Origin of the sequence: Streptomyces graminofaciens (assembly GCF_030294945.1) — a bacterium.
Taxonomy (GTDB): Bacteria; Actinomycetota; Actinomycetes; order Streptomycetales; family Streptomycetaceae; genus Streptomyces; species Streptomyces graminofaciens.
This window is the reverse complement of the sequence record NZ_AP018448.1, coordinates 3,901,671-3,959,341: the sequence shown is the minus strand read 5'-3', so window position 1 is coordinate 3,959,341 and position 57,671 is coordinate 3,901,671. Positions and strand designations below refer to the sequence as shown.

The window sequence follows — 57,671 nt, the reverse complement described above, 5'->3', positions numbered from 1 at the left end:
GGCGGGCCGCAAGGTGCTGCTCCTCGACCAGGAACCCGAGGCGAGCCTCGGCGGCCAGGCCTTCTGGTCCTTCGGCGGGCTGTTCCTCGTGGACTCCGACGAGCAGCGGCTCATGGGCGTCAAGGACTCCCACGAACTCGCCTGGCAGGACTGGCTGGGCACGGCCGGCTTCGACCGGGGCATCGACGACCCCTCCGGCCAGGACTACTGGGCGTACAAGTGGGCCGAGGCGTATGTGGACTTCGCCTCCGGCGAGAAGCGGTCCTGGCTCGCCGGGCTCGGCGTGCAGTGGTTCCCCGTCGTCGGCTGGGCCGAGCGCGGCGGCGGCCTCGCGGACGGGCACGGCAACTCCGTACCCCGCTTCCATGTCACCTGGGGCACGGGCCCGGCCGTGGTCGAGCCGTTCGAGAAGAAGGTGCGGGCCGCGAAGGCGGACGGCAAGGTCACCTTCAAGTTCCGGCACCGCGTCGACGGCATCGTGACGACCGGCGGCGCCGTCAGCGGCGTACGCGGCGCGATCCTGGAGCCGAGCAGTGTGTCGCGCGGCAAGCCCAGCTCCCGCACGGTCGTGGGCGAGTTCGAGCTGCGCGCCCCCGTGGTGATCGTCACCTCCGGCGGCATCGGCGCCAACCACGACCTCGTACGGCAGAACTGGCCCGCCCGCCTCGGCACCGCCCCCAAGTCCATGATCACCGGAGTACCGGCGCACGTGGACGGCCGTATGCTCGCGATCACCGAGAAGGCGGGCGGCCGGATCGTCAACCCCGACCGGATGTGGCACTACACCGAGGGCCTCAGGAACTACGACCCGATCTGGCCCGGCCACGGCATTCGCATCCTGCCCGGCCCGTCCTCGATGTGGTTCGACGCGAAGGGCCGCCGCTTCAACACGCCGGACATCCCCGGCTACGACACCCTGCACACCCTGAAGACGATCACCGACACCGGTTACGACTACTCGTGGTTCGTGACCACGCAGAAGATCCTCGCCAAGGAGTTCGCGCTCTCCGGCTCCGAGCAGAACCCGGACCTCACCGAGAAGAACATCTGGATGCTGCTCTCGCGCATCTGGCAGACCCCGGAGCCGATCGAGAAGTTCAAGAAGAACGGCGTGGACTTCGTCGTGGCGTCGAGCCTGTCCGAACTGGTCCGGGGCATGAACAAGCTGACGGGTGAGAGCCTGATCGACCTCAACGACCTGCAACGGCAGATCGAGGCCCGGGACCGCGAGATCGCCAACCCGTACACCAAGGACGTCCAGGTCATGGGCATCCGCAACGCCCTCGCCTATCCCGGTGACACGCTCAGCCGCACGGCGTCCGCCCACAGGATCCTGGACACGAGCGCCCACCCGTTGATCGCCGTACGCCTCAACATCCTCACCCGCAAGACTCTGGGTGGCCTCCAGACCGACCTCTCGGGACGCGTCCTCGACGCCTCCGGCAACCCGATCCCCGGTCTCTACGCGGCCGGTGAGGTCGCGGGCTTCGGCGGGGGCGGGGTCCATGGATACCGGTCCCTGGAGGGCACCTTCCTCGGCGGCTGTCTGTTCTCCGGGCGGCGGACGGGGAAGGCGGCGGCGGAGGCCACGGCTTCCTGAGCCGCCCGAAAGCCGCCCGAAAGCCGCCCGACACTGTCCGACAGCCCCACGGAAGCCCTCCGAATGCCGGTGTAGGAGCCGTCCACCGGCCTGCGCGCCGTGCGGACGGGACCACGAGCCCGTCCGCACGGCAACCAGCTTCTGTGACCGGTCAGTCCTCGGTCGTCGCCCGCACCGCGTCGTGGATCAGGTCCGCGACCGCCTTGGGCTGGGACACGGCGACGGCGTGCGAGGCGCCCGCCAGCTCCACGACCTTGGCCCCGGCCCGCTCGGCGCCGAAACGCTGGACATCGGGGTTGATCGCCTCGTCGGCGCCGGCCACCAGGGCCCAGGACGGCTTGGTCCGCCACGCGGCGGCCGCGGCCTGCTCGGTGAACGCAGCGGCGGCGAGCGGACGTTGGGCCACCGCCAGCACCTTGGTGACCGGGGCCGGGACGTCGGCGGCGAAGATCTCCGGGAACGCGGCGGCCTCGATGGTGACCTCGACCGCGGGCTCCCCGCCCTCGACCGGGTACGTCCACTGCTTCAGATTGGCCCCCAGCGGCGCCAGCGGGAACCGGCCCTGCAACTCGCCGAGGCTCTCGCCCTGTTCGGGGACGTACGCGGCGACATAGACCAGTCCGACGACGTTCTCGGTCGTACCGGCCACCGTGATCAGCGCACCCCCGTAGGAGTGGCCGACCAGGACGACCGGGCCGTCGATCTGCGCCGCGACGGAGGCGATGTACGCGGCGTCCGAGGCGAGGCCGCGCAGCGGGTTGGGCGGCGCGAGCACGGGGATGCCCTGGTTCTGCAGCTCGGCGATGACGCCGGACCAGCTGCCGGCGTCCGCGAAGGCCCCGTGCACGAGCAGGGCGGTGGGGGTGGTGGACATGGATGGTTCTCCTTGTTGTCGGATGCTCAGCTGCCGTGCAGCGCGGTACGCAGGGTGCCGACGGCCAGCGTGATCGCGGCCTCGGCGGCACGCGTCTCGCGCAGGGCGTTGAGCATCACGAAGTCGTGGATGATGCCCTGGAAGCGCACGGCGGTCACCGCGACCCCGGCCGCGCGCAGCTTGTTGGCGTACGCCTCGCCCTCGTCGCGCAGCACGTCGGCCTCGCCGGTGATGACCAGGGCCGGCGGCAGCCCTTCGAGCTGCTCGGTGGTGGCCCGCAGCGGGGACGCGGTGATCTGGGCACGCTCGGCCTCGTCGGTCGTGTACTGGTCCCAGAACCACTGCATCCCGTCGCGGCGCAGGAAGTATCCGGTGGCGAACCGGTGGTAGGAGCCGGTGTCGAAGTTCGCGTCCGTGACCGGGTAGAACAGCACCTGCTGGACCAGCGGCACATCGCCGCGCTGCTTGGCCATCAGGGTCAGGGCGGCGGTCATGTTGCCGCCGACGGAGTCACCGGCCACGGCGATACGGGTGGCGTCCAGGCCCTTGGCCGCGCCCCGCTCGACGATCCACCGCGCGACCGCGTAGTTCTGCTCGATGGCGACCGGGTAGCGGGCCTCGGGGGAGAGGTCGTACTCCGGGAAGACCACGGCCGCGCCGGCGCCGACCGCCAGCTCGCGCACCAGCCGGTCATGGGTGTGGGCGTTGCCGAACACCCAGCCCGCGCCATGGATGTAGAGGATCACCGGCAGGGTGCCCTCGCTGCCCGCGGGCTTCACCACACGTGCCCGCACACTGCCCGTGGGGCCGCCCGGGACGGTGATCCACTCCTCGTCGACGCTCGGCTTGTCGATCTCGCCGGACTGCACCTCGTCGACCGCCTTGCGGCCCTCGGCGGGCGGCAGCTCGAAGAGGTACGGCGGGTTGGCGGTGGCCTCGGCGAACGCGGCGGCCGCCGGTTCGAGAACCGGCTCGACGGGGTCGGACATACGGTGCTCCTGATCTGTCACGCGTGCTCTGCGGGTCGGTCGACGAGAAAAGTAGGACCGGAAAAGCGCGGTCAGTGGCCTGTCAGCGCACGGGGCTTGAACCCACAGCGCACGGAACACCCGTGCGACCGACGGGAGTGCGCTCTCAGTCGCATGCGGTGCGCTGAGGGGAAACCCGGGCCCGCCGATCGGAAATAGCGTGACGGCTCCCGTGAAAGCCGCTCGCCTCAGGAGGTCGACCAGACTTGTCCACCATTCCGGTCGACGACCCGGCGGACCTCGTCGTCCGCAACGCGAAGATCCACACCGGTGACCCGGGCCGCCCGGCGGCCGAGGCGATCGCCGTGCGCGACGGGGTCGTCACGGCCCTCGGCGACGACAGGGACATGGCGCCGCTGACCGGCCCGGCCACGGAGGTCGTCGACGCCCTCGGCCGCCGTGTGGTCCCCGGCCTCAACGACTCCCATCTGCACGTCATCAGGGGCGGCCTCAACTACGTCCTGGAACTGCGCTGGGACGGCGTCCCCACCCTCCGCCGGGCCCTCGCCATGCTGCGCGAGCAGGCCGGCCGTACACCCAAGGGCCAGTGGGTACGGGTCGTGGGCGGCTGGTCCGCCGAGCAGTTCGCGGAGCGGCGGCTGCCGACCGTCGCCGAGCTGAACGCCGCCGCGCCGGACACGCCGGTGTTCGTGCTGCACCTGTACCAGTCGGCGGTCCTCAACCGGGCGGCGCTCAAGGCCGCCGGATTCACCCGGGCCACCCCCGACCCCAAGGGCGGCCGGATCGTCCGGGGCCGGGACGGCGAACCGACGGGCATGCTCCTCGCGGCCCCCAGCGCCCTCATCCTCTATTCGACACTGGCCAAGGCCCCCGTCCTTCAGGGCGCGGACAAGAAGACCTCCACCCGGCATTTCCTGCGCGAACTCAACAGGTTCGGGCTGACCTCGGCGATCGACGCGGCCGGCGGATTCCAGAACTTCCCCGACAACTACAGCACGGTCGTCGAACTCGCCGCCGCCGGACAACTGTCCCTCCGTATCGCCTACCACCTCTTCCCGCAGACAGCGGGGCAGGAGATCGACGACCTCGCCCGCTGGATCGACATGGCCCGCCCCGAGGACGGCGACGCCTGGCTGCGCCTCAACGGCGCGGGCGAGAACCTCACCTGGGCGGCGGCCGACTTCGAGAACTTCGCCCAGCCCCGCCCCGACCTCGCCGCCGGCTACGAGGCCGAATTCGAGAAGGCCGTACGGCTGTTGATGGAGAACGGCTGGGGGTTCCGCCTCCACGCCACCTACGACGAGACCATCCGCCGAGATCTCGCCGTGTTCGAGAAGCTCGCCGCCGAAGGGCTCTTCCCGGCGGGCAACCGCTGGCTCTTCGACCACGCCGAGACCGTCTCCACCGAGAGCCTCGACCGGATCGCCGCGCTCGGCGGAGCCATGTCCGTGCAGAACAGGCTCTCCTTCCAGGGCGAGGCGTTCGTACGCCGCTACGGCCCCGGCAAGGCCGCCGACGCCCCGCCGATCCGCGCCATGCTGGACCGCGGCCTGACCGTCGCCGCCGGCACCGACGCCACCCGGGTCTCCACCTACAACCCGTGGATCGCCCTGCACTGGCTGGTCACCGGCCGCGGTGTCGGAGACCTCACGCTCCGCCCGCCGTACAACCGCGTCGACCGGCGCACGGCACTCACGATGTTCACCGAGGCGGGCGCCGCACTCACCGGTGAGCAGGACGTCAAGGGCGTACTGCGCCCCGGCTACCTCGGCGACCTCGCGATCCTCTCCGAGGACTACTTCACGGTGCCCGAGCCGGAGATCGCCCGCATCGAGTCCCTGCTGACGGTCGTCGGCGGCCGCATCGTGTACGCGGCGGGCGAGTACGAGGGCCTCGACGAGGAACTACCGCCGGTCAGCCCCGCCTGGAGCCCGGTCGCGCACTTCGGCGGCTATCAGGCGACGGCCTCCCCGGGCCTCGCGGGCGCCCGCCAGGCCGAACTGCTCGGCGAGGCCGTCGCCGAGTCGGAGCAGCAGCGGCAGTGGCGGGTCGCCCGAGGCCTCGCCGCCGACGGCGTGGACACGCCGTTCGACCCCTGCTTCTCCCTCTGAACCACTGTCCCCGACCGTCCACCCCCTACGAAAGGCACCTCCATGCCCGACTTCGACATCGACAACGTCACCGCGTCCCCCAGCCCCGACCTCCTCACCCCCGACAACTGCGCGGTGCTGTTCGTCGACCACCAGCCGCAGATGTTCTTCGGCACCGGCAGCGGCGACCGCACCGCGATCATCAACGCGACCGTGGGTCTCGCGAAGGCCGCCCGGTCCTTCGACGTGCCGGTCGTGCTGAGCACGGTGGCCGCCGAGTCGTTCTCCGGCCCGATCCTGCCGCAGCTCGCGGATGTCTTCCCCGAGCAGAAGATCGTCGACCGGACCACGATGAACGCGTGGGAGGACATCGACTTCGTCGAGGCGGTCAAGGCCACCGGCCGCAGGAAACTCGTCCTCGCCGGGCTGTGGACCGAGGTGTGCGTCGTCCTGCCCACGCTGTCCGCGCTCGCCCAGGGCTACGAGGTCTACGTCGTCACCGACGCCTCCGGCGGCGTGAGCCCGCAGGCCCACGAGCACGCCGTACAGCGCATGATCCAGGCCGGTGCGGTACCGGTGACCTGGGTGCAGGTGCTGCTGGAGCTCCAGCGCGACTGGGCCCGCACCGACACCTACGCCGCCACGACGGGCGTGGTGAAGGAGCACGGCGGCGCCTACGGCCTCGGCATCGTCTACGCGCAGGCCGTCATCGGCGCCCACGCGGCGGGCTGACCCCGCAGGCCTCGCACAACTGACGGAAGAAACAGGAACAGGCGGGAACGGGCAGGATCGCGATGGACACCGGACTGTTGGTCCTCCGGCTGGCGGTGGGACTCCTCATCGCCGGGCACGGAGTGCAGAAGGTGAGCTTCCGGCTGGGGGGCGAGGGGCTCGCGGGCGGCACCGAGGAGTTCCGCCACGACGGGTTCCGAGGCGGCCGCCTCACCGCGCTCGCGGCGGGCGGCAGTCAGCTCGGCGCCGGTCTGTTCCTGGCCGCCGGGCTGCTCACCCCCGCGGCGGCGACGGCCGCCATGGGGGTGATGACGGTCGCCGGCACCGTCAAGCGGCTCAACGGGCTCTGGGTCCAGCACGACGGCTACGAGTACCCGCTGGTCCTCGTGGCCGTCTGCGGCGCCCTGGCCCTCACCGGGCCCGGCCGCTGGTCCGCCGACCACGCCCTCGGCCTGACGCCCTGGCCGCTGTGGGCGTCGGTCGCGGCGGTGGTGCTCGGCCCGGCCGCCGGACTGCTCACCCGGGCGGCGCTGCACCGCCCGACGGCCGTGGAAGGGGCTGCCCGTCATGCGCAGGCTGTTGACTGACGCCGCCCGCACGCTCGTTCCGCCGACCGGCGACCGGCACGGGCCGCTGCCGCCGCTCATGCTGGTGCTGACGGTGGTGACCGGGGTCGTCGACGCCGTGAGCTATCTGGCGCTCGGGCACGTCTTCGTCGCCAACATGACCGGCAACGTGGTCTTCCTGGGCTTCGCCCTGGCGGGCGCGGAGGGCCTGTCCGCCACCGCCTCCCTCACCGCGATGGCCGCGTTCCTCACCGGCGCGGTGGCGGGCGGACGCTTCGGCACCCGGTTCGCGGCGAACCGAGGGCGGCTGCTGGCCCTCGCCGCCGCGCTTCAGGCGGTCCTCGTCGCCGTGGCCCTCGGTACGGCCGCGGCGGCACACGACGAGGTGAGCACGCCGGTGAAGTACGCGCTGATCGTGCTCCTCGGCCTCGCGATGGGCCTGCAGAACGCGGTCGCCCGCCGCCTCGGAGTCCCCGACCTCACCACGACCGTGCTCACCCAGACACTCACGGGCCTGGCCGCGGACTCGACCACGGCGGGCGGCGCGGCCCCGAGACCGGGCCGCCGCCTGCTGTCCGTCCTCGCCATGTTCCTCGGCGCCCTCACCGGCGCCCTGCTCCTGCTGCACACGAGCCTCGCCCTCACCCTGGGCCTCGCGCTGCTGTTGCTCGTCGCGACATCGGTCGCCGCGTTCCGCCTCTCGGCGTCCGGCGGGGACTGGACCAAACCCTAGAAGGGCCACCACGCCGCCGCGCGGCCCGCCCTCCGGGCGACGACGGCAATGGTGAGACAGGCCCTGGCCCCGCAGAGGCCGTCGGCGCGCCCTACCTGCCGCGTGTCCGCGTCCCCCGGCCCGCCGAGTCCCGCCACTCGCTCGGCGACATGCCGTACGCGGCCCGGAACACCCGGCTGAAGTGGGTGGCGCTCAGGAAGCCCCAGCGGCCCGCGACCGCGGCGATGGTCCGGTGGCCCCGGACGCCCTGTGTCAGATCGCGGCGGCACTCCTCCAGCCGACGGCGCTGGATCCACCGGCCGACCGTCGTGCCCTCGTCCTGGAACAGCCTGTGCAGGTACCGCACCGAGATGTGCTGGGACGCGGCGATCGTCTCCGGGGACAGGTCCGCGTCCGCCAGATGGAGGTCGATGAAGCGCAGGATCCCCGACAGCAGGGGCGCGCGGCTGTCCGGCACGCCCGCCGTCTCCCGGCCCAACTGCTCGGTGGCGAGGGTGGCCAGCAGGTTCACCGCGTTCCAGGCGAGCATCTCGCCCGTCTGCGGCTCGGCCGAGGAGAGCGTGTCGGCGAGTTCGGACAGGAACGGCGACAGCAGCGCGCCCAGCCGTGCGGACCGGCCGACGACCGGCGCGGCCAGGACCCGGGCCACCTCGCCCGCCTCCAGGCCCAGCGCCTCGCGCGGCACCAGGAACACCTTCAGCCGGACGGGCTCGGGCGAGTCCAGCAGCGGCGGCCGGTCCGCGTCGTAGAAGCAGATGTCCCCGGGGCCGACGCGCACGTCCCGGCCGTCCCGGGGGCCGGTGCCGCCTCCCCGCACGCCCACGAACAGGTACGCGCCGCCGCCCCGCGTGAGCACCCGGTGGGCGCCGGGCCGGGGTGGCTCGCCGGGTAAGGGGACGGGCACCTCGTGCGACGCGGCCGACACGAGGACGACCGGTCCCACGGACATCCGCACGGTACTGACGGTGCTTGTGCCGGTCATCATCTGTCGTCGCCTCCGAAGTCACCTCGCCGAGCCCTGCTCAAGGACCCTAGAAAGCGGGATGTGCAAAAAAAGTGACTGCCGGGTGACAGAAGTGATCAAGAGGGGGGTTGTGTGGGGCCGGTGTGGTGGTCGCCCTGCTCCAGGTGCCGGAGATGCTCCCGCACCCGTTCCCGGGCCGCCCGCCGCTCGGCCGGGGAGTCGTGGGCGTCGCCCAACTCCGCGGCGTACACGCGCAGCAGGTCGTGCGGGGCGTAGCGGCCGGGGGCGTGCTCGGTGACGAGGTGGGCGTCGGCGAGTCCGTCGAGGATCAGCCGGGCCCGGCGGACCGGCAGACCGGCGAGGGCGCCGGCGGCCTCCGGTGTGAGGTCCGGGCCCAGGTGCAGGGGCAGCAGCCGGAACAGCCTGGCGCTCTCGGGCGGCAGACAGCGGTAGGAGCAGTCGAAGGCCGTACGGGCGTCGGCCGTGCCCTCGGGCCCCGCGAAGGCGTCGAGGCTGCCTCGGGACTCACGCAGCTCGGCGGCGACGGCCGCCAGCGGGAAGCCCGGGCGGCCGACGGCCCGGGCGGCCACGACGGCCAGCGCCAAGGGCAGCCGCCCGCAGCGCGCGACGATCTCCTCAGCTGCCTCCGGCTCCGCGGCCAGCCGCTCCGGGCCGGTACGCAGGGCCAGTACGGCCCGGGCGTCGGCGGCGGACGGCAGCCCGAGGCGCAGCGGCCGGGCGCCCGAGGCGATCAGCCCGGGCAGGCTGTGCCGACTGGTGACCAGGGTGAGACAACCGGGCGAGGCGGGCAGCAGCGGCCGTATCTGCTCGGTGTCGAGGGCGTCGTCGAGGAGGACGAGCAGCCGCCGGCCGGACAGCACGCTCCGGTACAACCCGGCCAGCGCGTCGAGCCCGCTCGGCAGCTCCCGGGAAGCCACGCCGAGCGCGCCCAGCATCCCGCGCAACGCCTCCGCGGGTTCCAGCGGCGCCCCGGCCGGGGTGAACCCCCGTAGCTCGACGTGGAGTTGACCGTCCGGGAAGCGGTCGGCGACCGTGTGGGCCCCGTGGACGGCGAGCGTGGTCTTCCCGATGCCCGGCATGCCGCTGATCAGTACGGTCGCGGGCGCCCCGGTGGAGTCGACGGCGGTCCCGGTGATGTGCGACAGGCTGTCGAGCTCGGCCCGCCGACCCGCGAACTCCTTCAAGTCGGGCGGCAGTTGAGCGGGCCGCACGACGAACGCCGACGCGCCGGGCCGGACGGTCACGGCACCCGGCGGGGCGAACTCCTGGCGGAGGACCCGCGTGTGCGCGGCGGCCAGTTCGGCGCCGGGCGCCACCCCCAACTCCACGTCCAGCAGCCGCCGTACGCTCTCGAACGCGGCCAGTGCCTCGGCCTGGCGCCCGGTCGCGGCGAGGGCCATGACGAGCCGGGCGTGCGGGGACTCGTTCAGCGGATCCAGGTCGACGGCCCGGCGCAGCCCGGGCAGGACCTGCTCTCCGCCGCCGCACAGCAGGGCCGCGTCGGCGGCCATCACCGTCGTACGCACCAACTCGCGCTCCACGGCGCCGAATTCGTCATGCCCCCGTACGGCGGCGGGGATGCCCGTGGCCACCGGGCCGCGCCAGTGGCCCAGCGCCTCGGTGAAGTGCCGCAACGCCACCTCGGGCCGCCCGGTCGCCGCGGCCCGCTTGCCCTGTCTGGCCAGCTCACGGAAGCGCAGCAGGTCGACCTCGTCGGGGTCGGCCTCCAGCAGATAGCCCCCGGCCCGGCGCGGCAACCGGCGCCCGGGCGCGCGGGGCGGCAGATCGGGTTCGAGGAGCCGGCGCAGGGCCCCGGCGTACCGCCGTACGACGTTCGGCGCGCTCGCGGGCGGCCGTCGCGACCACAGCACGTCGACGATCTCGGCCGCCGGCACCGGCCTGCCCGCCCGCACCAGCAACAACGCCAGCAGCGCGCGCTGCTGCGGGAACCCCAGGTCGAGTTCCCGCCCCCCGTCGCACACCCGCAGCGGGCCCAGCACCTCGAACCGCATCGACGAGCGAGCCCCCGCGTGCGGGGTGCCGGGCGGGCCGGACGGTGTCATGCGAGACCCCGCTCGCCGACGCGGCCCCGCAGCCGTTCCCGGACCCCCTCCGCGTCGGCGTGACCGAGCGAGGTGAACAGGGCCAGGGCCTCCCGCCAGTCGGTGCGCGCGGCGTCGTGCGCACCCATGACGTGATGCGTGTCCCCGAGGTGGACGAGGGTGCAGGCCTCCAGATACGGCACACCCAACTCCCGGTAGAGCGTCAGCGCGTTGCGGTAGCCGAGCAGGGCGTGCGGGTGGCGGCCGAGGTGGTGGTGGGCGTAGGCGATGCTGTCCCAGGTGGACGCCTGGCCGTAGCGGTCGCCGAGGTCCTGGAGCAGGGTCAGGGCCTCGAAGCAGTGGCGCAGGGCCTCGTCGTACCGCCCGAGCAGGGCGTGGTACCAGCCGACCGAGTTGAGGACGCTGGCCTGCGCGGCCCGGTCACCCGCGGCCCGGAACAGCTCCAGGGCCCGCTGGTTGTGCCGCAGCGCGCCGGGCAGGTCGCCGTCCTGGTCGCACTCCCAGCCGAGGCTGCGGTGGGTCTGCGCCTGTCCGGTGCCGTCGCCCAGCTCGGTGTAGAGGTCGAGGGCCCGGCACAGATGGGGCCGGGACAGCTCGTGCAGCCCCGACCGGCCCTCGGCGCGCCCCAGTCCGCGCAGCCCGCGCGCCTCCAGTGCGGGGTCGGCGAGCCGGGTCGCCGCGGCCAGCGCGGTCCGCTGGGCGGCGAGCCCGTCGTGCCAGTGGCCCCGCCGGTCGAAGAACGGCTCCAGCGCCCAGGCCAGCAGACACACGAGCCGGTCGCGGCCGGAGTGCGCGGCGGCGTCGAGCACGGCGAGCAGCACCGGGTACTCGGCGGTCAGCCACGCGAGCGCCTGCCCGTCGTCGGACAACGGCTCGGCGGCGACACCCGCCGGGGGCGCCCCCGGCGGCACCGAGTCCGCGTGCGGTGCGAGGAGCCGGTCGGCGGCGTGGGCGGTGTGCAGGTAGTACGCGTACAGCCGGTCGACCGCCGCCTCACGCTCGCTCTCGCGGTGCCGGTCGTCGACGAGTTCGGCGGCGTGCGCGCGCAGCAGGTCGTGGAAGGCGTACCGGCCCGGCGTGGGCTCGCCCACCAGATGGACGTCGGCCAGCTCGGTCAGCAGCCGCCGCGCCCGCCGTACCGGAAGGGCCGTGAGGGCGGCCGCCGCCGGTGCGGAGAAGTCGGGGCCCGGGTGCAGTCCGAGCAGCCGGAAGAGCCGGGCGGCCTCGGCCGAGACGGCTCCCAGCGACCAGGAGAAGACCGCGCCGACGTTCGCGGAGATGTCGGTCCGGCTGAACGCGTCGAGGCTGCCGTGCGCCGCCCGCAGCTCGGCCGCGATGGCCGACAGCGGGAAGCCGGGGTGCGCGGCGGCCCGGGCCGCGACACAGGCCAGCGCCAGCGGCAGCCCGGCGCACAGCCCGGCGATCGTGTCCACCGCCGCCGCCTCGCCCACGAGCCGCTCCTCGCCCAGCCGCGCGGCGAGGAACGCCCGCGCCTGCCCGGTGTCGAGCGGACGCAGGGCCAGTGTGTGCGCCCCGTGCGCCGCCACCAGGCCCGACAGCCGACTCCGGCTGGTGACGATGGTCAGACAGCCCGGGGCGCCCGGCAGCAGCGGCCGTACCTGCTCGGTGTCGCGCGCGTTGTCCAGCAGCACCAGGAACCGCCGCCCGGCCAGCAGACTCCGGTACAGCTCGGCCTGCGCGTCCACGCCGTGCGGCACGCGCTCGGGCGGTACGCCGAGCGAGTCCAGGAAGAGCCGTACGGCCTCGCCCGCGTCCATCACCGCGCCGGACGGGTCGAAGCCCCGGAGGTTGACGTAGAGCTGCCCGTCGGGGAAGCGGTGGGCGACCCGATGGGCCCAGTGCACGGCCAGCGTGGTCTTGCCGATGCCGGCCATACCGCCGATGGCACTGATGACGACGGTGCCGGCGGTCCGCCCGCCGCCGTGCCCGTCACTGTGCCCGCTGTCGCCCGTGAACAACGCGAGCACCTCGTCCAGTTCGGTGCGACGACCGGTGAACGTCGGTAGATCGTGCGGGAGTTGGGCCGGTATCGGTACCGGTACCGGCAGCGGCCGTGGTCCCCCCAGCGCGACCCGATAGGCCTCGCGCAGCTCCGGCCCCGGGTCGATGCCCAGTTCCTCGGAGAGCCGGGCGCACGCGGCCCGATAGGTGCCCAACGCCTCCTCCCGCCGACCGTCGGCCGTGAGGACCAGGACCAGCCGGGCCAGCAGCGGCTCGTCCAGAGGGTTGCCGGCGGCGGCCTCCCGCAGCTCGGCCAGCACCGCGTCCGGCATCCCGGCCCGCAGCGCCGCGTCCGACGCCTCCCGTACGACCGCGAGCCGCTCCCGGTCGACCGCCCCGAACCCGGCCCGCTCCCGCACCTCCACGGCGACCCCGGAGGCGACGGGCCCCCGCCACAGTCCCAGCGCCTCGGTGCACAACTCCACGGCCCGCACCGGCACTTCGGCGGCGAGGGCGGCCTCCCGCAGCCGCCGGAAGCGCAGCAGATCCAGTGAGCCGTCGTCGACGACGAGCCGGTACCCGCCGGCGTCCCGCGACAGCCAACGCCCGGCGTCACGCGCGGGCAGCTCCGGCTCCAACAGCCGGCGCAGCGACCCGACATGACGACGGACCACATTGACGGCGCTGCTCGGCGGCCGCCGCCCCCACAGCACCCGCACGATCTCGTCCACGGTGACCGGCTGCCCCGCCCGCACCAGCAACAGCGCCAACAGGGCGGTCTCCTGGGGGCTGCCGAGTGCCGCCTCCGCCCCCGCCCGCCGTACCCGGACCGGCCCCAGCACGGCGAACTCCACCGGCTCCAGCGGCACTTCCCACTCCTCGACTCTCCCCACCCCGCCCCATGACCTTACATACGTACACGGCCCGGGGCGTTACTCACCGTTATGGGCGGGTGAGGCCGAGCTCCGCGTCCCCCAGCGGGGCGAAGAACGCCTCGACGGCGGCCGGCGGCACGGCCTCCAGCGTCGACGGCGACCAGCGGGGTGTGCGGTCCTTGTCGACGACCTGGGCCCGGATGCCCTCGGGCAGATCCGGTACGCCGAGGAACGCGCACGAGACGCGGTACTCCTGGTCGAGGACCTCCTCCAGACCTGGGAGGGCGCGGGCGCGGCGCAGAGCCAGCAGGGTCGTCTTGAGTGCGGTGGGGGAGTGGTTCATGATCGACTCTGCCGCCTTCCCGGCCGCCGGATGCCCCACGGCCCACAGCCGCCCCACGATCTCCTCGACCGTGTCCGCGTCGTAGCAGGCGTCGATCCAGGGCCGCTGACCGCCGAGTTCGCCCTCGGGCGCAGGCTCGGCGAAGGCCCGTATCGCCTCCTCGGCCGGCACCGAGGCGAGGGCGTCGAGGAACCCGCCCAGCCGCGCCGTCGGCACGAAGTGGTCGGCGAGACCGCACAGCAGCGCGTCTCCCGGGCCGATCCGGTTCGCGGTGAGCGCGAGATGCGTACCCAGTTCCCCCGGGGCCCGGGACAGCAGATAGGTGCCGCCCACGTCCGGGACGAACCCGATGCCCACCTCCGGCATGGCGATCGCCGACCGTTCGGTGACGATCCGCAGGCCGCCGTGCGCGGACACCCCGACACCGCCGCCCATCACGATGCCGTCCATGACCGCCACGTACGGCTTGGGGAAGCGGGCTGTCCGGGCGTTCAGCCGGTACTCGTCCCGCCAGAAGGCCCGGGAGGCGCCGCCCCCGGTCAGGGCGTCCTCGCGGATGGCCCGGATGTCACCGCCGGCGCACAGCCCCCGCTCTCCGGCACCGGTGATCACCACCGTCCTCACCTCGGCGTCCCGCTCCCAGTCGAGGAGCGCGGCGTCGATCCGGCGCACCATGGAGTGGTCGAGCGCGTTGATCGCCCTGGGCCGGTTCAGGGTGATCCGGCCCACCCTGCCGTCCCGGTGCAGCAGTACGCTGCCGTCGTCGTCGGCAATGACAGCCATCGGAGTCCGTTTCTGTCGGAGGTCGGTGCCCGGCGTGGAGCGTCCGGAGCGTGTGGACGATCCTGCTACGAGCATGATCCGACGGGGTACGGGCGGGCCGGGGGCCGGGGTGGCAGATGTCCCGGGTCCGTCACGCGGCTGCCCGGGTGCGGGAGGCGAGCTCGCGGCCCGTCTCCTCGAAGTCGGTGGCGACGTCGAGGTCCTGGCTGGGGCGGTTCCCGGCGGATGTGATCGCGCTCGGTCAGGGTCAGCCCTGTTTCGGAACTGTCACGGGTCTTGTCACCAGTGCGTGCGTCGTGCCAGTGTCCGGCCATGGTTACGTAACCATGGCCGGTTTACATGGGTCCGACTGTCTGATCCGGATCCTGGTTCATCACTGCCTCGACTCAGGTGACGAACCCGCACTCCGCCCTCCGCGATCCCGTCACTGGAGACGACATGACCAAGACCCTGACGAGGTCGAAAAGATTGACCGGTGTGATCATGGCCGGCTTCGGCGCGGCACTCATGCTCCTGACCGCCCCCGCTCCCGCCCTCGCCCAGTCAGCCGCCTCGGCGGCCGTGAAGCCCGCGTCGAAGGGCGGTACCAGTGACTTCCGTGGGGTGAACTGGGCAGACCCGCGGGACAACTACGCCGGTGACGCCGTGGTGCCCAGCGGGCTGTCGGTGACCGACGACTACCGCACCGTGTACCGCACCACGGGTCACATGGTGCGCGGCTTCAAGAAGAACCTGGGCGCCAACACGCTGCGACTGCCGATCAACCCGGCGACCGTCGGCACCGCCTGGTGGAAGTCGTACCGGGCGACGATAGACGCGGCCACGGCCTACGGCGACAAGGTCATCGTCAGCTACTGGGAGGCCAACACCAGCAAGGACGGCCTGGTCGACGACACGGCCGCCTGGAACACCATGTGGAACACCGTGGTGCGGGAGTACAAGAACAACCCGCGGGTCTACTTCGAGCCCATGAACGAGCCGCACGGCTACACCCTGGACCAGTGGGTGTCCGTCACCAGTGGCTGGCTGGCCCGGCACAAGGACGTCCCGCGCGGCCGTGTCGTGATCAGCGGTACCGGCTACAACGACAACGTCACCGGTGTCGGCGCGGCACGCGCACTGAAGGGAACGCTGCTGTCGCTGCACTTCTACGGGTTCTGGGCCAGCCACACCCAGCAGACGGAATGGGTCGCCGACCTCGAAGCCCGGATCGGGAAGTACGCCGACCGGACCATCATCGACGAGGCCGGCTCCCCGATGACCACAGGTCTGAACTACGGCGCGTGGGACGGCAACATCTACACGTCGTATCTCGCGGCCGTCACCAACACCGCCCGTAGCAAGGGGATGGGGCTGGTGTACTGGCCGGGGCTGAGGTTCGGCGACGCCTACTCGATCGAGTCGCTGGACGCCGAGGGCAACCTGGTGGACAACAACGCCAGCGGAGTCGCGCAGCTGCGCTGGGGCTACGGCTTCGGCAAGACCCCGCCCGTCAACGACCTGCCGCCCGCGCCTCCCGGTGAGGTCCTGCGCGGAGTGGGCTCCGACCGCTGCGTGGACGTGCCCGGCTTCAGTACGACCAACGGCACCCAACTCGACCTCTGGGACTGCAACGACGGCGGCAACCAGTCCTGGAACTGGGACGCGGACAAACAACTCACCGTCTACGGCAACAAGTGCATGACGGTGGGAGGCACCGGAGCCACGGCTGGAGATCCCGTGGTCATCTCCGACTGCAGCGGCGCGGCGGCACAACAGTGGAACCTGAACGCGGACCTCACGGTGACCAGCGTCGCCAACCCGGAGCTCTGCCTGGACGCAGCTGGAGGCGGCACCGGCAACGGCACGGCGGTCGACGTCTGGTACTGCAACGGAAGCAGCAACCAGCAGTGGGCCAGGAGCTGATGCAGGCACCTGTTCCCCTCGACCACTGATCCGAACCGCACGGGCCCTTCGAGTACCCTCACCGGGCCCGTGCGGGGCGGGTCAGCGCCGCCGCGCTTCGCCTTCCGGTGAGGGCGGCGGCGCTCCGGTGCTCGCGCGGACCACCAGCCGGGTCGGGACCAAGGTCTTGTCGATCATGTCAGGCCCAGTGCGGCCGATCTTGCTCAGCAGCTTCTGAAGGCTGAGCCGGCCGACCGCGGCGAAGTCCTGCCGCACGGTGGTCAGCGGCGGCCAGAAGGCATGTGCCTCCTCCATGTCGTCGAACCCCACCACGCTGATGTCGTCGGGAATCCGGCGGCCGAGCTCGTGAAGGGCACGCATGACACCGAGCGCCATATGATCGTTCGCGGCGAAGATCGCCGTGACCTCCGGCCTCCGCCCCAGAGTCAACCCGTGCCGGTATCCGGATCTGGTGGTCCAGTCGCCGTACAGCACCGGGGGCGGGACGATGCCGGCATCCTGCATGGTGCGCCGCCAGGACTCGACCCGATGGGCTGCGGAGAACGACGTCGGGGGTCCGGCGATGTGCCACACCTGCCGGTGGCCGAGTTCCAGCAGGTGTTCCGTCGCCTGACGAGCGCCCAGTGCCTGATCGGTGTCCACCACGGTGTAACCGGGGCCGGTGTCGGAGTCGACAACCACCATCGGAACCCCTGGTGGGAGGCTGAACTCCGCATTGTCCAGGAGATGCGCCTCGAAGACGAGGATCACTCCGTCGACGGCCGCCTCGCTGAGCCGGTCGTAGGCACCGGAAACCCTGCCCATGGTCGGGTCCGACACGGGGATGAGGGTGACGGCGTACTTGGCGTGTGCGGCTTCCCTGGCTATGGCGTCGAGCGTGCGCGTGTTTCCGAACGAATCGAGCGTGAAGGTGATGACACCGATCGTGTTGAACCGCCCGCTCTTGAGCGCGCGTGCGGCTCCGTTCGGCCGGTAGCCCAGCGCCTGCATCGACTCCACGACCCGCTGCCTGGTCGCCGGGTCGACGTTGCTGTGGCCGTTGGACACGCGCGAAACTGTCTGCGGCGCGACACCAGCGTGACGGGCGACATCCGCCATCGACGGCCGGGGCCGTCTGGGCATGGGCTTGTCCCCAATCGCCATGATCCCCTGTTTCCCTTGTTTCTCGGCCCTGACCACAGCCTAGTCATCCCGGCAACCTGCTTGGCGTGGCTGCCGGGAGTCCGCGTCAGGAGCGGTCGGCCTGGTGCCTGCGCAGGCGCTCGGCGAGTGGCAGGAGCGTCTCGCTCAGACCCGGAGACCGAACCGCTCGCCGGCCGTGCGCAAGCTCTCGGTGGGCTCCGAGCCCTGACGAGGCGTACCGGCGTCCTCTGCCCCGGCCTCGAGTGGCCGCAGACCCGAGCCTGCGGCCCGGGCAGCACCGCCGTAATGGGCCATTGTCGGTACCCACCCTCACCGGAGCCGCGATCAACCTCGCCCGCATCAACGCCTGGCTCACCGCACCCCCAGAGCCCGCATCCGCACCTGCCGTGACCAGGGCGTCGCCCGGTCCTGGGTCTCGTGGCTGCCCCTGCGGCTGTGGACGCGCCGTACGATCCTCACGGCAGCCTCCGTTGCGACCTGCGGTTGCCGGTGCCGTACGAGGGAGGCGCCCGCAGTTGCCCGGGGGGCCGACCCCTTGCGGGGCGCCGGGCCGGTCTCCGTCAAGTACGCCCACTTCCTGCCCCCCGCTGGAGCTCGAGGCAGCGCCGCCGTCGACGCGGTCTTCGCGTAGCCGCAAACCGACCGGCAAAGCCCAGTCCGGGCCCAAAGTCCCGGAGAAGTCCCACAGGTGCCGCCGCACCCCCTCCAGACCCGCATCACCGCAGGTCAGACAGGGTGCGGCGGTACCAGCGCTCAGATGTCCCGGAACGTCTCGATCTGCGCCCCCACCGAGTTCAGCCGCTCCGCCAGCTCCTCGTAGCCGCGGTTGATGACGTACACGTTGCGCAGCACGGACGTGCCGTCAGCCGCCATCATCGCGAGGAGGACGACCACGGCCGGCCGCAGCGCGGGCGGGCACATCATCTCGGCGGCGCGCCAGCGGGTCGGGCCCTCGACCAGCACCCGGTGCGGGTCCAGCAGCTGGAGGCGTCCGCCGAGGCGGTTGAGGTCGGTCAGATAGATCGCCCGGTTGTCGTAGACCCAGTCGTGGATCAGGGTCTTGCCCTGTGCGGCGGCGGCGATGGCCGCGAAGAACGGGACGTTGTCGATGTTCAGGCCGGGGAACGGCATGGGGTGGATCTTGTCGATCGGCGCCTGGAGTTTCGAGGGACGGACGGTGAGGTCCACCAGACGGGTACGGCCGTTGTCGGCGAAGTACTCCGGCGAGCGGTCGTGGTCGAGACCCATCTCCTCCAGAACCGCCAGTTCGATCTCCAGGAACTCGATCGGCACCCGGCGCACGGTCAGTTCGGACTCCGTGACGACGGCGGCGGCCAGCAGGCTCATCGCCTCCACGGGGTCCTCGGAGGGCGAGTAGTCGACGTCCACGTCGATGTGCGGCACGCCGTGCACGGTGAGCGTGGTGGTGCCGATGCCCTCCACCCGTACGCCTAGGGCCTCCAGGAAGAAGCACAGGTCCTGGACCATGTAGTTGGAGGAGGCGTTGCGGATGACGGTCACACCGGCGTGGCGCGCGGCGGCGAGCAGCGCGTTCTCGGTCACGGTGTCGCCGCGCTCGGTCAGCACGATCGGGCGGCCGGGGGTCACGGACCGGTCGACCTCGGCGTGGTACAGCCCCTCGGTGGCGGTGATGTCGAGCCCGAACCGGCGCAGCGCGATCATGTGCGGCTCGATGGTCCGTGTGCCGAGGTCGCAGCCACCGGCGTAGGGCAGCTTGAAGTGGTCCAGGCGGTGCAGCAGCGGTCCGAGGAACATGATGATGGACCGCGTACGACGGGCCGCCGTGGCGTCGATCGCCTCCAGATCCAGCTGGGCCGGGGGCACGATCTCCAGGTCGACGCCGTCGTTGATCCACCGGGTGCGGACGCCGATGGAGCCGAGCACCTCCAGAAGGCGGTACACCTCCTCGATCCGGGCCACCCTCCGCAGCACCGTCCGCCCCTTGTTCAGCAGGGATGCGCAGAGCAGGGCGACGCACGCGTTCTTACTGGTCTTCACGTCGATGGCGCCGGACAGTCGGCGCCCGCCGACCACCCGCAGATGCATCGGACCCGCGTACCCCAGCGACACGATCTCGCTGTCCAGGGCCTCACCGATTCGAGCGATCATCTCAAGGCTGATGTTTTGGTTGCCGCGCTCGATGCGGTTGACGGCACTCTGACTGGTGCCGAGCGCCTCCGCCAGCTGTGCCTGAGTCCAGCCCCTGTGCTGCCTGGCGTCACGGATGAGCTTGCCGATGCGTACGAGGTAGTCGTCTCCCATGAGGGTGAGGTTATCTCAGATATGAGATGGCGCCTCTTGGGTGGTCTGTTCGGGTTACTTGTTTCCCCGAAGACGGCCGTTACTTGGTGTGAGGATGCGGCCACGGCATTTTTAACGAAACGCGGCAGGCGGACGGTCGGGCTCGTGGCCATGACGAGTGCGGTGCTGGCGCTGGTCGCCGGCAGCCCGGGCGGCTCCGACGACGGTGGCGCCGGCGACGGGAACTCCAAGGACCGCGAGGCGAAGTACAAGCGCGTCCTGCGAGACCCTCATCCGCGCCCCGCCGACGTCATCGAGATGGCCGGCGCACCCGCCGACGTGGTGCGCGCGGACGACGGCTCGCTGCTCCTGACGTACGACCTCGGCAACGTGGAGGACGACGAGGGGCCGGCCGCCACCGCCTGGCGCATCGTCAGCCGCGACGGCCGTACGGTCGCCCAGCACGCGGAGCATACGGACATGGAGGCGTCGCGGGTCTCGTTCAAGGGGGCGCCGGGGGGCTTCGTGCGGGTGCCGGACGAGGGTGCCAAGGGGGCGTCGTGAGGGGCTGTATGTCTCTCGCGACGGCGGACGCGAGTGGCGGCGCCACAAGTAGCGCGGAGAGCGGCGGAACGGGTGCGTGAGTGCATCGCGAGCTGCCGACCATCACCTCGGCGGACTCTGCCCGATAGGGCGATGTCTCCTGGGGCCTGTTGTGAGAGTCCCGCCTGCTCTTCGGGCGGACGACGGGATTGCGCAACAGGTCCTACGCCGTCCGGGTCCCCGGCGGCCGGGCGGTGCGAGCGTCCGGGCGGGTGGGCGCGGTGGGCGGCGTACGCTCGGCGGCCTGCTCCCGGGAGTCGGTCGAACAGTGCGCGCGGGCCCTCGCTGGCCGCAGCCGTCACACCGACGACCGGCCGGGATCGGCCCTCAGCGGCCCGCCCCGCGGGAGGCGGAAGACCGGAGCGGCGCACCACGGCCCGCTGCCGTCAAGGCCGAGACCGCCCCGGCTTCGTTGAGACACCCCACACGTCTCCTGGGCATGACCATCCGAGCCTCGTGTATTAGAGTTATCTCGACATCGAGATATCTGCCGAAGGCGCACCTCAGTCACACGCCATCGCCAGTCTGACGGTAAGGGTTACCTAACTTAGCCTTACCTTAGCGGATCGGCCAAGTGGGCGTGGCGGCAGGATGCGGTGGTACGCGCACATGGAATGAAGGAGACTGTCGTGTCGGCGAACAGCTTCGACGCCCGCAGCACGCTGCAGGTGGGCGACGAGTCGTACGAGATCTTCCGGCTGGACAAGGTGGAAGGCTCGGCCCGCCTTCCGTACAGCCTCAAGGTCCTGCTGGAGAACCTGCTCCGTACCGAGGACGGCGCGAACATCACCGCCGACCACATCCGTGCTCTTGGCGGCTGGGACTCGCAGGCCCAGCCCAGCCAGGAGATCCAGTTCACGCCGGCCCGCGTGATCATGCAGGACTTCACCGGTGTGCCCTGTGTCGTGGACCTCGCGACCATGCGTGAGGCCGTCAAGGCACTCGGCGGCGACCCGGCGAAGGTCAACCCGCTCTCCCCGGCCGAGATGGTCATCGACCACTCCGTCATCGCCGACAAGTTCGGCACGAACGACGCCTTCGCGCAGAACGTCGAGCTGGAGTACGGCCGCAACCGCGAGCGCTACCAGTTCCTGCGCTGGGGCCAGACCGCCTTCGACGACTTCAAGGTCGTCCCGCCGGGCACCGGCATCGTCCACCAGGTGAACATCGAGCACCTGGCCCGTACGGTCATGGTCCGTAACGGCCAGGCGTACCCCGACACCCTCGTCGGCACCGACTCGCACACCACCATGGTCAACGGCCTCGGCGTCCTCGGCTGGGGCGTCGGCGGCATCGAGGCCGAGGCCGCGATGCTCGGCCAGCCGGTCTCCATGCTGATCCCGCGCGTCGTCGGCTTCAAGCTCACCGGTGAGCTGCCCGCCGGCACCACCGCCACGGACCTCGTGCTCACGATCACCGAGATGCTGCGCAAGCACGGCGTCGTCGGCAAGTTCGTCGAGTTCTACGGCGAGGGTGTGGCGGCGACGAGCCTCGCCAACCGCGCCACCATCGGCAACATGTCGCCGGAGTTCGGCTCCACCGCCGCGATCTTCCCGATCGACGGCGAGACCCTGAAGTACCTGAAGCTGACGGGCCGCGACGAGCAGCAGGTCGCGCTCGTCGAGGCGTACGCCAAGGAGCAGGGCCTCTGGCTGGACCCGGCCGCCGAGCCCGACTTCTCCGAGAAGCTCGAGCTCGACCTCTCCACGATCGTCCCGTCCATCGCCGGCCCGAAGCGCCCGCAGGACCGCATCGTCCTCGCCAACGCCGCGCAGCAGTTCGCGCAGGACGTGCGCAACTACGTCGCCGAGGACGACGAGGCGGGCAAGGAGTCCTTCCCGGCCTCCGACGCCCCGGCCGAGCACAACGGCATCCCGACCCGCCCGACCCTGGTCACCGCCCCCGACGGCTCGACCTACGAGATCGACCACGGTGCGGTGACGGTCGCGGCCATCACCTCCTGCACCAACACCTCGAACCCGTACGTCATGGTCGCCGCCGCGCTGGTCGCGAAGAAGGCGGTGGAGAAGGGCCTGACCCGCAAGCCGTGGGTCAAGACCACCCTCGCCCCGGGCTCGAAGGTCGTCACCGACTACTTCGACAAGGCCGGTCTGACGCCTTACCTGGACAAGGTCGGCTTCAACCTCGTCGGTTACGGCTGCACCACCTGCATCGGCAACTCCGGCCCGCTGCCGGAGGAGGTCTCCAAGGCCGTCAACGAGCACGACCTCGCGGTCACCTCGGTCCTCTCCGGCAACCGGAACTTCGAGGGCCGGATCAACCCCGACGTCAAGATGAACTACCTGGCCTCCCCGCCGCTGGTCGTCGCGTACGCCCTCGCGGGCTCCATGAAGGTGGACATCACGCGCGACGCCCTCGGCACGGACCAGGAGGGCAAGCCGGTCTTCCTGGCCGACATCTGGCCCTCCGAGGCCGAGGTCAACGACGTCGTGGCGAACGCCATCGGCGAGGACATGTTCAGCAAGTCCTACCAGGACGTCTTCGCGGGCGACGCCCAGTGGCAGGCGCTGCCGATCCCGACCGGCAACACCTTCGAGTGGGACGCCGAGTCGACGTACGTCCGCAAGCCCCCGTACTTCGACGGCATGACGATGGAGACCACCCCGGTCTCCGACATCACCGGCGCCCGTGTGCTGGCCAAGCTGGGCGACTCGGTCACCACCGACCACATCTCCCCGGCCGGTGCCATCAAGGCCGACACCCCGGCCGGCAAGTACCTCACCGAGCACGGTGTGGAGCGTCGTGACTTCAACTCCTACGGCTCCCGCCGAGGCAACCACGAGGTCATGATCCGCGGCACGTTCGCCAACATCCGCCTGCGCAACCAGATCGCGCCGGGCACCGAGGGCGGCTACACCCGCGACTTCACCGTCGAGGGCGCGCCGGTGGCGTTCATCTACGACGCCTCCCGCAACTACATCGAGCAGGGCGTCCCGCTGGCCATCCTGGCCGGCAAGGAGTACGGCTCCGGCTCGTCCCGCGACTGGGCCGCCAAGGGCACCGCGCTCCTCGGCGTCAAGGCCGTCATCGCCGAGTCGTACGAGCGCATCCACCGCTCGAACCTCATCGGCATGGGCGTCCTCCCGCTCCAGTTCCCCGAGGGCGCCAACGCCGAGTCCCTCGGTCTGACCGGCGAGGAGACCTTCTCCTTCACCGGCGTCGAGGAGCTCAACAACGGCACCACGCCGCGCACGGTCAAGGTCACCACCGACACCGGTGTCGAGTTCGACGCGGTCGTCCGCATCGACACCCCCGGTGAGGCCGACTACTACCGCAACGGCGGCATCATGCAGTACGTGCTGCGCAGCCTGATCCGCAAGTAAGCGGACCGGTACGGCAGTTGAGGGCCGTATCCCCGGCGACGGGGGTGCGGCCCTCCGCCATGTCACGCCATCTGTCCGGGTCGCACGGCTGCGCCTCAGCCGGAACACAGGGTTCCCTCAGGCATTCGGTACAGGATTCGGACATGGCAGGCATCTCCGCGACCCGAAACGGCCGAGTCCGCGTCCTCATCGTCGACGACGAACCCGGACTCACCCAACTGCTGTCCGTGGCCGTCACCGAGGCGGGCTGGCGCCCCTACCCGGCGGCCGACGGACAGAGCGCGCTCAAGGCCGCCCGCGGCTGCGCCCCGCACGCCGTCGTCCTCGACGGGATGCTGCCCGACCTCGACGGCCTCCAGGTGCTGCGGCGGCTGCGCCACGAGAACCCGAAGCTGCCGGTGCTCATGCTCACCGCCCGGGACGCGCTGGAGCACCGTATCGACGGACTCTCGGCGGGCGCGGACGACTACGTGACCAAGCCGTTCTCCCTGGAGGAGGTCGTCCTGCGGCTGCGCGGGCTGCTGCGCCGGGCCGGCGTCGAGGAGAGCAGGCCGTCGGACGACCGCGCCCTCGTGCTCGGCGATCTCGTCCTCACCGAGGAGAGCCGCGAGGTGCACCGCGACGGTACGCCGGTCCGGCTGACCGCCAAGGAGTTCGACCTGCTCAGCCTGATGCTGAGCCACCCGCGCCAGGTGCTGAGCAAGGCCCAGATCCTCGACCACGTCTGGAGCAGCTCCTTCGACGGCGGCGGAAACCTGGTGGAGGTCTACATCTCCAGCCTCCGCCGCAAGATCGACAAGGGCAGGGCGCCGATGATCCACACGGTGCGCGGGGTCGGATACGCGATCCGGGCGGGGGAGGACGGAAGATGACGACTCGTTGGACGGCATACGGGCGGGACCGCTCCCGGCGGCCCGCGCGGACGACGGGACGGGGCTCCCGGGGGCCTTCGCGGACCTGGCGAAACCGCACCCGGCGCCCGTCACGCACACCACGCGGCGGCTTTCGGCGTCCCCTGCCGACGCTGCGGAGCCGCTCGTTGCGCACCCGCCTGCTCTTCTTCATCTCGGCCACCCTGGTCGCGGTGTGCGTCGCCATGGCGCTCACCACGGTCTTCGCCCAGCGGGCCTCGCTGCTCGGCGCCCTCGACGAGCGGGTCGCCAACGCCGCCGAGCGCAGCCTGGGAGGTGTGAGCGTCGGCCCCCGCGACCACACCGACCTGGCGTTCCTGCGGGAGCAGGGCCAGGCCGTGGGCACCCTGGCCGCCCGGCTCGACGCGGAGGGGAACATCACCACCGCCGAGGTCATCGGTTCGGGCGGCGACCCGGAGGCCCTGAGCTCCGCCCAGCGCGCCGCGCTCGAAGGCATCGAGGCCGACGGCTCCACCCACACCCGCACGGTCCCCGGCCTCGGCACCTATCGGATCACCGCCCTGACCGGCGACGGCCTGTACGTCCTCACCGGCCTCCCCATGGGCGACGTCCAGGAGATGATCGGCGACCTGGTGACCGTCGAGGCGGTCGTCGCCGCCGTCGGCCTCATCGTCTCGGGCTGTGTCTGCGCGGTCGTCATCCGGCGACAGCTGCGCCCGCTGGGCCGGGTCGCCGCGACCGCCGTGGAGGTCTCGCGGTCCCCCCTCGACCGGGGCGAGGTCACCGGCCTGACCCGCGTCCCCGAACGCGACACCGACCCCGGCAGCGAGGCCGGCCAGGTCGGCGCCGCCCTCAACCGGATGATCGACCACGTCGAGGCCTCCCTCGCCCAGCGCCAGCGCAGCGAGGAACGCATGCGCCGCTTCCTCGCCGACGCCAGCCATGAACTCCGTACGCCGCTCGCGTCCATCGCCGGCTACGCGGAACTGATGAACCGCGGCACCGACAAGATCGAGCCGACCCTGGCCTGGCGCCGTATCTCGGCGGAGTCGGCACGGATGACGGGCCTGGTGGAGGACCTGCTGCTGCTCGCCCGCCTCGACGAGGGCCGCCCCCTGGAGTCCACCGAGGTGGACCTCGCCGCCCTGGTCGCGGAGTCGGTCTGGGACGCGCGGGCGGCGGGCGAGGACCACAACTGGCAGCTGTCCCTGCTCCTGGACGCCCCGGCCCTGGTCACCGGCGACGAGGCCCGCCTCCACCAGGTGGTGGCCAACCTGCTGGCCAACGCCCGGGTGCACACCCCTGCGGGTACGACGGTCACCGCCGCGGTGGAGGCCACGGCGACATCATGCGTCGTCCGGGTACGGGACGACGGTCCCGGCATCCCGCCCGCCCTCCTCCCCTCGGTCTTCGAACGCTTCACCCGCGCCGATGTGTCCCGCTCCCGCGCCAACCCCCACGAGGGCGGCTCGGGCCTCGGCCTCGCCATCGTCGCCGCGATCGTCTCGGCCCACGGCGGCCGCCTCGACGTGGTCAGCGAGCCCGGCCACACGGAGTTCACCATCGAACTCCCGCCCGCGGGCACCACCGAACTCCCCGCCGTCGACACCGTCTCGGCGCCCTCGGTCCCGTCCGTTCCGGTGTGACGGCACTCCACCACCGACTTCAGGTCCGCCTCAGCTTCGTCCCGCACAGTCGTTCTCGACGGCCGCTCTCGCGGAAAGGAGTTCCTTCGACGATCGGTGACATCCCACGGCGTCGCCTCACCAGCGGTGGGCCGACGGTCCGTGCATTTCCGTGCCATACGGTTTTCTGTCATCGCGGGGGCCGCGTCCAGCCGGGCGCGGCCCTTGTGCGTCGGCGCGCGTCGGACGTTCCCGAGGGCCCCGCCTCCGGGCATTCCCAACGACCCCACGCGCAGGCGTTTACAACCACACCTCCGCGCGCTAGCTTCCGAAGAAGGTGGGGGTGGGAGCGCTCCCATATCGAGTGGCGGACCGGAACCCGCCCCCGGGGTCCGTTCCCACCCCGCACCTCTGTGTACGAAGTCATCCGCACCCACCTACATGCACATGCGCACGTCCCCCCAGGCCGTACACCAAGGAGCGCTTGTCATGCACGTGCCAATCCTGCGATTAAGGCTGCCCAAACGCCACCGGGCCCTCTTCCTCGTCCTGCTCGCCCTCGTCACCACGATCCCGGCGCTCGGCCTGGTCCTGTCGGCCGGCAGCGGCAAGGCGGAGGCCCACGGCACCCCGATGAAGCCCGGCAGCCGTACCTTCCTGTGCTGGCAGGACGGGCTGACCGACACCGGGGAGATCAAACCGATCAACCCGGCCTGTCGTTCCGCACAGCAGGTCAGCGGAACGACCCCGTTCTACAACTGGTTCTCGGTGCTCCGCTCGGACGGCGCCGGCCGCACCCGCGGCTTCGTCCCGGACGGTCAGCTGTGCAGCGGCGGCAACACCAACTTCACCGGCTTCAACACCCCGAGCGCCGACTGGCCGCTCACCCACCTCACCTCGGGCGCGAACGTCGACTTCTCCTACAACGCGTGGGCGGCGCACCCTGGTTGGTTCTACGTCTACATCACCAAGGACGGCTTCGACCCGACCAAGACGCTCACCTGGAACGACATGGAGGCGCAGCCGTTCCTGAGCGTCGACCACCCGCCGCTCAACGGCTCCCCGGGCACGGTCGAGGCCAACTACTCCTGGCGGGGACAGCTCCCGGCGAACAAGTCGGGCCGTCACCTCATCTACATGGTCTGGCAGCGCTCCGACAGCCAGGAGACCTTCTACTCCTGCTCCGACGTCGTCTTCGACGGCGGCAACGGTGAGGTGACCGGCATCAAGGAGCCCGGAAACCCCAGCGAGCCGGTACCGGGCCAGTGCTCCGCGACCCGCCGTACGACGGGCAGTTGGAGCGGCGGCTACCAGTCCGAGGTCGTCGTCACCAACACCGGCGACGTGCCCATGCTCGGCTGGATGGTCGACTGGACGCTGCCGAGCGGCCAGAAGATCGACAGCCTCTGGAACGGCAACCCCACCTACAACGGCCAGGCGGTGATGGTGCACAACGCCAACTGGAACGGCTCGCTCGCGCCAGGACAGAGCGCCAACTTCGGCTATGTGGTCCAGGGCTCGGGAGGTGATACCGCCACGACGCTGCCCTGCCGGGTGGGCTGAGCGGCCGCCCCGGCCCGGCCTGACACAGGACGGACGGAACGCGGGTGGGTGCGCCGGGTCGGCGCACCCACCCTCTGGGCCGCCGCGGCAGGGCTGAACGGCGCCCCCGCGGCCGTCACCGCCGTCTGCTGGGCCCCCTGTTTCACCCCGGCCACGGGCACCGGCTTCGTAGAGGGCACCGGCGGCCCGGTACACCTGGATGGTCTCGCACAACACGGCCCCGGCCTCTTCGCGGTTCATCGAGATCCACGCGACCGGAGCGGCGGCAGAGGCCCTCTACATTCAAGCTCTGAAGATCAACGGCCGAGCGAGTACTCGTCCCCGGCTGTCGGCGTCCTTCGTCCAGGACGGTGGCACCCTCGACTACACCCTGAGCCCAACCGCGAACCCGGAGTGGGGCAGTGCCCCGACGGACGCCCTGCCCTCCTACCTGTCCTCATCCTCGCCGTCGTCCTCCTCTTCGTTTTTGTCATCGTCTTCGTCCCGGTCCCGTTCCTCGTCGCCCAACTCGCCCTTGAAATCTTCAGTTCCGCTTCACCTCTGCCAGTTCGCCGGGACCGATCATGCCGCCGAAGTACTGAGTGAAGACGTCCATCTCCAGCACGCGCGACTCGGCCAGCAGCCGAATGAGCTTCTGCACGCTCGCGCCGGCCGCCTCCACAGTGGTCGTCGCCTGCTGGAGGTTCCGCAGTGCCCTGTCGGGCCTGAGGCCCAGACGTTCGATATGCCGCCGGATGTCGTAACACGGACGCGCGACCGCCTTGAGAAGATCACCGTCGTCTCGCGGCTGGAACAGCGCCGGGACGATCCCCGCCAGGTCCGTCGGCAGTGAGGGCGGATTGGTGCGGTCGTAGAGCATGTAGGTGCGCTCGCGGCCCAGTGCGCCGATGAACAGGCCGAGCTCGAACAGGACGTTGTCCCTCGCCGCCGGCCTCTCCACCCCACGAGTGACGGTCATGTCGTCAGACGTGAGCACGAGGATCGCGAAGTCGTACTTGGGCAGCTCCAGGACCAGGGACTCGAGGTTGCCCTGCGAGAGGCCGAAGACGCCCTGAGTCCACAGCGTGACGTCACACGGCGTACGGTCGCCGAGGTTGACCTGAACGGCCTCCGCGATGTCCAGCCCCTCGGACGACGAACCGATGACTGCGGAATATCAAGCGAGCAACTCCACCTCCGCCACAGTGGCCGCGTTGTCGAGCACCAGCCGGTAGTGCTTGTAGGTTCCCGGCGCCGGAATCGAGAACGCCCTCGTCTGCCGGTCCCAGGTGAACGACTCGCCGGAGCGTCTGTCGAGGGTCTTCCAGGTGGTCCCGTCGGCGGAGGCCTGGAGGGTCCAGCCGGTGGGGGCGTCGGTTCGGTCGGCGGAGGTCAGCGTGTACTGAACCACCTTGGTCCGACCGGAGGTTGGCAGAGCGATCCTCTCCACCGACACCTTCGTCGACGACGTGTTGTCGAACAGCTCACCGGCCCCCTCGATCACATCCGCACGCGGCGACGGCACCTCGTCCCCCTTCGTGATCGACACCGGCGCCGCCCCCTCACCCGTGCCCCACGTCGACGGCTCCGGCCCCATGTCGAACTCCAGGATCCCGCCCTCGGCGATCAGCGAGTGAGGAAGGGAAGTCGAGGTCCACGCCTTGCCGTTGACCTTCAACCCCTGCACGTACACATTCCGCGCGCTGTTGTCCGGGGCCTTCACCACCAGGTCCTCGCCGTTCTCCAGATGGACCGTGGCCTTGGTGAACAGGGGTGAGCCGATCGCGTAGTCGCCGCTGCCCATCACCAGGGGGTAGAAGCCGAGCGCGGAGAACAGGTACCAGGCCGACTGCTCGCCGTTGTCCTCGTCGCCGTGGTAGCCCTGGCCGATGTCGCTGCCGGTGTAGAGGCGGGACAGCACCTCGCGGACCTTCTCCTGCGCCTTCCACGGCTGTCCGGCCGCGTCGTACATATAGGTCGCGTGGTGCGCGACCTGGTTGGAGTGGCCGTACATGCCCATCCGTACGTCACGCGCCTCGGTCATCTCGTGGATGACCCCGCCGTACGAGCCGACGAACTCGGGGGACGCGGTCTCCGGCGTGGAGAAGTACGTGTCCAGCTTCTTCGCGAGGCCGCTCCGGCCGCCGTACAGGTTGGCCAGGCCCTTGCTGTCCTGGGGTGCGGTGAAGGCGTAGCCCCAGCCGTTGGTCTCGGTGTAGTCGTGGCCCCAGACGCGCGGGTCGTACTTCGAGGAGTCCATCCGCCAGGCCCCGGTGTCGTCCCGGCCCTGGAAGAACCCGGCCTTCCCGTCGAACAACTTCACATAGTTCCGGGCCCTGTTGAGGAAGTACGCAGACTCCTCCTTGTAGCGCTTCTCGCCCGTCCTCCGGTACAGGGCCTGGCCCATCCGGGCGATGCCGTAGTCGTTGAGGTAGCCCTCCAGCGCCCATGACAGGCCCTCGTGCGTGCCGGTGCTCGTGTAGCCGAGGAAGGGGGAGGTGGCCATGCCCTTTCGGCCCACGCCTGAGGACGGGGGTACGACCGTCGCGTTCTTCAGGGCCGCCTCGTACGCCGCCGTCGCGTCGAAGTCCACGCCCTTGACGTATGCGTCCGCGAACGCCACGTCCGACGATGTGCCCGTCATCAGGTCCGCGTAGCCGGGGGAGGACCAGCGGGAGGTCCAGCCGCCGTCCTTGTACTGCTGCACGAAACCGTCGACCATCTCACCCGCCTGACCGGGCGACAGCAGCGAGTACGCGGGCCATGTCGTCCGATAGGTGTCCCAGAAGCCGTTGTTGACGTACACCTTGCCGTCGACGATCTTCGCGCCGGTGTGCGTCGGCGTGTCCGGGCCCGGCATGGGGGAGAAGGGCGACGCGTACCGGTACTTCGAACCGACCTTCTCGAAGCCGGAGTTGGGGTACAGATACAGCCGGTAGAGGTTCGAGTACAGCGTCGTCAGCTGGTCCGGGGTCGCGCCCTCGACCTCCACCTTGCCGAGGATCCGGTCCCACCGGTCCCGCGCCCGGTCCCGTACCGTCTCGAAGTCCGTCCCCTCCGGGATCTCCTGGCGCAGGTTGGCCGCCGCCTGGTCGAGGCTGATGAGGGAGGTCGCGAGGCGGAGGGTCACCGCGCGGTCGGCGCCCGCGTCGAAGCGCAGATGCCCCTTCACCCCGGCCGCACTCCCGTCCGTCACCGGCGAGTCGAAGACCCCGTAGACGAAGAGCCGGGTCGCTCCCGTCGACAGCCCGGACTTCACATCCGAGAATCCGGTGACGGTCCCGGCCGTCCTGTCGAGCGTCAGACCCGCCTGGTCCGTCACATTGTCGAAGAGCACGCTCGCGTCGTCGCCGGGATACGTGAACCGCAGGGCGGCGGCATGGTCCGTGGGCGCCAGCTCCGCCTTGATCCCGTTCTCGAACCGCACCCCGTAGTAGTACGGCCGGGCCGTCTCGTTCTCGTGCCGGAACGCCAGCGCCCGTGCCGTACGGCCCAGCTCAGGGGTGCCGGACGCGGCCGACGGCATCACCTGGAACGTCTGCCGGTCACCCATCCAGGGGCTCGGCTCATGACTCGCGCTGAACGCCTGGATCGTCGGCAGGTTGTCCGCGTCGTTGGCCCGCGCGTAGTCGTACAACCAGCTGAGCGAGCCCGCGTTGGTCACCGGCGTCCAGAAGTTGAAGCCATGGGGGACGGCCGCCGCCGGGAAGTTGTTGCCGCGCGAGAAGCCGCCACTGGAGTTGGTGCCCCGCGTGGTGACCGCGTAGTCGGAGAGATGCGCCTTCGGCTGCTCGGGCGCCCGCACCCTCAGCCGTACGTCGTCCAGCCAGCCCCGGAACCTCGCCGGGCCCTTCGGCGAGTCGTACGCCACCAGGATCCGGTCGACCGTGCGCCCGGCCGCGACCGACCCGATCCGCGCGACCACGTCGTTCCACTGGTTGACGTACAGGACCTTCGCCGCGCCCTGCCCGCGTGGGGTGAGCGGGAATCCGTGCTGGTCACGGGCACCGAGGTCACTGAGCAGTGTGCCGTCCGTGAAGGCCAGGTCCACCGCCACGTTCGTGGCGTCGTAGTCCAGATCGCCGTCCGCCATCGACGGGAAGATCCGGTACGCCAGCTCGGTGTCCCGCTCGACGGCCACATTCACATCGAAGACCTTGTTGTACGAATAGGCCCGCCCGTCCGCCGTGTGCCGTCCCGCGTACCGCAGCGCCCGCTTCCCCGTGAACCCCATGCCGGACTTCGCCGTCGCCGAGCCGCTCGGACCCCGGTCCACCAGCGAGCGCATGTCCTTGGGCACGGGCTCCTGCTCACTGCCACCCGTGGAGAACTGCACGTCGGCGAGTTGCGTGATGCCGGAGGCCCCGTTGTTCCCGGTGATGTCGAGCCGGAAGTGCCGGTACTCGCCCGGGGTGCCACCGATGTCGTACGACTTCGTCCGGAATCTCTCGTCGAAGTCCTGCCCGGAGCGGGTGTCGAGGGTCTGCCAGCCGCTGCCGTCCGTGGAGCCCTGGAGCGTCCAGTCCTTCGGGTCGCGCTCGGCGGCGTCGTTCGCCGAGGTCAGCGCGTACGTCACCACCTTGACCGGGGCGTCGAACTCGAACTCGGCCCAGCCCGTGGGCGCGAAGGTGAGCCACTTCGTGCCCGGCTCGCCGTCGACGAGGTTCTCCTTCACCTCGCCGGCGCCCGTGTTCTCGCCGCTCGCCCGGACCTCCGTGACGTGGTCGGTCACATTGCCGGGGATGCCGCTGCTGTAGCCGCCGTCGACACCGGAGGCCCGCCTGGTCCCGTCGGGTGCCGTGTCCACGGTGTTGAGCCAGTCCGGTGCCCGGTCCCCGGCCTCGAAGGAGGACGCGAAGGCGCGGTCCTCCGCCGAGGGCCGGTCCGGTAACGCGACGGCCGCCCCCTGCGAGGCCACCAGCAGTGCTGACGCGGCCGCTCCGAGCGCCGCCGTGGAACCCCAACCGTGCCGCATGCGCGAGCACCCTCCCTGCGCCTGATCGAAAAAGATCAGAGATGGACAACGTTGTCGACCGCGTTACGCAGGCACCAGTAGTGGTTCAAGTGGCGAGTGGTGTCAAGGGCGTTGAGTAAGCCATCCGGGTTCAACGCCGGGGGATTTTTCCGTCAGGGCACCCAAGGGCGCTCATATTTCCGCGAGGTCTCAACTCGGAAAAGACCAACGGCCAACCTTGCATTCGATCTTGCTCCCTCGGCGGGAAGTGGACTATACCTGTCGGCGTCCGCATAGTGGTCGCACAACCGCGGACAGGCATGACCTGGGGGGAAATAGCGGTGGTCGCGGACGTGTCATGCGCGCACCGCCGCCTTGCCCCTGTTGAATCCTCACGCACGACCCCAGCTTGAACCGACCGCGGTGCCGGGAGGATCCGGTTCACCGCCTGAGTCCTGGAGAAGGCGAGGACTTGAGCATGGGATCCACTACCGCTGAGAACACCGGGAACGACAACGGCTCCGAAGGCGTGGGCGGCAGCGCCCCCGGAGGAGTCGGCCGCCGCGATCTGATCAAGCGCTCCGCGGCGCTGGGCCTGATCACCGTCCCCACGATGAGCTTCCTGTCCGCCTGTGCCAGCGGCGGCGGAGGCGACGACTCGTCGGACGACACCCAGGGCAAGACCTCCTCGTCCAACCCCTTCGGCGTCAAGAAGGGCAGCAAGCTCGACGTCGTGATCTTCAAGGGCGGCTACGGCGACGCCTACGCCAAGGCGTGGGAGGCCGACTTCGACAAGCAGTGGGGCGTCACCTCCAGCCACACCGGTACCCAGGAGATCACCGGCAAGCTCCAGCCACGCTTCAACGCGGGCAATCCGCCGGACATCGTGGACGACTCGGGCGCCCAGAAGATCAAGATCGACGTCCTCTACAAGAACGACCAGCTCCTCGACCTCGCCGCGGTCCTCGACGCGCCCTCGATCGACGACCCGGACAAGAAGGTCCGCGACACCCTCATCCCCGGCACCCTCGACCCGGGTCTGCAGGAGGGCAAGGTCGTCGCCCTCAACTACATCTACACGGTGTGGGGCCTGTGGTACTCCGGCAAGCTCTTCAAGGAGAAGGGCTGGGAGGAGCCCAAGACCTGGGCCGACTTCCTCGCCATCTGCAAGGACGCCAAGTCCCAGAACATCGGTGGCCTCGCCCACCAGGGCAAATACCCGTACTACATCAACGTCGCCATCATGGACCTGATCGCCAAGAAGGGCGGCTTGGACGCCATGAAGGCGATCGACAACCTCGACCCGAAGGCCTTCGTCGGGTCGGACGCCGCCCAGGCGGGGGTCGAGGCGATCTACGAGGTGGTCGAGAAGGGCTATCTGATGCCCGGCACCAACGGCCTCACCCACACCGAGTCCCAGACCCGCTGGAACCAGTACAAGGCCGCGTTCATCACCTGTGGTTCATGGCTGGAGAACGAGCAGCTGAAGCAGACCCCGGACGACTTCGACATGAAGTTCATGCCGATGCCGCTGCTGCCCGACAGCGTCATGCCGTTCGAGGCGATCCGCGCCGGCTCCGGCGAGCCGTTCATCATCCCGGCCAAGGCCAATAACCTGCCGGCGGCCCAGGAGTTCATGCGGATGATGCTCTCCAGGGAATGGTCGACGCTGTTCGCCAAGGAGGCGAACTCCCTGACCATCGTGAAGGACGGTGTCGACACCGGGGTCCAGCTGCGGCCCGGTACGCAGTCGACCGTCGAGGTGTCCAAGGCAGCCGGTGACGACACCTTCCGATACCTGTACACGGAGTGGTACAGCGAGATGGACACGGCCATTCAGAACGCGTCCAACGAGTTGATGGCCAAGCGGATTCAGCCGAAGGAGTGGTTGAAGCGGGCGCAGGCCGCCGTGGACAAGGCGGCCAAGGATCCGGCGTCGAAGAAGAACCGTCGCGACTAGTTCGTGTTGAGGAGCGCCGTGGGGACTGTGTGACGTTGTGAGCTGCTGATTCGTTGTGGCTTGTCGCACAGTTCCCCGCGCCCCTGGGTGGTGCCGGCCTCTCGTCACATGTTCACCAAGGCAGGAATTCGCCAATGCGCAAAGGGCAGTACAGGTTCGTCGCGGGGTTTCTGTTCGTCCCCGTGGCGCTTTATCTGATCTTCGTCATCTGGCCCTACATCCAGACCTTCGGCTATTCGCTGACCGACTGGAAGGGGCAGTCGCAGACGTTCGAGTTCGTCGGGATCGACAACTACACCGCGTTGGTCCGGGACGACATCTTCATGGGTGCCATCTGGCACAACATCCTGTTCCTGGTGTTCATCCCGGTGATCACCATCCTGCTCGCGCTGTTCTTCGCCTTCATGCTCAACGCGGGCGGACGCGGCCGGGCCGGCGGGGTGTCGGGGGTCGCGGGGTCGAAGTTCTACAAGGTCGTCTACTTCTTCCCGCAGGTGCTGTCGCTGGCGATCCTCGCCGTGCTGTTCGGGGCCGTGTACCGCTCCGACGGCGGCGGCATGCTCAACGGGTTCCTGGTCAAGCTGGGACTGGTCGACGCCAACGACCCCATCGAATGGCTGAACGAGCCGAACCTCGTGCTGTGGGCGCTGATCCTGGTCGTGGTCTGGCACGGCGTCGGTTTCTACCTGGTGCTGTTCTCCGCCGCGATGCAGTCCATCCCGAGGGACATCTACGAGGCCGCGCTGATCGACGGGGCCTCCCGCACCCACACCTTCCTCCGCATCACCCTGCCGCTGCTGTGGGACTCCGTGCAGACCGCCTGGGTCTACCTCGGCATCGCGGCGATGGACATGTTCATCCTCGTGTCCACCATGACCTCCGGGGAGTACGGCGGCGGCCCGGACCACCACAGCGAGGTCATGTCGACCGTGATGATGCGGAACTTCCTCTACTACGGCAAGAGCGGCTACGCCTGCGCCATGGGCGTGGTGATGCTGCTGCTCACCCTGATCGTGTCCGTGGTCATGCTGCGCGCCACCCGCCGCGAGCGCATCGAGTTCTGAGCGGGAGAGACGGGAATCATGAGCGCACCCCTCAAGACCACCTCGTACGGCGACTCCGTACCCACCAGCCCGCCCCCGGACGGACGCCCGGGCAAGCCCGACGGCGACCGCGGCGAGGGCGTCGTCCTGAACGTGTTCTCGCACGGCTTCCTCGCACTGTGGGCGCTGCTGATCGTGCTGCCGCTGCTGTGGCTGGTGCTCAGCTCCTTCAAGACCGACTCCCAGATCGCGGGCTCCGCCTTCGGCTGGCCGCAGAACTGGTCCCTCGACGTCTTCTCCCGCGCCTGGGACAAGGGCATCGGCGACTACTTCCTCAACACGGTCCTCGTGCTGGCCTTCTCCGTGCCGCTGACCATGCTCTTCGGGTCGATGGCCGCCTATGTCCTGGCCCGCTACCAGTTCTGGGGCAACCGGCTGCTGTACTACTTCTTCGTCGCCGGCGCGATGTTCCCGGTGTTCCTGGCCCTCGTCCCGCTGTTCTTCATGGTCAAGCGGCTCGACATGCTGAACACCTACCAGGGGCTGATCCTGGTCTACGTCGCCTACTCGATGCCGTTCACCGTGTTCTTCATGCACGCCTTCTTCCGGACACTTCCCACCGCTGTCTTCGAGGCTGCCATCCTCGACGGCGCCTCGCACACCCGGACGTTCTTCCAGGTCATGCTGCCGATGGCCAAACCCGGGCTGATCAGCGTGGGCATCTTCAACACGCTCGGACAGTGGAACCAGTTCATCCTGCCCACGGTCCTGATGCAGCCGCAGAGCGGCGACGATCCCGAGCGGTACGTCCTCACCCAGGGCCTCATCCAGCTTCAGCAGCAGCAGGGCTACGCCTCCGACCTGCCCGTCCTCTTCGCCGGCGTCACGATCGCGATGATCCCCATGCTCGTCGTCTACCTCTCCTTCCAGCGCCAGGTCCAGGCCGGCCTCACTTCCGCCACCCTTAAGTAGCCGCAGAGTGACATTTAGTGGTCATTCAGTCATGCCAGTTTCTGTCAAGGACTTGACTGCGGTAACCCGTTCAGCGGAGCTTGGAGTTCACAACTTGTAAGTGACCCGGGTTCCGCTGCTGTGACCTGGGTCACGGGCGGCGTGGTGGTCGCCCGGCCTTGGACGGGAGTGGATGAGTCGATGGAGACTCCGGGATCGCAGTCGTCGCTGCACCGAGCAAATCTGGAGCGCGTCGTACGGGCGGTGCGTCTCGCCGGCTCGCTCACGCAGGCCGAGATCGCGCGGACGACCGGCCTGTCCGCGGCCACCGTTTCCAATATCGTGCGCGAACTCAAGGAAGGGGGAACGGTCGAGGTCACGCCCACCTCGGCGGGCGGCCGGCGGGCCCGTGCGGTCTCGCTGAGCGGGGATGCCGGCATCGTCATCGGCGTCGACTTCGGCCACACCCATTTGCGCGTCGCGATCGGAAATCTGGCCCACCAGGTGCTGGCCGAGGAGTCGGAGCCGCTCGATGTGGACGCCTCCTCCACCCAGGGCTTCGACCGGGCGGAACAGCTGGTCAACCGTCTGGTCGACGCCACGGGTGTGGACCGTACGAAGATCGCGGGCGTCGGCCTCGGCGTGCCCGGACCGATCGACGTGGAGTCCGGGACGCTGGGCTCCACCGCCATCCTGCCGGGCTGGACCGGCACCAGGCCCGCCGTCGAGATGCGCCACCGCCTCGGCGTTCCGGTTCACGTGGACAACGACGCCAACCTCGGCGCCCTCGGTGAACTCGTCTGGGGCAGCGGCCGAGGGGTGCGCGACCTGGCCTACATCAAGGTGTCCAGTGGCGTTGGTGCCGGACTGGTGATCGATGGCAAGATCTACAGAGGTCCGGGTGGCACCGCGGGAGAAATCGGGCATATTACTCTTGATGAATCCGGCCCCGTCTGCCGCTGCGGCAACCGCGGCTGTCTGGAGACCTTCGCGGCGGCGCGCTATGTGCTTCCGCTCCTCCGGTCCAGCCACGGCACGGACCTGACCATGGAAGGCGTCGTACGGCTGGGCAGGGACGGAGATCCGGGCTGCCGTCGGGTGATCGCCGACGTCGGCCGACACATCGGCAGTGGAGTCGCCAATCTCTGCAATCTGTTGAATCCGAGCCGCGTGGTCCTCGGTGGCGATCTCGCCGAGGCCGGGGAGTTGGTGCTCGGGCCCATAAGGGAGTCGGTCGGCCGGTACGCCATCCCCAGTGCCGCACGTCAACTCTCGGTGCTGCCAGGGGCACTTGGCGGTCGCGCGGAGGTCCTCGGGGCCCTCGCTCTGGCCCTCAGCGAGATGGGTGATTCAACCCTTTTGGACGGAACGTTGTCCGCAGCCACTCCTGTCTTCACTTAGAGAACGAAAGGCGCCGTTGCCAACCCGTTAAGGATTTACTTCTTGACGTCGCACGTGTGGCCGAGTTGACTTCCAGCCACCTCGGCCGCAGCGCTGCGGCCCGTGTCAGGGAGGCACAACCCAAATGAACGCAACGATGCGTAGAGTCGTGATCGGCGCCACCGCGGTTTCGCTGGCGCTCTCCGTGGCGGCCTGTGGCAAGGCCGGCGACGACAACGACTCCGCCGACAGCGGCAGCAGCAAGGGCGGCAAGACCATCGGTCTGCTGCTCCCCGACAGCGTCACCGAGCGCTACGCGAAGTTCGACCGTCCCTTCTTCGAGGACAAGGTCGAGGAGCTGTGCTCGGACTGCAAGGTCGAGTACGCCAACGCCGCCGGTGACGCGTCCAAGCAGGCCCAGCAGGTCACCACCATGATCACCAAGGGTGTCAAGGTGATCGTGATCAGCGCCCAGGACTCCGCCGCCATCAAGTCCTCCATCCAGGCGGCGGTCGACAAGGGCATCAAGGTCGTCGCGTACGACCGTCTGGCGCAGGGCCCGGTCTCGGCGTACGTCTCCTTCGACAACGTCAAGGTCGGCGAGCTCCAGGGCCAGGCGCTCCTCGACGCGCTCGGCGACAAGGCGACCAAGAAGTCGAAGGTCGTCATGATCAACGGTGACGACGCCGACCCGAACGCCGGCCAGTTCAAGGAGGGCGCCCACAAGGTCCTCGACGGCAAGGTCGACATCGCCTACGAGCAGTCCGGTCTGTGGAAGGACACGGTCGCCAGCCAGAAGATGTCGGCGGCCATCACCCAGATCGGCGCCAAGAAGATCGCGGGCGTCTACGCCGCCAACGACGGCATGGCCGGTGGCATCGCCACCACCCTCAAGGGCGCCGGCATCAGCGGCATCCCGCTGACCGGTCAGGACGCCGAGCTCGCCGGCATCCAGCGCATCGTCGCGGGCACGCAGTCCAGCACGGTCTACAAGGCCTTCAAGCCGGAGGCCGACGCCGCCGCCCAGCTCGCGGTCAACCTGCTCGAGGGCAAGGACATCAAGGACCTCGCCACCGAGACGCTCACCAGCGGCTCCGGCGACAAGGTGCCCTCGCAGCTGCTGACCCCGGTCTCGGTCACCAAGGCCAACATCAACGACACGGTGATCAAGGACAAGCTGTACACCGTCGCCGACATCTGCACCGCCGAGTACGCCAAGGCCTGCAAGGCCGCCGGCCTTCAGTAAGCCGGGTCGAGTCCAGGGCGGCCGCGAGACGACGCGGCCGCCCGGGACCATGACCGCCGAAGAGCGGTCCCGCGAAACCTGTCCGACGCCCGCCCCACCTTCAGACCCCGCTTTCGGGTCGGGCGTCGGACGGAACCGCTGCCGAGGCAGCGGCTTTGCGCATGTTCACCTTGTAAGCCTTGTACGTGGTCGGCCCCGGAGCGTTCAGCCCCGGGAGCGCCACGCGCATCCCTCCGCGCCTGTCCCCCGAGGCGCGGCATCCCCGCCGGTCAGGCGGCGAAGGAGATGGTTCACGTGTCCGCTACGCCCGTGTTGGCGTTGCGCGGAGTCTCCAAGCGGTTCGGTGCGGTGCAGGCACTCACCGACGTAGAGCTGGAGGTTCACGCCGGAGAAGTGGTCGCCCTGGTGGGCGACAACGGCGCAGGGAAGTCGACCCTGGTCAAGACGATCGCGGGTGTACACCCCATCGATGAGGGCGTTATCGAGTGGGAGGGCAACCCGGTCAGCATCAACAGGCCGCACGACGCCCAGGGACTCGGCGTCGCGACGGTCTACCAGGACCTCGCGTTGTGCGACAACCTCGACGTGGTCGGCAACCTCTACCTCGGGCGCGAGCTGCTGCGCAAGGGCGTCATCGACGAGGTGTCGATGGAGAAGAACGCCCGGGAGCTGCTGAGCACGCTGTCCATCCGGATCCCGAGCGTCCGTATCCCGATCGCCAGCCTCTCCGGCGGTCAGCGCCAGGTCGTGGCCATCGCCCGCGCCCTCATCGGCGACCCCAAGGTCGTCATCCTCGACGAGCCCACCGCCGCGCTCGGCGTCGAGCAGACCGCGCAGGTCCTCGACCTCGTCGAGCGGCTGCGCGACCGCAACCTCGGTGTCATCCTCATCAGCCACAACATGGCCGATGTGAAGGCTGTCGCGGACACCGTCGCCGTACTGCGCCTGGGCAAGAACAACGGTTCCTTCTCCGTGAAGGACACCAGCCACGAAGAGATCATCGCCGCGATCACGGGTGCCACGGAGAACGCCGTGACCCGTCGTGCGGGGCGCACCGCGGAGGCGGCAAAGTGAGCGACACGTCCAAGACTGTGAAGAGCGAAAAGTCCAAGTCCGAGGGTGTGGTCGAGGAGCAGACGACCGTCGCTCCCGCCGACGACCCCACCGCGGCCCCCGTCTCCGTCGTCGACCCACGTCTGCTGGTCCGCGAAGAGGGCCTCAAGGGCTATGTCACCGAGTTCAAGCGCAAGGTCAAGGGCGGCGAGCTGGGCTCGCTGCCGGTCTTCATCGGCCTGATCGTCATCTGGACGATCTTCCAGTTGCAGAATGATCGATTCCTCAGCGCGGACAACCTCTCCAACATCAGCTACTTCCTGTCGGCCACCGGCATGCTCGCCATCGGCCTGGTGTTCGTGCTGCTGCTCGGCGAGATCGACCTGTCCGTCGGTTCCGTCAGCGGTCTCGCGTCCACGATCTTCGCCGTGTTCGTGGTCACCCACGGTATGAACGCCTGGCTGGCGCTGGTCCTGACCATCCTCACCGGTATCGGCATCGGTTCCCTGCACGGCTGGTTCTTCGCGAAGATCGGCGTACCCGCGTTCGTCGTGACCCTGGCCGGCTTCCTCGGCTGGAACGGTCTGATGCTGTGGCTGCTCGGCGAGAGCGGCACGATCAACATCCCGGCCGAGCAGGGCCCGATCAGGCTGCTGGGCCAGAACTCCTTCTTCATGGACCAGGCCATCGTCGGCGCGTACATCCTGGCCGGTCTCGGTGTCGTCTCCCTGGCCGTGGGCTCGTTCAGCGAGCAGCGCCGTCGTCGGGCGGCCGGTGTGCCGTTCCGGCCCACCAGCGAGATCCTGCTGCGCGTCGGCGCGCTCGCCGTGGCGTCGTTCGCGGCCGCGGCCGTGCTGAACAACGCTCAGGGTGTCTCCAACGCCCTGGTCATCTTCCTCGGGTGCCTCGTCGTCGTCGACTTCGTGCTGCGCCGCACGCCGTACGGCCGCCAGGTATTCGCGGTCGGCGGCGGCATCGAGGCGGCGCGTCGTGCCGGTATCAACGTGCCGATGATCCGGATCACCGTGTTCGCCATCTCCGGCATGTTCGCGGCGGTGGGCGGCATGTTCTTCGCGGGTCAGACCGCGAGTGCGACGCTCAACGCCGGTGGCGGCAACACGCTGATGCTCGCGATCGCGGCTGCGGTCATCGGTGGCACCAGCCTCTTCGGTGGGCGTGGGTCCGTGTGGTCGGCGCTGCTGGGTATGTTGGTGATCCAGTCGATCCAGACGGGTCTGGACCTGCTGAACATGAACACGTCGATCCAGTACATGATCACGGGTGCGGTTCTGCTGGGTGCGGTGGTCATCGACTCGGTGTCCCGTAAGAGCCAGAAAGCTGCGGGGCGCGCCTGAGCGCCCTTGGGGCGCGGGGTGTCCTGCGGGTGCCGGTTGTCCTCGGCTGGTCGCGCCCGCACTGCGGAGCCGCAAGTCGGCACAGCCCCACGCCCCTTCAGGGCACGTCAGTGCCCTCCGTTTGAACAAGTGCTCGGCGTCGAATCTGGCGTCGGGCACTTCTCTTTTGTCCCGGACGTTTCGTATGGGCACCTCTGTGCAGGATGATCTACGGTCGTTCGCGTGATGCAGGACCCCCCGCCCGGCCGTCGGCGGGAATCGCGGAACATTAGACTTCGACGAGCCAGGCAACGCTCGATCAGCACTATTGCAAGGAGGCACGGGTGCCGCTGCTGACCCGCATCAGGGGACCGCGCGATCTGGACCGGCTCAGCCTGGAGCAGCTGGACGAGTTGGCGGAGGAGATCCGGACCTTCCTCGTCGAGGCGGTGTCCAAGACCGGCGGCCATCTCGGCCCCAACCTCGGCGTGGTCGAGCTCACGATCGCCCTGCACCGCGTCTTCGACTCGCCCAAGGACAAGGTGCTCTGGGACACGGGCCACCAGTCCTATGTCCACAAGCTGCTCACCGGCCGTCAGGACTTCTCCAAGCTCAAGATGAAGGGCGGCCTGTCCGGTTACCCCTCGCAGGCCGAGTCCGAGCACGACGTCATCGAGAACAGCCACGCCTCGACGGTCCTGGGCTGGGCCGACGGCCTCGCGAAAGCCAACCAGGTCCGCGAACGCGACGACCACGTGGTCGCCGTCATCGGTGACGGCGCCCTGACCGGCGGTATGGCCTGGGAGGCGCTCAACAACATCGCCGACGCCAAGGACCGTCCCCTCGTCATCGTCGTCAACGACAACGAGCGGTCGTACGCGCCCACCATCGGCGGCCTCGCCAACCACCTGGCCACCCTGCGGACCACCGACGGCTACGAGCGGTTCCTGGCCCGGGGCAAGGACCTGCTGGAGCGGACCCCCGTCGTCGGCAGGCCGCTGTACGAGACGCTGCACGGCGCGAAGAAGGGGCTGAAGGACTTCATCGCCCCGCAGGGCATGTTCGAGGACCTCGGGCTCAAGTACGTCGGACCGATCGACGGGCACGACATCGAGGCCCTGGAGTCCGCGCTGTCGCGCGCCAAGCGCTTCGGCGGGCCCGTCATCGTGCACTGCCTCACCGAGAAGGGCCGCGGCTACCAGCCCGCCCTCCAGGACGAGGCCGACCGCTTCCACGGCATCGGCCCCATCCACCCCGACACCGGCCTGCCGGTCAAGGCCTCGGGTGCCGACTGGACCTCCGTCTTCGGTGACGAGATGGTCCGGCTCGGCAAGGAGCGCGACGACATCGTGGCGATCACGGCGGCGATGCTGCAGCCGGTCGGTCTGAAGAAGTTCGCGGACGCCTTCCCGGACCGTATCTACGACGTCGGCATCGCCGAGCAGCACGGCGCGGTCTCCGCGGCGGGCCTCGCCACCGGTGGGCTGCACCCCGTGTTCGCCGTCTACGCCACCTTCCTCAACCGCGCCTTCGACCAGGTGCTGATGGATGTCGCCCTGCACAAGTGCGGCGTGACCTTCGTGCTGGACCGGGCCGGTGTCACCGGCACCGACGGCGCCTCCCACAACGGCATGTGGGACATGTCGATCCTCCAGGTCGTCCCCGGCCTGCGGCTGGCCGCCCCGCGCGACGCCGAACAGGTGCGCGCGCAGCTCCGCGAGGCCGTCGAGGTGACGGACGCGCCGACCGTCGTGCGCTTCTCCAAGGGCGCCGTCGGCCCCGCCGTACCGGCCGTGGGGCGCGTCGGCGCCATGGACGTCCTGCGTGCGCCGGGCACCGACACCCCCGATGTGCTCCTCGTCTCCGTCGGCGCCCTCGCGCCGATGTGCCTGGAGATCGCCGACCTCCTCGACAAGCAGGGCATCACCACCACCGTCGTCGACCCGCGCTGGGTCAAGCCCGTCGACGAGGCCATGGCCCCGCTCGCCGAGAAGCACCGCGTGGTCGTCACCGTCGAGGACAACTCCCGGGTCGGCGGCGTCGGCTCGGCGATCGCCCAGGCGCTGCGCGACGCCGGTGTCGACCTCCCGCTGCGTGACTTCGGCATCCCGCCCCGCTTCCTCGACCACGCCTCCCGCGCCGAGGTCATGGCGGAGATCGGTCTGACCGCGCCGGACATCGCCCGCCAGGTCACCGGGCTGGTCGCGAAGCTCGACGGCAAGTACGGCGACGCCGCCGCCGAGGTGGAGCCCGCGCGCGACTGACGTAGCGGAAGCAGGGCCGGAAGGGCCGGTTTCACCATCCTTTACGGTGGGGAAACCGGCCCATTCGCGTGAAACCGCCGCGGCGGGGCAAACGCTCCCACAGTCTCGGCCTCGCTCGACCGGGGGACCCCATCGCCCCCTCTCGATCATGTCGAGGACGACAAGCGTGGGAGGTTCGCCCGTGAGCAGCACACTCTTCAGGACGAAGAAGGTCGAGCAGTCCATCCTCGATACGGAGGAGCCGGAGCACGAACTCAAGAAGTCCTTGTCCGCGCTGGATCTGACCGTCTTCGGCGTCGGTGTCATCATCGGCACCGGCATCTTCGTCCTCACCGGTACGGTCGCCAAGAACAACGCCGGTCCCGCCGTGGCCCTGGCCTTCATCGTGGCCGGCGTCGTCTGCGCGCTCGCCGCGCTCTGCTACGCCGAGTTCGCCTCCACCGTCCCGGTGGCCGGCTCGGCGTACACCTTCTCGTACGCCTCGCTCGGTGAACTGCCCGCCTGGATCATCGGCTGGGACCTGGTCCTGGAGTTCGCGCTGGGCACGGCGGTGGTGGCCGTCGGCTGGTCGGGGTACATCCACTCGCTGATGGACAACGCGGGCTGGGAGCTGCCGGCCTCGCTAGGCGCCCGCGACGGGGCCGACGGTTTCGGCTTCGACATCCTCGCCGCCGGGCTGGTGCTGATCCTCACCGGGATCCTCGTGCTCGGCACGAAGCTCTCCGCGCGGGTCACGGAGATCGTCGTCGCCATCAAGGTGACGGTCGTCCTGACCGTGATCGTCGCGGGCCTCTTCTTCATCGTGGGTGACAACTACGACCCGTTCATCCCGAAGACGCAGGAGGTGCCGGCGGGCGAAGGCCTCCAGTCCCCGCTCATCCAGCTGCTGTTCGGCTGGGCGCCCTCCAACTTCGGCGTGCTGGGCATCTTCACCGCCGCCTCCGTCGTCTTCTTCGCCTTCATCGGCTTCGACGTCGTCGCCACGGCCGCCGAGGAGACCAAGAACCCGCAGCGCGACATGCCCCGGGGCATCCTCGGCTCCCTCATCATCTGCACCACGCTGTACGTGGCGGTGTCGATCGTCGTCACCGGCATGCAGCACTACACGAAGCTGTCGGTGACCGCGCCGCTCGCAGACGCCTTCAAGGCCACCGGGCACCCCTGGTTCGCGGGCTTCATCAGCTTCGGCGCCGCCGTCGGTCTGACGACGGTCTGCATGATCCTGCTCCTCGGCCAGACCCGGGTCTTCTTCGCGATGAGCCGGGACGGGCTGCTGCCCCGCCTCTTCTCCCACGTCCACCCGAGGTTCAAGACCCCGCACCGGCCGACCATCCTGCTCGGCGTGGTCATCGCGATCCTCGCGGGCTTCACCCCGCTCAGCGAACTCGCCGAGCTGGTGAACATCGGCACGCTGTTCGCCTTCATCGTCGTCGCGATCGGGGTGGTCATCCTCCGTCGGACCCGCCCCGACCTGCACCGGGCCTTCCGCACGCCCTGGGTGCCGTTCATCCCGATCCTGTCGGTGCTCGCCTCGCTGTGGCTGATGCTCAACCTGCCCACCGAGACCTGGCTCCGCTTCGTCGGCTGGATGATCGTCGGCTCCCTGGTCTACTTCCTCTACGGCCGCTCGCACAGCCGACTGGGACGCCACGAGGAGACCACGGTCGACGATGTGGCGCACGGGCGGCCGCACCACGCGGAGTAGGCGACGCCGTCTCGCGTGCGGCTCCGGCCCCGGAGGTCCCGCGCAAGGTGCGAAGTCGCCGGTTCGGCCTTGAGTTCAGGACCGACCGTGCACCGTACGCGGGCCCGCGACCTCCGCGCCCAACTCACCGACCCGGCGCCGCAGTTCGCGGTCGGCGGTGACGACGAGGCAGGGGCGGCCCTCCTCGGTGTCGGCGACCAGCTCGACGATGCGGTCGTCGCCGCTGCCGAGGGCCGTGTCGACCCGTACGCCGGGCACGGACTCCAGGCCACGGGCGGCGCCCTCGACGACGAGGACGAGTTCCAGGGGGTCGGAGCGGCCCGGGACGCCGTCCCGCGCGAGCCGGTCCCGCAGACGCTCGGCCGCGCCCAGCCGGTCGCGCCACCAGCCGTCGGGTACGGATCCGATGACGTTGGCGGCGTCGATGATCACGAGTGTCGTCATGGTCCCCATTGTCGCGAGCCGGGTCATGAACCGGACGAAGTCCCGCCCGTCGCCGGGGACTTCTTCGCCGACCCGGGGATCTCGGAGTCCGTGCGGATCGCCTTCCACAGGGTCGTGGCCTGCGGCTCGGCGGCGACGACGCGGTTCGGGTCGGTCTTGTCGTAGGCGACCGGGAGCATGATCGTCTCCATGGTCGACGGGTCGACGCCGTTCATGCTCTGCGCGAAGTCGGCCAGGGCGGTGAGGGAGTCGAGCTCGGAGTCGGTGGTGAGGGCCTCGGTGAGCGAGTCGGCGATCTTGTAGGCCTTGGTGGGGCTGCCGAAGAGGTCCTGCTTCTTGATCTCGGAGAGCAGGGCGATCATGAACTGCTGCTGGAGGCCGATACGGCCGAGGTCGCTGCCGTCGCCGACGCCGTGCCGGGTGCGGACGAAGGCGAGGGACCGGGTGCCGTTCAGCTTGTGGGTGCCGGCCTCCAGGTCGAGGCCGCTGGACTTGTCGTGGATGGACTCGTCGACGGTGACCGTGACGCCGCCTATCGCGTCCACGAGCCCCTTGAAGCCGGCGAAGTCGATCTCGACGAAGTGGTCCATGCGGACCCCGGACATCTGCTCCACGGTCTTCACCACACAGGCCGGACCGGCCAGGGAGTAGACCGAGTTGAACATCACGCGCTTCGCGGAGGGCAGCGTGGAGCCGTCCGACTTGGTGCACTCGGGCCGGGTGACCAGGGTGTCGCGGGGGATGCTCACCGCGACGGCCTCGGTGCGGCCCTCGGGTATGTGCATCACGAGCGCGGTGTCGGAGCGGGCGCCGGAGACCTTGCCCGTGCCGAGGTCGGCGTTGGCGCCGGAGCGCGAGTCGGAGCCCAGGACCAGGATGTTCTGGCCGGACGTGGGCAGCTTCTCCGGGCGGTCGTCGCCGATGGCCTTGTCGAGGTCGACGCCGTGGATGTTGCCGTTGAGGTCGCTGTAGAGCCAGTAGCCGGCGCCACCGGCGGCGAGGACGAGCACCAGCAGGCTCAGCAGGATGACGCGGCCGGTGCGGCGGCGGCCCCCGTCCCGCTCCTTCTTGCGTCTGTGACTGCCCCGGCCCGGCGTCCGTTCGCTGTCGTCGCTGAGCTGTGGTGTCGAGACATGGCTCATCGGTGGCTGAGTCCTCGCATGTCGTGCCCGTGGTCGGGGCGGTGGAGCGGCGTGGGGACTCGGGTGGGGGTGCCGGTCCGGGTGCGGCCGAACTGAACCTGCACTATAGACAGATATTCGGCCACGCTCGGCCGAAATGGGATCTAAATATGACCTATAAGTGAATGTGAAGGAAAGAAAAGGTATGCGCCCCATGACTTGGTTGATCACGGGTGGTGCGGGGTTCATCGGGGCGCATGTCGTCCGCGCGATGCTGGACGCGGGCGAACGGGTCGCGGTGTTCGACGACCTGTCCACCGGCGACCCCGGCCGCGTCCCCGAGGGCGTGCCCTTCGTCAAGGGATCCGTGCTCGACGGCGGGCTGCTCCGCCGCGCCCTGACCGACCTCGGGATCGACGGTGTGGTCCATCTCGCGGCCAAGAAGCAGGTCGCCGAGTCGGTCGAACGGCCGCTGTACTACTACCGCGAGAACGTCCAGGGCCTCGGCACCCTCCTGGAGGCGGCCGCCGACACCGGCGTACGGCACTTCCTGTTCTCCTCCTCGGCCGCCGTCTACGGCATGCCCGACGTGAACCTCGTCACCGAGGACACGCCCTGCGCCCCGATCAACCCCTACGGCGAGACCAAGCTGGCGGGGGAGTGGCTGGTGCGGGCCACCGGCAGGGCGCACGGGATGCGGACCGCCTCGCTGCGCTACTTCAACGTGGCGGGCGCCGCCGACGAACGGCTCGCGGACGCCGGGGTGTTCAACCTGATCCCCATGGTCTTCGAGAAGCTCACCGAGGGCGCCGCGCCCGTGATCTTCGGCGACGACTACGCCACGCCGGACGGCACCTGCGTACGCGACTTCATCCATGTCGAGGACATCGCCTCGGCCCACCTGGCGGCCGCCCGCGCGCTGACGGCACGGGACCCCGGCACCGATCTGACGGTCAATATCGGTCGCGGAGAGGGCGTCTCCGTACGGGAGATGATCGAACTCATCGGGGAAGTGACCGGCTACGGGGCCGAAGCGGCCCCTGTCTCGGTCGCCCGCAGGCCCGGCGACCCGGCCAGGGTCGTCGCCTCCGCCGACCGGATCCGTGCCGAACTCGGCTGGTCCGCCCGGCACGACGTGCGGGCGATGGTGACGTCGGCGTGGGCGGGCTGGTGTGCCCGGCGTCCCGAGGCGCGTCGCACGGCGGAAGGCGTCGACTGACGGCCAGGTCCAGGTCGGCCGCGCGTGGGCAGGCGCCGGGTTTCGCTGCGCGATCCGCAAGCGGCCCGGCGGCCCGGCCGAGAGGACAGACATCCGGGCCGACAAGGCACAGGACGGGCAAGTGCGATCGCCTGCCGTCCAGCAGCCGCTGGTAGCTCGTGCATGAGCAAGGGCCTCCGCCATCAAGGCGGAGGCCCTCAGTCACGTGACTACGGTTACGCGGGCACCGAAGCCAGCCCCGGAGCCAGGAACTTCTTGCCGTTCACGCGCTCGGAGACACCCTCGCGGTCCAGGTACGGCGTGATGCCGCCCAGGTGGAAGGGCCAGCCGGCGCCCGTGATCAGGCAGAGGTCGATGTCCTGCGCCTCGGCGACGACACCCTCGTCGAGCATGAGCCCGATCTCCTGGGCGACGGCGTCGAGAACGCGCGCCCGCACCTGCTCCTCGGACAGGACGACGTCGCCCTGCTTGAGCAGCGCGGCGACCTCGGGGTCCAGCTCCGGCTTGAACCCGTTTTCTGCGGAGTAGACGTAGAAGCCGCGCTTGCCGGCCTTGACGACCGCGGCGAGGTTCGGGGACACGGTGAAGCGGTCCGGGAAGGCCCGGTTGAGGGTCTCCGACACGTGCAGACCGATGGCCGGGCCGACCAGCTCAAGCAGCACCAGCGGCGACATCGGCAGACCCAGCGGCTCGACCGCCTTCTCCGCCACGTCCACCGGCGTGCCCTCGTCGATGACGTTCTGGATCTCACCCATGAAGCGGGTCAGGATGCGGTTCACGACGAACGCCGGCGCGTCCTTGACCAGCACCGCGGTCTTCTTCAGCTTCTTGGCGACACCGAAGGCCGTGGCCAGCGACGCGTCGTCGGTCTGCTCGCCGCGCACGATCTCCAGCAGCGGCAGGATCGCGACCGGGTTGAAGAAGTGGAAGCCGACGACCCGCTCGGGGTTCTTCAGCTTCGACGCCATCTCCGTCACCGACAGCGAGGAGGTGTTGGTGGCGAGGATCGCGTGCGCCGGGGCGACCGCCTCGACCTCCGCGAACACCTGCTGCTTGACGCCGATCTCCTCGAACACGGCCTCGATGATGAAGTCCGCGTCGGAGAAGCCCTCGGCCTTGTCCAGCACACCGGTGACCAGCGCCTTGAGGCGGTTGGCCTTGTCCTGGTTGATCCGGCTCTTGAGCAGCAGCTTGTCGATCTCGGCGTGGACGTAGCCCACACCCTTGTCGACGCGCTCCTGGTCGATGTCGGTCAGCACGACCGGCACCTCCAGGCGGCGCAGGAAGAGCAGCGCGAGCTGGGAGGCCATCAGACCGGCGCCGACGACACCGACCTTGGTGACCGGCCGGGCCAGGTTCTTGTCCGGGGCGCCCGCCGGGCGCTTGCCGCGCTTCTGCACCAGGTTGAAGGCGTAGATACCGGAGCGCAGCTCGCCACCCATGATCAGGTCGGCGAGGGCGACGTCCTCGGCGTCGAAGCCCTGCTGGAGGTCGCCGTTCTTGGCCGCCTCGATGATGTCCAGCGCGCGGTACGCGGCCGGGGCCGCCCCGTGCACCTTGCCGTCCGCGATGAAGCGGCCCTTGGCGACGGCCTGGTCCCAGGCCTCACCTCGGTCGATGACGGGACGCTCGACCGTGACATCACCCTTGAGGACGTTCGCCGTCCAGATCAGCGACTGCTCCAGGAAGTCCGCGCCCTCGAAGATCGCGTCCGCGATGCCGAGGTCGAAGACCTGCTGGCCCTTGAGCTGCTTGTTCTGGTTGAGGCTGTTCTCGATGATCACCGAGACGGCCTTGTCGGCACCGATCAGGTTCGGCAGCAGCGCGCAGCCGCCCCAGCCCGGGACCAGCCCGAGGAAGACCTCGGGGAGGGAGAAGGCCGGGATGGCCTTCGAGACGGTCCGGTACGCGCAGTGCAGACCGACCTCGACACCGCCGCCCATCGCGGCACCGTTGTAGTACGCGAAGGTCGGGACGGCGAGCGCGGAGAGCCGCTTGAAGACCTCGTGGCCGCCCTTGCCGATGGCGAGCGCGTGGTCGTACTCCTTGAGGAGTTCGACACCCTTCAGGTCCGCGCCGACGGCGAAGATGAACGGCTTGCCGGTGACACCGACACCGACGATCTCGCCGGCCGCCGCCTCCTTCTCGACCTGGTCGATGGCGGTGTTCAGGTTCGCCAGCGAAGCAGGGCCGAAGGTGGTCGGCTTGGTGTGGTCGAAGCCGTTGTCCAGCGTGATCAGCGCGAAGCGCCCGGCGCCGTACGGCAGGTCGAGGTGGCGTACGTGCGCGGACGTCACGACCTCGTCGGGGAAGAGCTCGGCCGCGCCCTTCAGGAGTTCGGTGGTGCTCACTTGTCGCCTCCGTCGAAGTGCGGGTTCTCCCAGATGACCGTCGCGCCCATGCCGAAGCCGACGCACATGGTGGTCAGGCCGTAGCGGACGTGCGGCTGCTCCTCGAACTGCCGGGCCAGCTGCGTCATCAGCCGGACGCCGGAGGAGGCCAGCGGGTGGCCGAAGGCGATGGCGCCGCCGTACTGGTTGACGCGCGCGTCGTCGTCGGCGATGCCGTAGTGCTCCAGGAAGGCCAGGACCTGGACGGCGAAGGCCTCGTTGATCTCGAACAGGCCGATGTCGTCGATGGACAGGCCCGCCTGGGCGAGCGCCTTCTCCGTGGCCGGGATCGGGCCGTAGCCCATGACCTCCGGCTCGACACCCGCGAAGGAGTACGCGACGAGGCGCATCTTCACCGGCAGGTTGTTCTCGCGGGCGAAGTCCTCGGAGGCGATGAGCGAGGCGGTCGCGCCGTCGTTCAGACCGGCCGCGTTACCGGCGGTGACCCGCCCGTGGACGCGGAAGGGGGTCTTGAGGCCCGACAGGTTCTCCAGGGTCGTCCCCGGCCGCATCGGCTCGTCCGCGGTGACGAGACCCCAGCCGGTCTCACCACCCTCGGGGTTGGTGCGACGCACCGAGATCGGCACCAGGTCGGCCTGGATCTTGCCGTCGGCGTACGCCTTGGCGGCCTTCTCCTGCGAGCGCACGGCGTACTCGTCGGCGCGCTGCTTGGTGATGGTCGGGTACCGGTCGTGCAGGTTCTCGGCGGTCATGCCCATGAACAGGGCGGACTCGTCGACCAGCTTCTCGCTGACGAACCGCGGGTTCGGGTCCACGCCCTCACCCATGGGGTGGCGGCCCATGTGCTCGACACCACCGGCGATGGCGACGTCGTAGGCACCGAAGGCCACGGAACCGGCGACCGAAGTGACGGCGGTCAGGGCACCGGCGCACATACGGTCGATCGAGTAGCCCGGCACGGACTGCGGGAGACCGGCGAGGATCCCGGCCGTACGGCCGATGGTCAGACCCTGGTCACCGATCTGCGTGGTCGCGGCGATGGCGACCTCGTCGATCTTCGCGGGCTCGAGACCGGGGTTGCGGCGCAGCAGCTCCCGGATCGCCTTCACGACCAGGTCGTCGGCGCGGGTCTCGTGGTAGATGCCCTTCGGGCCCGCCTTGCCGAACGGGGTACGGACGCCGTCGACGAAGACGACGTCCCTGACGGTACGAGGCACGATGGCTCTCCTCCAGAGGTGCGGGACGGCACTGCTGCGAACGCAACCGCTGAGCGGGCGCTCAGTCCCCATGCTACTTGCGAGTAACCGCACTGCACACCCCTGGGCGAGGGAGCGGCGAAGGTCACACGGGCTCAACAGGTTACCGCCGGTTACATGAGCCCATCTTAGAGGCGCGAGGCCGTATCGATACGCGACACCGCCGCGTGGGCGCGACCAGCCCGATCGCACCCGCACCCCCGTACGGCGCTCAAGGGGCAGGCGCGGTGGACCCCCGGGGAACCAGCACAGGCGTGGCCACCGGATGCGAAGCCCCATCCCCCGCGATCACCGCGAACAACGTCCGGGCCACCTCCGCCCCGAACCCGTGCACGTCATGGCTCATCGCAGAGAGCGTCGGCCGGGTGAGCCGACAGAGCTGCGAGTCGTCCCAGGCCAGCAACGACACATCCTCCGGCACCCGCACCCCCATCTCCGTCGCCACCGACATCCCCGCCACCGCCATGATGTCGTTGTCGTACACGATCGCCGTAGGCCGATCGTCCCCCACCCCGGTCAGCAACGACCGCGTCGCCCGAGCCCCCGACTCCCCCGAGAAGTCGGTGGCCACCTGCCAGACCCGGGACAGCCCCAGCGAACCGGCCGCCCCCTCGAACGCCGCCGTACGGAGGGCCGAGTGCCCCAACGAGGCCGCACCCCCCACCCGGGCGATCCGCCGATGCCCCAGCGCCACCAGATACCGCACCGCCTCGGTCACGGCGGTCGCGTCATCCGTCCACACGGACGTGAGCCCCCCGGTCAGCGAGGGATGCCCGACGGCCACGACCGGCATCCCCAGCCGCTCCGCCGCCGCGACCCGCGGATCATCCGCGCGGAAATCGACGAGGATCGACCCACTCACCTGCCGCCCCCGCCACCACGCGTCCTGAAGCCCCACCTCCTCCTCCAGATTCCGCACCAGCCGCAGCAGCAGCGAGCAGGACCGCTCGGTCAGCACGCTCTCCACCCCGGAGATGAACTCCATGTAGAAGGGTTCGAGGCCCAGCAGCTTCGCCGGCCGGCAGATGGCCAGCCCCACCACATCGACCCGCTGACTCGACAGCGACCGGGCCGCCAGATTCGGCGCCCACCCCAGCTCCCGCGCCGCCGCGAAGATCCGGTCCCGGGTCGCGTCGGACAGCCCCGGCCGCTGGTTGAACGCGAGCGACACCGCCCCCTTGGACACCCCGGCGCGCGCGGCGACGTCCTTGATGGTGATGCGAGAAGTCGTCATCGGCCGGGCTCCAGGCAGTGCAAAGCGGATCGGGCGGTGTCCGGATCAGGAGTCTTCCAGCCACTGACCCCGATGGTCACCTGTTCACCGGGCAGCAGTGTGACGAGCCCCCGGTCGGCCCGTGCGTCCGGGTCCAGCCGGTCGGCCTGGAGCAGCAGGTCCCGTACGAGGGTGCGGGCCGTCACAGTCACCCCGCCCGGTGCCACCGAGACGTCGAACTCCGGTTGCGGGTAAGGGATTTCACGGTCCGTCGCAGGGAAGTGCAGGGCCCGCCGCCCGTCCGTGTCGGCGACGAGGAACTCCTTCGGCCCGACGGGTTCCAGCCCCTTCGGCACGCCGACCGGAGCCACCGTCCGCGCTCCGGCGGTGAAGCCCGCGTCCGTCTCGCCGATCACCACCCCGTCGACCGACATCCGACGCAGCCGCACCTCGCCCTTCCATGCCTGCGCCGCTTGATTGACGACAGCCAACACCAGCCTCCGCTCCCGGACTTGAAGCGTCAGCAACCGGTCCGCGTACAGCCGTCGCAACTCGTGGTACAGCGGCTTCTCCCTGCCGTCCCCGTCGATCGCGGCCCAGGAGGTCACCGGCCAGCAGTCGTTGAGCTGCCACACGATCGTGCCCGCGCAGACCGGCCAGTGCGACCGCCAGTGCTCGATGCCGGCGGCGACGGCCCGGGCCTGGTTGACCTGGGTCAGATAGTGCCAGCGGTCGAAGTCCCCGTCCGGCACCACGAAATGACGGGCGAGCCCCCGCTCCAGCTTCCCGTTCCCGTCCTCCGCCTTCTGGTGGTGCAGCATCCCGGGGGAGTCGGCGGCGAGCTCCTCCCCGAGATCGGCCAGCGCCCGCCGCAGCGTCGCGTACGCGGGCGGCGCCTGCCACCCGAACTCGGCGACGAACCGAGGCACTTCACGCCGGTACGCGGCGTAGTCCTCCCGGTTCCACACCTCCCACGAGTGATGCGTGCCGTACGCGGGATCGTTCGGATGACGCTCCCACGACCCCGACCAGGGGCTGCCCGCCGTGTACGGCCGCGTCGGGTCCGACTCGGCCACCACCCGCGGCAGTACGCCCAGGTAGTACCCCTCGCCCCACGACTCCCCGGCGAGCCGCTCCTCCCAGCCCCAGTCCTTGAACCCCCACAGGTTCTCGTTGTTGCCGTTCCACAGCACCAGTGAGGGATGCGGCATCAGCCGCACGACGTTCTCGCGCGCCTCCGCCTCCACCTCGCCCCGCAGCGGCTGCTCCTCCGGATAGGCCGCGCACGCGAACGGGAAGTCCTGCCAGACCAGCAGCCCAAGCTCGTCGCAGAGGTCGTAGAAGTCCTCGCTCTCGTAGATCCCGCCGCCCCAGACCCGGACGAGGTCGACCCCGGCGTCGGCGGCCTGGGTCAGCCGCTCGTGGTACCGCTCCCTGGTGACCCGCGACGGGAAGACGTCGTCGGGGATCCAGTTCACCCCGCGCACGAAGAGCCGTTCGCCGTTCACGACGAAGGTGAAGCCGCTGCCGTGCGCGTCGCGCGAGGTGTCCAGCTCCAGCGCCCGGAAACCGATCCGCCGCCGCCACACATCGAGCGCGTCCACCCCGGCGTACAGCGTCAACTCCACCTCGTACAGCGGTTGTTCGCCGTATCCGCGAGGCCACCACAGCTCGGCCCGGGGCACCTCCAGCCGTACGACCCCGTTCGTGCCGTCGACCTCCGCGACCGCCCGTACGTCGCCGATCCGGGCCTCCAGCCGCAGCCCGGGCTCGACCGCCGCCCGCTCCACGTCGACGAGCAGTTCCACGCAGCCGGTCGTCCCGTCGACCGTCACCAGCGGCCGTACCCGCGCGATCCGGGCCGTGGACCATCTCTCCAGCCGAACAGGCCGCCAGATCCCGGCGGTCACGAGCGTCGGCCCCCAGTCCCAGCCGAACGAGCAGGCCATCTTGCGGATGTACTGGAAGGGTTCCGGATAGGCGTTCGGCCGGTCGCCGAGCCGCTCACGCACCGCCTGGGCCTCGGCGTACGCCGAGGCGAAGCGTACGGAGAGCCGGCCGCTCATCCCGGTGACGTCGAAGCGGTACGAGCGGTGCATGTTCCGTACGGAGCCCAGGAGCCGCCCGTCGAGCAGGATCTCGGCGGCGGTGTCCAGCCCGTCGAAGACCAGGTCGGTCTGGTCGTGCCCGCCGCTCACACCGTCCGCCAGCTCGACCTCGTACGTCCACTCCCGTCGCCCGACCCACGCCACCTCGGTCTCGTTCCGCCCGAGGAAGGGATCGGGGATCACCCCGTGGCGCAGCAGATCGGTGTGCACGCAGCCCGGCACCTCGGCGGGCAGGTCCGTCCCGTCGTACCGGAGGATCCAGCTGTCGGTGAGCGGTGTGGCGTCCAGCATGCGCACTCCTAAACCGGTCCAGTTCATGAAGGGGCACTGTCGCGAAATCTTTCGACCGCCTTGGCCAAATCGGGACTTTACCGGTTCAGTGACGACTGCCAGAGTGCCGAACCAGCCAACCCACTCGTGCTCGTCCGTCCCGAACGGAGCTGGTGCACATGAACCACCGAAGGACACTCACCGGAACCCTGGTCGCAGCAGCACTCCTCGCCGCGGGCTGCACAGGCAGCGGCGGCAGCTCGAAGGGCGCGGACGCCAAAGCCGCTGACGACCCCGCATCCGTATCCGGCAGCATCAAGGTGCTCACCCACCGCACCGACATCGTGCAGGACGGCACGATGAAGAAGTACGCCGACGAGTTCAACAAGACCTATCCGAAGGTGAAGGTCGAGTTCGAGGCGCTCACGGACTACGAGGCCGAGGTCAAGATCCGTATGAACACGGAGAACTACGGCGACGTCCTCATGATCCCGGCCGTCATCAAGAAGAACGACTACCCCAAGTTCTTCGCCTCGCTCGGCAGCCAGAAGGAGCTGAGCGAGAAGTACCGCTTCACCGACTACACCGCCGTCGACGGCAAGATCTACGGCCTGACCACCAACGGCGGCACCCCCGGCTTCCTCTACAACAAGAAGGTCTGGGCCGAGGCCGGCGTCACCGACTGGCCCACCACACCCGCGGAGTTCCTCACCGCCCTGAAGGCCGTCAAGTCCAGGACCGACGCGGTGCCGTACTACACCAACTTCGCCGCCCAGTGGCCGCTGACCTCCTGGACGTACGTCAACGGCTCGGTCAGCTGCGACACCGACGCCACCACCAGGTGGACCGACAGCGACCCCTGGGCCGAGGGCGCCGATCTGCGTGTCGGCGACACCCTGCTCTACGACATCGTGCACGAGGGGCTGATCGAGAAGGACCCGACGACCACCAACTGGGAGGCGTCCAAGCCCCGGCTGGCCAAGGGCGAGATCGCCACGGCCTGGCTCGGCACCTGGGCCGTCATCCAGTTCCGCCAGGCCGCCGAGAAGGCCGGCACCGACCCCGACGACATCGGCTTCATGCCCTTCCCCGCCCAGGTCGACGGCAAGTTCTGCGCGGTCCTCAGCCCCGACTACCAGCAGGCCGTCAACATCAACTCCAAGCACAAGGAAGCCGCCCGCGCCTGGATCGACTGGTTCACCGAGAAGTCCGGCTACGCGGCCGACAACCTGCTGCCCTCGACCCTCAAGAACGCCCCGCTGCCCGAGGCCCTGAAGCCGTACGAGGAGGCGGGCGTGAAGCTCATCGAGGTCGACGACTCCAAGGGCGGCGTGGTCAAGGAGATCGACAACGCCTCGGAGGTCGGCCTCTACGGCCCCGCGTACCGCCAGGACCTGGTCGACCTCGCCAGGGGCGCCAAGGACGGCGACCTCGACGGCTTCCTCGCCGACCTCGGCAAGCGCTGGACCGAGGCACAGAAGACCGTGGGCTCCTGATGCCTCCCACGCACACGGACGGGCGTTCGGCCGCGAAGGTGGTGGGGCCCCCTGCGGCGGCCGCGCCCCCGCCGCCGACCCCGAGCCGGCCCCCACGCAGGGCGACCTTCTGGCGGAGGACCACCCCCTGGTTCTTCCTGGCCGCCCCGCTCGCCCTCCTCGTCACCTTCACCTACGCGCCGGTCGCCAACATGGTCGCGTACAGCCTCACCGACTGGGACGGCGTCAGCCCCGACCTGAACTACATCGGCGCCGACAACTACATCGAGATCTTCACCCGCCCCGAGCTGTTCCAGGTCTTCTTCGTGAGCGGCTACTACCTGGCCGCCTCCGCCGTCCAGATAGCCGCCGCCCTCTACTTCGCTACGATCCTCAGTTTCAACGTCCGCTTCAGGAACTTCTTCAAGGGCGT

The 57,671-nt window shown here is 69.8% G+C and carries 39 protein-coding genes (2 of these 39 cut by a window edge); 23 read left to right on the top strand and 16 right to left on the bottom strand.

Translation table 11 applies throughout. From position 1 onward, the window contains the following. Positions 1 to 1,600, top strand: partial view of an FAD-binding dehydrogenase gene (locus tag SGFS_RS16895; RefSeq protein ID WP_286251173.1) — the 3' portion only. It extends 251 nt beyond the left edge of the window; the window shows 1,600 of its 1,851 coding nt (coding positions 252–1,851); its start codon lies off the left edge, out of view; its stop codon occupies positions 1,598 to 1,600. 151 nt (positions 1,601 to 1,751) lie between these two features. On the opposite strand, the gene SGFS_RS16890 is transcribed toward SGFS_RS16895, so the two are convergent. Both SGFS_RS16890 and SGFS_RS16885 read right to left on the bottom strand, forming a co-directional pair. Further along, positions 1,752 to 2,474, bottom strand: coding sequence for an alpha/beta fold hydrolase (locus SGFS_RS16890; protein WP_286251172.1), 723 nt, complete (start codon positions 2,472 to 2,474; stop codon positions 1,752 to 1,754). Positions 2,475 to 2,500: 26 nt separating this feature from the next. Beyond that, entirely contained in the window at positions 2,501 to 3,463 is a 963-nt protein-coding gene (locus SGFS_RS16885) for an alpha/beta hydrolase (protein ID WP_286251171.1), read from the bottom strand. A 245-nt stretch (positions 3,464 to 3,708) separates the two neighbouring features. Between SGFS_RS16885 and SGFS_RS16880 the strand changes: the two genes are divergently transcribed. From SGFS_RS16880 to SGFS_RS16865, 4 genes are all read left to right on the top strand, one after another. Beyond that, positions 3,709 to 5,574, top strand: a complete 1,866-nt coding sequence (locus SGFS_RS16880; RefSeq protein ID WP_286251170.1) for an amidohydrolase — start codon at positions 3,709 to 3,711, stop codon at positions 5,572 to 5,574. Between the two features lie 42 nt (positions 5,575 to 5,616). Continuing rightward, positions 5,617 to 6,285, top strand: a complete 669-nt coding sequence (locus SGFS_RS16875; protein ID WP_286251168.1) for a hydrolase — start codon at positions 5,617 to 5,619, stop codon at positions 6,283 to 6,285. A 62-nt stretch (positions 6,286 to 6,347) separates the two neighbouring features. Continuing rightward, the gene (locus SGFS_RS16870; protein WP_286251166.1) at positions 6,348 to 6,872 is read left to right on the top strand and encodes a DoxX family protein; all 525 of its coding nucleotides are present in this window, start codon (positions 6,348 to 6,350) and stop codon (positions 6,870 to 6,872) included. Next, positions 6,853 to 7,584, top strand: a complete 732-nt coding sequence (locus SGFS_RS16865; RefSeq protein WP_286251164.1) for a YoaK family protein — start codon at positions 6,853 to 6,855, stop codon at positions 7,582 to 7,584. Before SGFS_RS16870 ends, SGFS_RS16865 begins: the two co-directional genes overlap by 20 nt. A gap of 91 nt (positions 7,585 to 7,675) precedes the next feature. Here SGFS_RS16865 and SGFS_RS16860 read toward each other — a convergent pair whose 3' ends face one another. The 4 genes from SGFS_RS16860 to SGFS_RS16845 all read right to left on the bottom strand — a co-directional run bounded on the left by SGFS_RS16860 (position 7,676) and on the right by SGFS_RS16845 (position 14,595). After that, the gene (locus SGFS_RS16860; protein WP_286259958.1) at positions 7,676 to 8,533 is read right to left on the bottom strand and encodes a helix-turn-helix domain-containing protein; all 858 of its coding nucleotides are present in this window, start codon (positions 8,531 to 8,533) and stop codon (positions 7,676 to 7,678) included. Positions 8,534 to 8,664: 131 nt separating this feature from the next. Beyond that, the gene (locus SGFS_RS16855; RefSeq protein WP_286251162.1) at positions 8,665 to 10,632 is read right to left on the bottom strand and encodes an AfsR/SARP family transcriptional regulator; all 1,968 of its coding nucleotides are present in this window, start codon (positions 10,630 to 10,632) and stop codon (positions 8,665 to 8,667) included. After that, positions 10,629 to 13,463 carry an AfsR/SARP family transcriptional regulator gene (locus SGFS_RS16850; RefSeq protein WP_286251160.1) on the bottom strand — a complete coding sequence of 945 codons (2,835 nt, stop codon included), beginning with the start codon at positions 13,461 to 13,463 and terminating at the stop codon, positions 10,629 to 10,631. Before SGFS_RS16850 ends, SGFS_RS16855 begins: the two co-directional genes overlap by 4 nt. A gap of 73 nt (positions 13,464 to 13,536) precedes the next feature. Beyond that, entirely contained in the window at positions 13,537 to 14,595 is a 1,059-nt protein-coding gene (locus tag SGFS_RS16845) for an enoyl-CoA hydratase/isomerase family protein (protein WP_286251159.1), read from the bottom strand. A 438-nt stretch (positions 14,596 to 15,033) separates the two neighbouring features. Between SGFS_RS16845 and SGFS_RS16840 the strand changes: the two genes are divergently transcribed. After that, positions 15,034 to 16,500, top strand: coding sequence for a ricin-type beta-trefoil lectin domain protein (locus tag SGFS_RS16840; RefSeq protein WP_286251157.1), 1,467 nt, complete (start codon positions 15,034 to 15,036; stop codon positions 16,498 to 16,500). 81 nt (positions 16,501 to 16,581) lie between these two features. Here the strand turns inward: SGFS_RS16840 and SGFS_RS16835 are convergent, their stop codons facing one another. Further along, positions 16,582 to 17,679, bottom strand: coding sequence for a LacI family DNA-binding transcriptional regulator (locus SGFS_RS16835; protein ID WP_350284002.1), 1,098 nt, complete (start codon positions 17,677 to 17,679; stop codon positions 16,582 to 16,584). Positions 17,680 to 18,396: 717 nt separating this feature from the next. Further along, positions 18,397 to 19,926, bottom strand: a complete 1,530-nt coding sequence (locus tag SGFS_RS16830; RefSeq protein ID WP_286251155.1) for a helix-turn-helix domain-containing protein — start codon at positions 19,924 to 19,926, stop codon at positions 18,397 to 18,399. Positions 19,927 to 20,070: 144 nt separating this feature from the next. On the opposite strand from SGFS_RS16830, the gene SGFS_RS16825 reads away from it, so the two are divergent. From SGFS_RS16825 to SGFS_RS16805, 5 genes are all read left to right on the top strand, one after another. Then, a complete protein-coding gene (locus tag SGFS_RS16825) occupies positions 20,071 to 20,469 on the top strand; it encodes a hypothetical protein (RefSeq protein ID WP_286251153.1) in 399 nt (132 codons plus the stop codon). Between the two features lie 668 nt (positions 20,470 to 21,137). Then, complete coding sequence (gene acnA, locus SGFS_RS16820; RefSeq protein WP_286251151.1) at positions 21,138 to 23,852, top strand: aconitate hydratase AcnA; 2,715 nt, start codon at positions 21,138 to 21,140, stop codon at positions 23,850 to 23,852. A 143-nt stretch (positions 23,853 to 23,995) separates the two neighbouring features. After that, positions 23,996 to 24,724: a response regulator transcription factor gene (locus SGFS_RS16815; protein WP_286251150.1), complete on the top strand. Its 729-nt coding sequence runs from the start codon at positions 23,996 to 23,998 to the stop codon at positions 24,722 to 24,724. Between the two features lie 224 nt (positions 24,725 to 24,948). Continuing rightward, positions 24,949 to 26,370, top strand: coding sequence for a sensor histidine kinase (locus SGFS_RS16810; RefSeq protein WP_286259956.1), 1,422 nt, complete (start codon positions 24,949 to 24,951; stop codon positions 26,368 to 26,370). Positions 26,371 to 26,838: 468 nt separating this feature from the next. Further along, positions 26,839 to 27,912, top strand: a complete 1,074-nt coding sequence (locus SGFS_RS16805; RefSeq protein ID WP_286251149.1) for a lytic polysaccharide monooxygenase auxiliary activity family 9 protein — start codon at positions 26,839 to 26,841, stop codon at positions 27,910 to 27,912. A 523-nt stretch (positions 27,913 to 28,435) separates the two neighbouring features. Here SGFS_RS16805 and SGFS_RS16800 read toward each other — a convergent pair. Together SGFS_RS16800 and SGFS_RS16795 are read right to left on the bottom strand one after the other, a co-directional pair. Then, a complete protein-coding gene (locus SGFS_RS16800) occupies positions 28,436 to 29,056 on the bottom strand; it encodes a TIR domain-containing protein (RefSeq protein ID WP_286259955.1) in 621 nt (206 codons plus the stop codon). A 12-nt stretch (positions 29,057 to 29,068) separates the two neighbouring features. After that, entirely contained in the window at positions 29,069 to 32,866 is a 3,798-nt protein-coding gene (locus SGFS_RS16795) for a GH92 family glycosyl hydrolase (protein ID WP_286251147.1), read from the bottom strand. Positions 32,867 to 33,323: 457 nt separating this feature from the next. Here SGFS_RS16795 and ngcE point away from each other — a divergent pair, with 457 nt between their 5' ends. The 9 genes from ngcE (at position 33,324) to SGFS_RS16750 (ending at position 45,781) form a co-directional block, all read left to right on the top strand. Further along, a complete protein-coding gene (gene ngcE, locus SGFS_RS16790) occupies positions 33,324 to 34,805 on the top strand; it encodes an N-acetylglucosamine/diacetylchitobiose ABC transporter substrate-binding protein (protein ID WP_286251145.1) in 1,482 nt (493 codons plus the stop codon). A 134-nt stretch (positions 34,806 to 34,939) separates the two neighbouring features. Beyond that, on the top strand, positions 34,940 to 35,869 hold the full coding sequence (locus tag SGFS_RS16785; RefSeq protein WP_286251144.1) for a carbohydrate ABC transporter permease: 930 nt from the start codon (positions 34,940 to 34,942) through the stop codon (positions 35,867 to 35,869). An 18-nt stretch (positions 35,870 to 35,887) separates the two neighbouring features. Then, complete coding sequence (locus tag SGFS_RS16780; RefSeq protein ID WP_286251142.1) at positions 35,888 to 36,820, top strand: carbohydrate ABC transporter permease; 933 nt, start codon at positions 35,888 to 35,890, stop codon at positions 36,818 to 36,820. Between the two features lie 180 nt (positions 36,821 to 37,000). Continuing rightward, positions 37,001 to 38,200, top strand: a complete 1,200-nt coding sequence (locus SGFS_RS16775) for an ROK family transcriptional regulator (protein WP_286251141.1) — start codon at positions 37,001 to 37,003, stop codon at positions 38,198 to 38,200. A gap of 136 nt (positions 38,201 to 38,336) precedes the next feature. Next, entirely contained in the window at positions 38,337 to 39,425 is a 1,089-nt protein-coding gene (locus SGFS_RS16770) for a sugar ABC transporter substrate-binding protein (protein WP_286251139.1), read from the top strand. 285 nt (positions 39,426 to 39,710) lie between these two features. Beyond that, a complete protein-coding gene (locus SGFS_RS16765) occupies positions 39,711 to 40,499 on the top strand; it encodes an ATP-binding cassette domain-containing protein (protein ID WP_286251137.1) in 789 nt (262 codons plus the stop codon). After that, positions 40,496 to 41,833 carry a sugar ABC transporter permease gene (locus SGFS_RS16760; RefSeq protein ID WP_286251136.1) on the top strand — a complete coding sequence of 446 codons (1,338 nt, stop codon included), beginning with the start codon at positions 40,496 to 40,498 and terminating at the stop codon, positions 41,831 to 41,833. The genes SGFS_RS16765 and SGFS_RS16760 overlap by 4 nt, the downstream gene beginning before the upstream one ends. A gap of 323 nt (positions 41,834 to 42,156) precedes the next feature. Further along, positions 42,157 to 44,076, top strand: a complete 1,920-nt coding sequence (gene dxs / locus SGFS_RS16755) for a 1-deoxy-D-xylulose-5-phosphate synthase (protein WP_286251134.1) — start codon at positions 42,157 to 42,159, stop codon at positions 44,074 to 44,076. Between the two features lie 181 nt (positions 44,077 to 44,257). Continuing rightward, positions 44,258 to 45,781 carry an amino acid permease gene (locus tag SGFS_RS16750; RefSeq protein ID WP_286251132.1) on the top strand — a complete coding sequence of 508 codons (1,524 nt, stop codon included), beginning with the start codon at positions 44,258 to 44,260 and terminating at the stop codon, positions 45,779 to 45,781. Between the two features lie 75 nt (positions 45,782 to 45,856). Here SGFS_RS16750 and SGFS_RS16745 read toward each other — a convergent pair whose 3' ends face one another. Together SGFS_RS16745 and SGFS_RS16740 are read right to left on the bottom strand one after the other, a co-directional pair. Further along, the gene (locus SGFS_RS16745) at positions 45,857 to 46,225 is read right to left on the bottom strand and encodes an NYN domain-containing protein (protein ID WP_286251130.1); all 369 of its coding nucleotides are present in this window, start codon (positions 46,223 to 46,225) and stop codon (positions 45,857 to 45,859) included. Between the two features lie 23 nt (positions 46,226 to 46,248). Continuing rightward, the gene (locus SGFS_RS16740; RefSeq protein WP_286251128.1) at positions 46,249 to 47,367 is read right to left on the bottom strand and encodes an LCP family protein; all 1,119 of its coding nucleotides are present in this window, start codon (positions 47,365 to 47,367) and stop codon (positions 46,249 to 46,251) included. Between the two features lie 193 nt (positions 47,368 to 47,560). On the opposite strand from SGFS_RS16740, the gene galE reads away from it, so the two are divergent. Then, complete coding sequence (galE, locus tag SGFS_RS16735) at positions 47,561 to 48,565, top strand: UDP-glucose 4-epimerase GalE (RefSeq protein ID WP_286251127.1); 1,005 nt, start codon at positions 47,561 to 47,563, stop codon at positions 48,563 to 48,565. Between the two features lie 215 nt (positions 48,566 to 48,780). Here galE and SGFS_RS16730 read toward each other — a convergent pair whose 3' ends face one another. From SGFS_RS16730 to SGFS_RS16715, 4 genes are all read right to left on the bottom strand, one after another. After that, a complete protein-coding gene (locus SGFS_RS16730) occupies positions 48,781 to 50,916 on the bottom strand; it encodes a 3-hydroxyacyl-CoA dehydrogenase NAD-binding domain-containing protein (RefSeq protein WP_286251126.1) in 2,136 nt (711 codons plus the stop codon). Further along, complete coding sequence (locus SGFS_RS16725; RefSeq protein ID WP_286251125.1) at positions 50,913 to 52,133, bottom strand: thiolase family protein; 1,221 nt, start codon at positions 52,131 to 52,133, stop codon at positions 50,913 to 50,915. Before SGFS_RS16725 ends, SGFS_RS16730 begins: the two co-directional genes overlap by 4 nt. A 250-nt stretch (positions 52,134 to 52,383) precedes the next feature. Continuing rightward, a complete protein-coding gene (locus tag SGFS_RS16720) occupies positions 52,384 to 53,406 on the bottom strand; it encodes a LacI family DNA-binding transcriptional regulator (RefSeq protein ID WP_286251123.1) in 1,023 nt (340 codons plus the stop codon). Continuing rightward, positions 53,403 to 55,784 (bottom strand): glycoside hydrolase family 2 protein, encoded by a 2,382-nt coding sequence (locus SGFS_RS16715; protein ID WP_286251121.1) that lies wholly within the window; start codon positions 55,782 to 55,784, stop codon positions 53,403 to 53,405. Before SGFS_RS16715 ends, SGFS_RS16720 begins: the two co-directional genes overlap by 4 nt. Positions 55,785 to 55,942: 158 nt before the next feature. Between SGFS_RS16715 and SGFS_RS16710 the strand changes: the two genes are divergently transcribed. Continuing rightward, positions 55,943 to 57,259 (top strand): ABC transporter substrate-binding protein, encoded by a 1,317-nt coding sequence (locus tag SGFS_RS16710; protein ID WP_286251120.1) that lies wholly within the window; start codon positions 55,943 to 55,945, stop codon positions 57,257 to 57,259. Then, positions 57,259 to 57,671, top strand: partial view of a carbohydrate ABC transporter permease gene (locus SGFS_RS16705; protein WP_286251119.1) — the start only. Its footprint extends 556 nt past the window's final position; only the first 413 of its 969 coding nucleotides appear in the window; the start codon lies at positions 57,259 to 57,261; its stop codon lies off the right edge, out of view. Before SGFS_RS16710 ends, SGFS_RS16705 begins: the two co-directional genes overlap by 1 nt.

Coding starts and splice junctions, on each gene's coding strand:
- SGFS_RS16775 (WP_286251141.1), top strand. CDS start 37,001: ATGGAGACTCCGGGATCGCAGTCGTCGCTGCACCGAGCAAATCTGGAG.
- SGFS_RS16740 (WP_286251128.1), bottom strand. CDS start 47,367: ATGAGCCATGTCTCGACACCACAGCTCAGCGACGACAGCGAACGGACG.
- SGFS_RS16840 (WP_286251157.1), top strand. CDS start 15,034: ATGACCAAGACCCTGACGAGGTCGAAAAGATTGACCGGTGTGATCATG.
- SGFS_RS16720 (WP_286251123.1), bottom strand. CDS start 53,406: ATGACGACTTCTCGCATCACCATCAAGGACGTCGCCGCGCGCGCCGGG.
- SGFS_RS16815 (WP_286251150.1), top strand. CDS start 23,996: ATGGCAGGCATCTCCGCGACCCGAAACGGCCGAGTCCGCGTCCTCATC.
- SGFS_RS16890 (WP_286251172.1), bottom strand. CDS start 2,474: ATGTCCACCACCCCCACCGCCCTGCTCGTGCACGGGGCCTTCGCGGAC.
- SGFS_RS16795 (WP_286251147.1), bottom strand. CDS start 32,866: ATGCGGCACGGTTGGGGTTCCACGGCGGCGCTCGGAGCGGCCGCGTCA.
- galE (WP_286251127.1), top strand. CDS start 47,561: ATGACTTGGTTGATCACGGGTGGTGCGGGGTTCATCGGGGCGCATGTC.
- ngcE (WP_286251145.1), top strand. CDS start 33,324: ATGGGATCCACTACCGCTGAGAACACCGGGAACGACAACGGCTCCGAA.
- SGFS_RS16745 (WP_286251130.1), bottom strand. CDS start 46,225: ATGACGACACTCGTGATCATCGACGCCGCCAACGTCATCGGATCCGTA.
- SGFS_RS16715 (WP_286251121.1), bottom strand. CDS start 55,784: ATGCTGGACGCCACACCGCTCACCGACAGCTGGATCCTCCGGTACGAC.
- SGFS_RS16845 (WP_286251159.1), bottom strand. CDS start 14,595: ATGGCTGTCATTGCCGACGACGACGGCAGCGTACTGCTGCACCGGGAC.
- SGFS_RS16855 (WP_286251162.1), bottom strand. CDS start 10,632: ATGACACCGTCCGGCCCGCCCGGCACCCCGCACGCGGGGGCTCGCTCG.
- SGFS_RS16810 (WP_286259956.1), top strand. CDS start 24,949: ATGGCGCTCACCACGGTCTTCGCCCAGCGGGCCTCGCTGCTCGGCGCC.
- SGFS_RS16710 (WP_286251120.1), top strand. CDS start 55,943: ATGAACCACCGAAGGACACTCACCGGAACCCTGGTCGCAGCAGCACTC.
- SGFS_RS16785 (WP_286251144.1), top strand. CDS start 34,940: ATGCGCAAAGGGCAGTACAGGTTCGTCGCGGGGTTTCTGTTCGTCCCC.
- SGFS_RS16860 (WP_286259958.1), bottom strand. CDS start 8,533: ATGTCCGTGGGACCGGTCGTCCTCGTGTCGGCCGCGTCGCACGAGGTG.
- SGFS_RS16870 (WP_286251166.1), top strand. CDS start 6,348: ATGGACACCGGACTGTTGGTCCTCCGGCTGGCGGTGGGACTCCTCATC.
- SGFS_RS16865 (WP_286251164.1), top strand. CDS start 6,853: ATGCGCAGGCTGTTGACTGACGCCGCCCGCACGCTCGTTCCGCCGACC.
- SGFS_RS16875 (WP_286251168.1), top strand. CDS start 5,617: ATGCCCGACTTCGACATCGACAACGTCACCGCGTCCCCCAGCCCCGAC.
- SGFS_RS16780 (WP_286251142.1), top strand. CDS start 35,888: ATGAGCGCACCCCTCAAGACCACCTCGTACGGCGACTCCGTACCCACC.
- SGFS_RS16830 (WP_286251155.1), bottom strand. CDS start 19,926: ATGGGAGACGACTACCTCGTACGCATCGGCAAGCTCATCCGTGACGCC.
- SGFS_RS16765 (WP_286251137.1), top strand. CDS start 39,711: ATGGTTCACGTGTCCGCTACGCCCGTGTTGGCGTTGCGCGGAGTCTCC.
- SGFS_RS16885 (WP_286251171.1), bottom strand. CDS start 3,463: ATGTCCGACCCCGTCGAGCCGGTTCTCGAACCGGCGGCCGCCGCGTTC.
- SGFS_RS16805 (WP_286251149.1), top strand. CDS start 26,839: ATGCACGTGCCAATCCTGCGATTAAGGCTGCCCAAACGCCACCGGGCC.
- SGFS_RS16770 (WP_286251139.1), top strand. CDS start 38,337: ATGCGTAGAGTCGTGATCGGCGCCACCGCGGTTTCGCTGGCGCTCTCC.